39 protein-coding genes, 2 tRNA genes and 3 pseudogenes are annotated in these 56745 nt (G+C 54.2%); 28 read left to right on the forward strand and 16 right to left on the reverse strand.

From position 1 onward, the window contains the following. The 3 genes and pseudogenes from pta to MELB17_RS18895 form a co-directional block, all read right to left on the reverse strand. Positions 1-1709: pseudogene (pta, locus tag MELB17_RS18885) on the reverse strand (phosphate acetyltransferase); the annotation flags it as partial. A 36-nt stretch (positions 1710-1745) separates the two neighbouring features. After that, positions 1746-2933, reverse strand: coding sequence for an acetate/propionate family kinase (locus MELB17_RS18890; RefSeq protein ID WP_007351937.1), 1188 nt, complete (start codon positions 2931-2933; stop codon positions 1746-1748). Positions 2934-2962: 29 nt separating this feature from the next. Beyond that, positions 2963-5374 (reverse strand): EAL domain-containing protein, encoded by a 2412-nt coding sequence (locus MELB17_RS18895; protein ID WP_007351938.1) that lies wholly within the window; start codon positions 5372-5374, stop codon positions 2963-2965. A 243-nt stretch (positions 5375-5617) separates the two neighbouring features. Between MELB17_RS18895 and ccoM the strand changes: the two are divergent. Beyond that, positions 5618-5728: pseudogene (gene ccoM / locus MELB17_RS26375) on the forward strand (cytochrome c oxidase subunit CcoM); the annotation flags it as partial. A 166-nt stretch (positions 5729-5894) separates the two neighbouring features. Here the strand turns inward: ccoM and MELB17_RS18900 are convergent. Next, a tRNA-Glu gene (locus MELB17_RS18900) sits at positions 5895-5970 on the reverse strand. 87 nt (positions 5971-6057) lie between these two features. Next, entirely contained in the window at positions 6058-6963 is a 906-nt protein-coding gene (locus MELB17_RS18905) for a TIGR01777 family oxidoreductase (RefSeq protein WP_007351940.1), read from the reverse strand. Positions 6964-7084: 121 nt separating this feature from the next. On the opposite strand from MELB17_RS18905, the gene MELB17_RS18910 reads away from it, so the two are divergent. Beyond that, positions 7085-7687 carry a DUF924 family protein gene (locus MELB17_RS18910; RefSeq protein ID WP_007351941.1) on the forward strand — a complete coding sequence of 201 codons (603 nt, stop codon included), beginning with the start codon at positions 7085-7087 and terminating at the stop codon, positions 7685-7687. 59 nt (positions 7688-7746) lie between these two features. Further along, on the forward strand, positions 7747-10293 hold the full coding sequence (locus tag MELB17_RS18915; RefSeq protein ID WP_007351942.1) for an EAL domain-containing protein: 2547 nt from the start codon (positions 7747-7749) through the stop codon (positions 10291-10293). Positions 10294-10308: 15 nt separating this feature from the next. Here MELB17_RS18915 and MELB17_RS18920 read toward each other — a convergent pair whose 3' ends face one another. Beyond that, on the reverse strand, positions 10309-10593 hold the full coding sequence (locus MELB17_RS18920; RefSeq protein WP_007351943.1) for a YebG family protein: 285 nt from the start codon (positions 10591-10593) through the stop codon (positions 10309-10311). Positions 10594-10789: 196 nt separating this feature from the next. Here MELB17_RS18920 and MELB17_RS18925 point away from each other — a divergent pair, with 196 nt between their 5' ends. The 5 genes and pseudogenes from MELB17_RS18925 (at position 10790) to MELB17_RS18945 (ending at position 17620) form a co-directional block, all read left to right on the forward strand. Further along, the gene (locus tag MELB17_RS18925; protein WP_007351944.1) at positions 10790-11911 is read left to right on the forward strand and encodes a metallophosphoesterase family protein; all 1122 of its coding nucleotides are present in this window, start codon (positions 10790-10792) and stop codon (positions 11909-11911) included. Continuing rightward, the gene (locus MELB17_RS18930) at positions 11908-14553 is read left to right on the forward strand and encodes an AAA family ATPase (protein ID WP_007351945.1); all 2646 of its coding nucleotides are present in this window, start codon (positions 11908-11910) and stop codon (positions 14551-14553) included. Before MELB17_RS18925 ends, MELB17_RS18930 begins: the two co-directional genes overlap by 4 nt. A 120-nt stretch (positions 14554-14673) precedes the next feature. Further along, positions 14674-14749: transfer RNA gene (locus tag MELB17_RS18935), tRNA-Gly, on the forward strand. Positions 14750-14886: 137 nt separating this feature from the next. Next, positions 14887-15683 (forward strand): annotated as a pseudogene (locus tag MELB17_RS18940) (MOSC domain-containing protein). Between the two features lie 8 nt (positions 15684-15691). Beyond that, positions 15692-17620 (forward strand): ATP-binding cassette domain-containing protein, encoded by a 1929-nt coding sequence (locus MELB17_RS18945; protein ID WP_007351948.1) that lies wholly within the window; start codon positions 15692-15694, stop codon positions 17618-17620. A 70-nt stretch (positions 17621-17690) separates the two neighbouring features. Here the strand turns inward: MELB17_RS18945 and MELB17_RS18950 are convergent, their stop codons facing one another. Further along, positions 17691-18122, reverse strand: coding sequence for a universal stress protein (locus MELB17_RS18950; RefSeq protein ID WP_007351949.1), 432 nt, complete (start codon positions 18120-18122; stop codon positions 17691-17693). Between the two features lie 392 nt (positions 18123-18514). On the opposite strand from MELB17_RS18950, the gene fadB reads away from it, so the two are divergent. The 3 genes from fadB (at position 18515) to topA (ending at position 24758) form a co-directional block, all read left to right on the forward strand. Next, entirely contained in the window at positions 18515-20662 is a 2148-nt protein-coding gene (gene fadB, locus MELB17_RS18955) for a fatty acid oxidation complex subunit alpha FadB (protein ID WP_007351950.1), read from the forward strand. A 33-nt stretch (positions 20663-20695) separates the two neighbouring features. Further along, the gene (fadA, locus tag MELB17_RS18960; protein ID WP_007351951.1) at positions 20696-21871 is read left to right on the forward strand and encodes an acetyl-CoA C-acyltransferase FadA; all 1176 of its coding nucleotides are present in this window, start codon (positions 20696-20698) and stop codon (positions 21869-21871) included. A gap of 247 nt (positions 21872-22118) precedes the next feature. Continuing rightward, the gene (gene topA, locus MELB17_RS18965; RefSeq protein ID WP_007351952.1) at positions 22119-24758 is read left to right on the forward strand and encodes a type I DNA topoisomerase; all 2640 of its coding nucleotides are present in this window, start codon (positions 22119-22121) and stop codon (positions 24756-24758) included. Positions 24759-24853: 95 nt separating this feature from the next. On the opposite strand, the gene MELB17_RS18970 is transcribed toward topA, so the two are convergent. Both MELB17_RS18970 and gltA read right to left on the reverse strand, forming a co-directional pair. Further along, positions 24854-25726 (reverse strand): NAD(P)-dependent oxidoreductase, encoded by an 873-nt coding sequence (locus tag MELB17_RS18970; RefSeq protein ID WP_007351953.1) that lies wholly within the window; start codon positions 25724-25726, stop codon positions 24854-24856. A gap of 89 nt (positions 25727-25815) precedes the next feature. Continuing rightward, positions 25816-27090, reverse strand: a complete 1275-nt coding sequence (gene gltA, locus MELB17_RS18975) for a citrate synthase (RefSeq protein WP_007351954.1) — start codon at positions 27088-27090, stop codon at positions 25816-25818. A gap of 499 nt (positions 27091-27589) precedes the next feature. Between gltA and sdhC the strand changes: the two genes are divergently transcribed. The 13 genes from sdhC to rluB all read left to right on the forward strand — a co-directional run bounded on the left by sdhC (position 27590) and on the right by rluB (position 42883). Further along, positions 27590-27970 (forward strand): succinate dehydrogenase, cytochrome b556 subunit, encoded by a 381-nt coding sequence (gene sdhC, locus MELB17_RS18980; RefSeq protein ID WP_007351955.1) that lies wholly within the window; start codon positions 27590-27592, stop codon positions 27968-27970. Continuing rightward, positions 27958-28311 carry a succinate dehydrogenase, hydrophobic membrane anchor protein gene (sdhD, locus tag MELB17_RS18985; RefSeq protein ID WP_007351956.1) on the forward strand — a complete coding sequence of 118 codons (354 nt, stop codon included), beginning with the start codon at positions 27958-27960 and terminating at the stop codon, positions 28309-28311. Before sdhC ends, sdhD begins: the two co-directional genes overlap by 13 nt. 3 nt (positions 28312-28314) lie before the next feature. After that, positions 28315-30087: a succinate dehydrogenase flavoprotein subunit gene (gene sdhA, locus MELB17_RS18990; RefSeq protein ID WP_007351957.1), complete on the forward strand. Its 1773-nt coding sequence runs from the start codon at positions 28315-28317 to the stop codon at positions 30085-30087. Between the two features lie 13 nt (positions 30088-30100). After that, a complete protein-coding gene (locus MELB17_RS18995) occupies positions 30101-30805 on the forward strand; it encodes a succinate dehydrogenase iron-sulfur subunit (protein WP_007351958.1) in 705 nt (234 codons plus the stop codon). Between the two features lie 312 nt (positions 30806-31117). Continuing rightward, positions 31118-33955 carry a 2-oxoglutarate dehydrogenase E1 component gene (locus MELB17_RS19000; RefSeq protein WP_007351959.1) on the forward strand — a complete coding sequence of 946 codons (2838 nt, stop codon included), beginning with the start codon at positions 31118-31120 and terminating at the stop codon, positions 33953-33955. A 49-nt stretch (positions 33956-34004) separates the two neighbouring features. Continuing rightward, complete coding sequence (odhB, locus tag MELB17_RS19005) at positions 34005-35237, forward strand: 2-oxoglutarate dehydrogenase complex dihydrolipoyllysine-residue succinyltransferase (RefSeq protein WP_007351960.1); 1233 nt, start codon at positions 34005-34007, stop codon at positions 35235-35237. Between the two features lie 36 nt (positions 35238-35273). Further along, the gene (lpdA, locus tag MELB17_RS19010) at positions 35274-36713 is read left to right on the forward strand and encodes a dihydrolipoyl dehydrogenase (RefSeq protein ID WP_007351961.1); all 1440 of its coding nucleotides are present in this window, start codon (positions 35274-35276) and stop codon (positions 36711-36713) included. Between the two features lie 200 nt (positions 36714-36913). After that, complete coding sequence (gene sucC, locus MELB17_RS19015) at positions 36914-38080, forward strand: ADP-forming succinate--CoA ligase subunit beta (RefSeq protein ID WP_007351962.1); 1167 nt, start codon at positions 36914-36916, stop codon at positions 38078-38080. After that, entirely contained in the window at positions 38080-38952 is an 873-nt protein-coding gene (gene sucD / locus MELB17_RS19020) for a succinate--CoA ligase subunit alpha (protein WP_007351963.1), read from the forward strand. The genes sucC and sucD overlap by 1 nt, the downstream gene beginning before the upstream one ends. Before the next feature lie 123 nt (positions 38953-39075). After that, positions 39076-40290, forward strand: coding sequence for a tryptophan--tRNA ligase (locus tag MELB17_RS19025; RefSeq protein WP_083796437.1), 1215 nt, complete (start codon positions 39076-39078; stop codon positions 40288-40290). Positions 40291-40342: 52 nt separating this feature from the next. Further along, positions 40343-41125, forward strand: coding sequence for a segregation and condensation protein A (locus MELB17_RS19030; RefSeq protein WP_227498976.1), 783 nt, complete (start codon positions 40343-40345; stop codon positions 41123-41125). A gap of 27 nt (positions 41126-41152) precedes the next feature. After that, the gene (gene scpB, locus MELB17_RS19035; protein WP_007351966.1) at positions 41153-41740 is read left to right on the forward strand and encodes an SMC-Scp complex subunit ScpB; all 588 of its coding nucleotides are present in this window, start codon (positions 41153-41155) and stop codon (positions 41738-41740) included. 39 nt (positions 41741-41779) lie between these two features. After that, positions 41780-42883 (forward strand): 23S rRNA pseudouridine(2605) synthase RluB, encoded by a 1104-nt coding sequence (rluB, locus tag MELB17_RS19040; protein ID WP_007351967.1) that lies wholly within the window; start codon positions 41780-41782, stop codon positions 42881-42883. Between the two features lie 39 nt (positions 42884-42922). Here the strand turns inward: rluB and MELB17_RS19045 are convergent, their stop codons facing one another. Then, positions 42923-43849, reverse strand: coding sequence for a GGDEF domain-containing protein (locus tag MELB17_RS19045; protein WP_007351968.1), 927 nt, complete (start codon positions 43847-43849; stop codon positions 42923-42925). Positions 43850-44104: 255 nt separating this feature from the next. On the opposite strand from MELB17_RS19045, the gene smc reads away from it, so the two are divergent. From smc to ligA, 3 genes are all read left to right on the forward strand, one after another. Then, complete coding sequence (smc, locus tag MELB17_RS19050) at positions 44105-47608, forward strand: chromosome segregation protein SMC (RefSeq protein WP_036185569.1); 3504 nt, start codon at positions 44105-44107, stop codon at positions 47606-47608. Positions 47609-47765: 157 nt separating this feature from the next. After that, positions 47766-48836 (forward strand): cell division protein ZipA, encoded by a 1071-nt coding sequence (gene zipA, locus MELB17_RS19055; RefSeq protein WP_007351971.1) that lies wholly within the window; start codon positions 47766-47768, stop codon positions 48834-48836. 1 nt (position 48837) lies between these two features. Next, positions 48838-50949 carry an NAD-dependent DNA ligase LigA gene (ligA, locus tag MELB17_RS19060; protein WP_007351972.1) on the forward strand — a complete coding sequence of 704 codons (2112 nt, stop codon included), beginning with the start codon at positions 48838-48840 and terminating at the stop codon, positions 50947-50949. Between the two features lie 44 nt (positions 50950-50993). Here ligA and MELB17_RS19065 read toward each other — a convergent pair whose 3' ends face one another. The 6 genes from MELB17_RS19065 to flgA form a co-directional block, all read right to left on the reverse strand. Then, positions 50994-51626: a CBS domain-containing protein gene (locus MELB17_RS19065; RefSeq protein ID WP_007351973.1), complete on the reverse strand. Its 633-nt coding sequence runs from the start codon at positions 51624-51626 to the stop codon at positions 50994-50996. Between the two features lie 11 nt (positions 51627-51637). After that, positions 51638-53308, reverse strand: a complete 1671-nt coding sequence (gene mnmC, locus MELB17_RS19070) for an FAD-dependent 5-carboxymethylaminomethyl-2-thiouridine(34) oxidoreductase MnmC (RefSeq protein WP_007351974.1) — start codon at positions 53306-53308, stop codon at positions 51638-51640. Further along, positions 53305-53913, reverse strand: coding sequence for a peptidylprolyl isomerase (locus MELB17_RS19075; RefSeq protein WP_007351975.1), 609 nt, complete (start codon positions 53911-53913; stop codon positions 53305-53307). The genes mnmC and MELB17_RS19075 overlap by 4 nt, the downstream gene beginning before the upstream one ends. A gap of 78 nt (positions 53914-53991) precedes the next feature. Next, a complete protein-coding gene (locus MELB17_RS19080) occupies positions 53992-54462 on the reverse strand; it encodes a flagella synthesis protein FlgN (RefSeq protein ID WP_007351976.1) in 471 nt (156 codons plus the stop codon). A 7-nt stretch (positions 54463-54469) separates the two neighbouring features. Beyond that, the gene (gene flgM, locus MELB17_RS19085; RefSeq protein WP_007351977.1) at positions 54470-54790 is read right to left on the reverse strand and encodes a flagellar biosynthesis anti-sigma factor FlgM; all 321 of its coding nucleotides are present in this window, start codon (positions 54788-54790) and stop codon (positions 54470-54472) included. A 206-nt stretch (positions 54791-54996) separates the two neighbouring features. Beyond that, positions 54997-55698 carry a flagellar basal body P-ring formation chaperone FlgA gene (gene flgA, locus MELB17_RS19090; protein WP_036185575.1) on the reverse strand — a complete coding sequence of 234 codons (702 nt, stop codon included), beginning with the start codon at positions 55696-55698 and terminating at the stop codon, positions 54997-54999. 210 nt (positions 55699-55908) lie between these two features. Between flgA and MELB17_RS19095 the strand changes: the two genes are divergently transcribed. Further along, the coding region (locus MELB17_RS19095; RefSeq protein ID WP_007351979.1) for a chemotaxis protein at positions 55909-56745 on the forward strand (837 nt) is incomplete at its 3' end.

The following is a 56745-nucleotide window of genomic DNA, read 5'->3' on the forward strand; positions in this document are numbered from 1 at the left end:
GCTCTGGATGGCAATGTCTGCCAGCTGCTCCGGGTTGGGGTCCGGATTTATGGCGCAGTCTCCGTAAACCACAACTGCTGCGGTAACAGCATGAAAAATACCGACGACACCACTTTGGCGTTGTTGTGGGTCTTGATCAGCTGTAGGGCAGGGCGCACGGTGTTGGCGGTGGTGTGGATAGCACCCGACACCAGACCGTCGGCTTCGTCCAACGCGACCATCATGGTGCCTAAAACCACATTGTCTTCGAGCATGCTTTCCGCCATTTCGGCTGAAGTGCCTTTGTGTTTTCGCAATTCCACCATAGGCGCCACGTAGCGCTTGCGCACCTCAGACGGCTCGATAATTTCCAGATCGGGTGGTAACTCCATGCCCAGAGAAGCCGCTACGGCGCGTATCTCGGCGGCACTGCCGATCAGCGCGCAGCGCGCAAGCTGGCGCTGATGGCAGATGATCGCTGCCTGCACTGTGCGCGGCTCGTGGCCTTCCGGTAAAACAATGCGCTTGTTGGCGGCACGGGCGCGCTCAGAAAGCTGGTGGCGAAACGCCGGTGGCGACATACGGGTCTGGCGCGGCACCTTAAGGTGTTCCTGTAGCCAGTCGGTATCGATACGCGGCGCGATAAGGTTCATGGCAGTGTCGATCCGCTCCGGGTCGTCGATAGGGATAGACCTCGACAGGCCGGCCAGCATGTGAGCAGTTTCGTAGGTGTTGGTGGTGGTGCTAAGAACCGGCATGCCGGTTTCCATGGCCCGGCGACACAATTCGATGACTCTTTGGTCTGGTAGTAGACCGCCAGTGAGCAGAATCCCGGCCATGGGCACGCCATTCAGGGCCGCTACGGCGGCAGCCACAACGATATCTTCGCGGTCTCCGGGAGTCACCAAAAGGGTGCCAGACTTGAGGATTTCGGTCATATTGCTGATGGTGCGTGCGCAAACAGAAACACGGTGCACCCTGCGGGTCTGCATCTGGCCCTCGTGCAGCACGTCTACCTTCAGTTCGCGCGCTATGTCTGAAACCCTTGGTGCCAACAGGCTCGGTTCCCAAGGTATTTCGGCTAACAACCGATACTGCCCGCTACTAAATACGTTGCATTTGTTGCGGTAATCTTCAGGCGGTATCGCGGTGAGGGTTGTCATACCGGGTATTTTACGTTCTTTTGGCGCACCGATTTTGTTAAGAATGACGCCCAAAACGTCGGCTTCATTCTGCCCCGAAAACAGTCGTGCAGAAAAACCAAGTTGTTCGTCTAGCTCGATGGGGTTACAGCCTTTGGGTGACGTTAGCAAAATGATTTCAGAACCCAGGTTCCGCGCGACCTCGGCGTTCAGGCGGGTAATGTAGGTGCCATCCTGATCGGGTTCCAGGCCCTCTATAATCACCACGTCGACCGTGCACGCCACTTTTTGGTACTCGCCCACCACACGCTCAAGCAACAAGTCAGATTTGTTGTGATTGAGCGCGTGCTGTGCTTCTTTCAGGGTAATCGGTGTCGGCGGTTTAAGATGGCTGTGGGAGCGCACAAACTCGACGGAAGAGTCTTTGCCTTTATTGTGGGTTGCATCGGCTTGGTGCACCACCTGGCAAAACGGCTTATAAAAACCAACGCTGACACCGACCTGCTCCAGTGCTCGCAACAGGCCCAGGCACACAGACGTCAGGCCTGAATCTGTGGAGGTTGGTGCAATAAAAAGACTTTTTGCCATAGTTAAAAATTCCGCCGCTAGCGTTGTACAAATCGGTTAGTTGAGTTCAGCCAGGCGTGCTGCTTCGCCAGCGATGACCCTTTCTTCGTCGGTAGCAATCACCAGTATTGGGAATCGCGACTCTTTACAGTCAATTCGGCCATCACGATTGAGGCCATTATCATCATTATTTTGCTGATCAATGGCGAAGCCAAGCAGCCCCAGCTGATTGACGGTCTGCTGGCGTACACGGGCGCTGTTTTGGCCAATGCCACCGGTGAACACCAGGGCGTCAAGCCGGTTCAGCGATACCATCATGGCTGCGACATATTTGGCCAGACGGAAGCAGAACACATCAATGGCCAGTTGCGCTGACGGATCACCTTGGTCCGCCAGGTCGCTCAGGGTGCGCATGTCGTTGGTTTGCCCTGACAGCCCCAGAAGACCGCTGCTGTGGTTGAGTTCGTTGTGCAGTTGCTCGGCGCTCACGCCTTTGCTCTGCAAGTAATCAAACAGTCCGGGATCTACGTCCCCACTTCGGGTACCCATTACCAGCCCCTCCAGAGGTGTCAGGCCCATGCTGGTATCAACGCTTTTGCCATCGCGTATGGCGGTAATGCTGCAGCCGTTGCCCAGATGCGCGGAAATAATGGAGGTCTCAGCGGTGGATTGCTCCAGGCGGAGAGCTGCCTGTTGCAGCATGTAAGCGTGGCTGGTGCCGTGGAAGCCGTAGCGGCGAACGCCCCAGTCACGGTAGTAGTTCTGTGGCAGCGCGTAATGGAATGCGTGTTCCGGCAGGGTCTGGTGGAAAGCTGTATCAAACACCGCCACCTGAGGCACCAACGGAAACAGCTCGCGGGTTGCCATAATGCCTTCAACGTTAACCGGGTTGTGCAGTGGAGCTAGCAAATTACAGGCCTTTATAGCGACCAGCACTTCGTCGTCGATCAGTACCGCTTCGCGAAAGGTTTCACCACCATGAACAATCCTGTGGCCAATAGCCGCCGGTTGTTTCGGCATCAGGCCCTTTTTCTGCGCTGTATCCATCAGTACGGCCAGGGCTTCCTTGTGCGTGGTGTTGGGAGGCAGCCTGGTGACGTCGCGTTGCTTTCCAATGCGAAAGCGGGCATTGGGAGTGTTCAGTCGTCCTGCCAGCATCGAGGCAATCTTTTGTCGATCTTTGTCAAAAAGCGCAATTTTTAGCGAGGAGCTACCGCAGTTCACCACTAATAATGTGTTTTCCATAATTCTGGATTTCCAGTTTTTCAGATTCTTTAATGGCTTGTGTACGAATCCAACCACTGACTGAATTCAATAGCGGGTAGTGGTCGACTGTAAAAGTAGCCTTGGGCGCAATCGCAACCTGCCTTTTGCAGAAATTGGACCTGTTCTTCCTCTTCAACGCCTTCTGCAATCAGTCTGAGCCCCATGCTGTGTGCCATATTGATGATTGCACTGACAAGAACTGCGTCATCCGGGTCTTTCAGAATGTCTTGTACAAACGATTTATCAATTTTGAGTGTGTCAAACGGGAAGCTTTTCAAGTAACTGAGGGCGGAATAGCCGGTGCCAAAGTCGTCTACAGACAGGCGCACGCCGTGCTCGTCAAGCTCCTGTAAAATCTGGGCGGTTTCAATCGAGTTGTCCAGAATGAGGCGCTCGGTAATTTCCAGTTCCAGAAACTCGGCCGCCAGGCCGCTGGTAGACAATGCGTCCATCACAGAGGTAACAAAGCCTGCGGCGCGGAACTGTCGAGGTGAAACGTTCACCGAAATTCCAATATCGCGACCCAGTTGGTTTTTCCAAGTCACGGCATTTTGGCAGGCCTGCTGAATGACCCATTCACCAATAGCCGTTATAAGCCCGGTCTCTTCGGCCAGCGGAATGAAGCGGTCGGGCATGACCTGGCCAATTTCCGGATTGTTCCAGCGCAGTAAGGCCTCTGCTGCCAGCAGGTTGCCGTTAGAGGTGCTTACAATGGGTTGGTAAAATAACTCGAATTCTTCTTGTTGCAGAGCGCGCCGTAGGCGGGATTCAAGCTGAAGGCGTTCGTGGGATATTTCGCTCATCTCTGGCGAAAAGTGCACGTAGTCGCTTTTGCCTTTTCGTTTGGCTTGGTACATAGCCGCATCGGCGTGCTGCATCAGCTCGCCGCTGTTGTCAGAATCTGCTGGGAACGCCGCAATACCGATGCTGGTGGTGACGTATACCTCGTGACTGTTTAACTGATAAGGCATTGAAAAAGTTTTGAGTATGCGTTCGGCTACTTGAGACGACACCTCGGCGCTTTGCAGCCCCGGCAGAATAACCAAAAATTCATCGCCGCCCAGGCGGGCGACTGTGCTGCTGCCCCGCAGGCAGCTGGAAATGCGTCTGGCGGCTTCGATCAGCAGGGTGTCACCGGCATCGTGGCCGAGGGTATCGTTAACATGCTTGAAGTTGTCGAGGTCAAGAAACATCACTCCAACTTCGGTGCTTTCGCGCCGGGCTTGCGCCAGCGCGAGCTTTAGGCGGTCGAGTGCCAACATGCGATTTGGCAGTCCGGTCAGGATATCGTAATTTGCCTGGCGCAGTAGCTGGCGCTCATAGCGTTTCCGAATACTGATGTCTTCACCCAGAATGAGAAATCCGGTGGTATCTGCTTTTGCGTCCTTGATGGGCGTTACGATTAGCTGCTCCCAGAAGCGCTCGCCGTTGCGCCGGGCGCTGGTCACTTCGCCCTGCCAGACACCCACTCGCTGCACCTGCAGGCGAATGGACTTCCACAGTTTTTCGGCCTCCCGATTATCCGAGTTATCGCTGCCCAGTGACCCTGGGTGTTTGCCGATGATGGAGAGGGCACTGTGGCCTGTTAGTTGGCTGAATTTTTGATTAACAAATTCAATGTGCCATTGACGGTCGCAAATGATGACGGATGACGGGCTTTGCTCAATGGCCTGAGAAAATTTCTGGATTTCCAGAGCATCTTGCTCTTGGCGGGCGATGTCCTGATTCAGGCGCTCGCGCATTTGGTTAATCGCGTCGGTTACCTGGCCCAATTCGTCTTGACGTCGGCTGGGCGTATCAGGTCGATTCAGCGTTAGCGGGCGCTTCAGATTATGAATTGAAAATTCCCTGGCGTAATCCGCCATAGTGGTCAGATGTCGGGTAACAAAAAACCGGAAAATCCAGATAATAAGAATGGAAATAAACAGCGTTTGTAAAAATTGAGTGGCGAGAATAATGCCCACCCGCCTTTTCATGTCTTGATTTACCCGCGCAAGGTCAGCGGTAATGGTAAGTCGCCCTAGCTTGAACTCGTCGCCCTCAACATGAACCAGCTCAAAGCTGTGAACAATGGTGGCGACGTCGCGGGGGATTTCACCAATCACCAATTCAGAACTGGGCTCAATCGCAAGCCGTAAGTGGACAATGTCCGGGAGGCTGAGAATGCCTTCCAGCTGAATTTGCAAAAGCTTCTGATCGAGTGCCCACAGGCTTCGCGCCAGTCCTGAGCTGTCGCTGGATTCAACGGCCTGCATGCGTGCTGTGATTTGCGTAAGCTCTTTGCGGTAGTCCGAGTAAAGTTGAATGGCAGAAGAGATGAATGTAAATGCCAGGCTGAATATCAAGACCCAGGCCAGTAAACGCAAAGACAGCAGCGAGCGCTGACGAAGCAGGTTCAGGCGCCTAAAAAATGTTGTCATATCAGGGATCGGTTGCTCGCAAGTGGCCAGAATCTAGCGAAAGGTTGTAATGGACTATAGCAGCCAAAGTTTCGCGTTGTCTTGCCTTGGTCGGGGTTAGAGGGAAGAAAAATGCATGTGGGATCAACATGCAACGGCTTATTTTTTTAAGCCGCTGTAGGGCTTGATGTAGATCAACACGGGGGTATGCGGCAAGTCGTAACCTGAATTCAGATCGAAACACGAGAATTTAGGAGATTTGCCATGTATCTGGACACTGTTGTTATCGCTGGAATCGTAACTGTGCTGCTGATGGTGGCATTCTTTGTAGGGTTTGGCGTCTTTATTATGCGCGATCAAAAAGCCCATGGTCCTGACGTTATCAAAGTCGAGGGGAAGAAGGCCGACAAGCCAGTTTGATTAAGGTCGCGAGACCTGACAAGAGAAAATTAAGACGAGTTGTATAAAAAATCTCCGGAAACTTAGGCAGTTTGCGGAGATTTTTTATATTCCAGAACAAGGCAAAATAGGAAGAACGAATTGGCGTCCCCTAGGGGGTTCGAACCCCTGTTGCCGCCGTGAAAGGGCGGAGTCCTGGGCCACTAGACGAAGGGGACGCAACATATTCAACTACTTGCCTCATTGAGGTGGCGCATATAGTATGAGGCGACCTTGCCCGTGTCAACACTTTCTGCCGCTATTATTCAGTTTGCGATCGCATCCTTTAGTGCAGGCTCCAGATCCGTAAAACGGAATTCGAAACCCTCAGCCTGAAGTCTGGCGGGAATTGCGCGCTGCCCGGTCAGCAGCAGTCCGGACATTTCGCCCAACGCCAGCTTTAAGGCCACGGCGGGTGCCGGCAAAATCGTAGGGCGATGGAGCACACTACCCAAGGTTTTTGTAAATGTTGCATTGGTCACCGGAGACGGACTAACAACGTTGTATGCCCCCGATGCGGTCTCGGTAGTCAACATCCACAGCAAAGCCCCTACAACATCCTGTCGGTGCACCCAAGGCATGTACTGCTCGCCACTGCCAAGCTTGCCACCGACACCGAGTTTGAATGGCAGAATCATGCGTTGTAAAAAGCCGCCGTTGGGGCCCACCACGATTCCGGTTCGCGACAGGCAAACGCGCACACCCACATCAGCGAGCTCCATAGCGGTTTGTTCCCAGTCACTGCAGAGGCGATGGGTGAATTCGTTATGTGGAGGCGTCGCCTCGGTTACTTCAAGGCTACCCTGGGCGCCGTAAAAACCAACAGCGGATCCAGACACCATAACCTGCGGCGGTTGGAGCCAGGTTTTTGCCACATTAACCAGCTGTTGCGTAAGTTCAATACGGCTGTCGCGAATTGCTTGTTTGCGCGTCTCGCTCCAGCGCTTATCAGCAATGCCTTCGCCTGCCAGGTTGATAATGGCATCAAAGCCTTTATGGCCCCGCAATTTGGCCAAATCCGGCAGCGCCTCAACTCGACCGCATATAGCGCGCACATCTGCTGCACTCTGTCGGCTCAAAACCGTAATTTGGTCTCCGTTTGCGAGTAATTCGCGGCATAGAATCCGTCCGATAAAACCGGTGCCACCGGTCAGCAATATGTGTCTGCTCATGATGTTTCCATTCCTTGCATAGAAGGCCCCTTAGTGGTGAAGGGTGTCTGTTGCCTTGTTTACCGGGTACACTGTCGCATAGACAATTACTATGGCAACAACCTTAACAGGGTAATGTTGAATGTTCGATTGGAAAGACATTCTGGATTTCTGGTTTGGTGAGTTAGACAAAAATGGGCTGCCTGACCCGGTTCATAGTAATCGCTGGTTTCTGAGTAACCGAAAGTTCGATCAGGAAATCCGTAGGCGTTTTTTGTCGTTGGTATTGTTTGCCTCAGAGCAGGGTCTTGACCACTGGCAGAAAAAGGCTGGCGGCGTGCTCGCTGAAATTCTGTTGCTTGACCAGTTTTCGCGCAACATTTTTCGCGGCGGTGCTTTGGCATTTGAGCAGGATATTCTGGCTCGAAAGTTATGTAAGCAGGGTATGAGCAAAGGTTTTGACGTGTCGTTACCGGCCATTCAGCGGGGATTTTTTTATATGCCCTTGCAACACTCCGAACGGTTAGAAGATCAGTCACTTGCGATAGAGTGTTATGAACAGCTTACAGCATCCACCAGCGGCTTGTTGAAGGAGTTTATGGGCAGTTTTTTGCAATCAGCCCGTGAACACCAGGCAATAATCACGCGCTTCCGTCGTTTTCCGCATCGCAATAAAGCATTGGGGCGAACCAACACAAAGGAAGAGAGCGACTATTTGCTCAATGGAAAACGTTTTGGCCAGTAAGTTTATAACGTTGGTATTACCGGCTTTGTAAGTAACGGACTTTCCTCAATAGGAACGCTATGCACCAGGCAATCACCACTGCGCAATTTATTTATGATCTGATCGGGCGTCGAAGCCCGCTCAATGTCATTTTGTCGGCGATAAGTACAATGGTTGAAGAGCAGTTTCCCGATGCCATGGTGTCGGTGATGCTCTATTCGGCGCAGAATCGAACGCTGAGCTTGGTCGCCGGTGATGCTTTTAGCCAGAACTATCAGCAAGCAATGCGCGACATACCAATTGGTCCGGAGGTGGGTTCTTGCGGAGCTGCCGCCTATCTTCGCGAGATTGTGGTGTGTGAAGACCTATTAACCGATAGCCGCTGGGTAAGTTTTATCGACCTGGTGAAGTCGGAGAAAATCGCAGCCTGCTGGTCAGCACCGATCATTTCCCCCTCTGGTGAACTACTGGGAACCTTCGCCACCTATTACCGACACTGTAAATCGCCAGAATTGTCCGAAATCACCCTTATCCGCAAAGCGGCCGGCCTTGCCGCCCTTGCGATAGAGCACCATGCGGAAAGGGATCGCAGAGTGTCGAGTGAGCAGCGTTACCGGTCTCTGTTCAGCCAGCACCCTGATTGTGTCTTTGAGATTGGCCTTGATGGCCGCTTTGTGGACTGTAATCCGGCAGCGGAAGTCATCTCCGGTTATGGTCGCGATCAATTGGTCGGAGAGCATTTCAGCAAGGTGTTGTTACCCGAGTTTTACGACGTCGCTAATGAAGCGTTGATTTTGATGGCTGGAGGTGAGTCCCATAGTTACGAAATCGCTGGTTTGAACGCGTCGGGCGAAGCCATATTTGTAGACGTCATTAACCTGCCTATCGTCGTTGATGGCGACGTTAGGGGCGGTTATGGCATCGCCCGGGACATCAGCGAACGTAAAAAAGCTGAAGATCGTATGCGGTTGCTTGAACGCGGCATTGAGGCAAGTCCGAACGGCGTTGTGATGCTAGACGCGAGCGTGCAGGACTATCCAATGGTTTATGTGAACCCGGCATTCACTGAAATGTCAGGCTATCAGCCCAAGGAAGCTATCGGGAAGGGTTATTTGGTGCTCTTTGGAAAAGGCACTGCGCCGGAAGCGTTGCGCTTGATTCGGTCAGCGTTGGAGCATCAGGAAGAGTGTGAAATTACGCTTCTGTCCTACCGGAAAAATGGTTCCACCTTCTGGAAAAAACTGACAATAACTCCGGTCTACGATGGCCGTGGAGAGTGCACTCACTACATTGCGGCCCAGCAGGACGTTACGCGTCAACTGAAAAGTGAAGAGCTTCTTGACTATCAGGCTCGCCACGACCCTGTTACCGGATTGCCAAACCATCGGCTGTTTGAGGCGCACCTCAGTCAGGTATTTGTCCGTGCGCGCGGCAAGACCAGCGACATGGTGCTGTTGTATGTCGACCTTGACGATTTCAAGTCGCTGAACGAAAGTCTTGGCCGCCAAGTGGGGGATTTGTTGTTGGCGGTAGTCGCCGATCGCCTGCGCAATTTGTTAGCCAATGATGATGTGCTCACCCGTTTGGCAGCAGACGAATTTGTTATCATGCGGCCGGCCTTGCAAGCTGAGGCTGAAGTGAAGATGCTTGCCAGCCAAATGTTGACTTGCCTTGCGGAAGCCTATGACATAAAAGGCCAGCGCTTGAGTATCAGCGCCAGTATTGGCATTGCGTCAGATGACGGTTCAGTTGAGCAGCCAAAAGAACTCTTGGACAACGCCGCTCTGGCAGTGCGCGAAGCCAAACGCCAGGGCGGCAATACCTTTTGTTGGAACCATGGTGCAGCTTCTACCGCCGGCACCGAACAGGTGATTATGCGGTGTGAATTGATGGAAGCCATCGAAGCCCGGCAGTTTGTGGTGTATTACCAGCCTCTGGTGGAAGCTAAAACCGGCCGTTTGCGCAGCGCGGAAGCATTGGTGCGTTGGAATCATCCGGCTCGCGGACTGTTGCTGCCCGGGGCCTTTATTTCGTTGGCGGAACAGACCGGCCAAATCGTTGCTATCGGCCGCTGGGTATTGCATCAGGCATGCATGGATATGGCTCAGCGCTGGCGCCAAACGGGCCAAGCGGTGTCGATTGCGGTCAATATTTCGCCCTTACAGTTTCGTCGGCCAGAGTTCATCGATGACGTGCTCGCCGTGCTTGAAGCCAGCGGGTTACCGCCGGAATTGCTGGAGCTGGAAGTGACGGAGGGCGTGCTGCTTTCCGGTATCGATAAGGCGATCTCCATGCTCGAGAGTCTTCGTGACCTGGGAGTTCAGGTGGCTATTGATGATTTTGGTACCGGCTTTTCCAGCCTGAGCTACTTGCGCCAGCTACCCATTACCAAGGTAAAGCTGGACCGCAGCTTTATCATCGATGTCACAACCGATCGGGGCAGTGCCGCGATTGTACAAGGGGTGATTACCATGGCGCACCATCTTGGCCTGTTGGTCGTGGCCGAGGGCATAGAAACGGTTGAGCAGCAAAACTACCTGGCGGCCAGTGATTGCGATTTGCTGCAGGGGTTTTTGTATTCCAGACCCGTGCCGTTGGGCCAGTTTGCTCTGGGGCTGGAATACTGATTCGCTAAAATTACCTTACTGGTCGGGGGTGGCTGCCGTCTGGTTTAGCAGCTCGGGTTTTTTCAGCGCCCGCGCCAGCAGCTCCCGTTCTTGCGCCAGTACCAGCGCACATTGCTCAGCCATCTGCTCGCCGATGCCTTCTACCCTGCGCTCCAGAAATACCCGCAATTCGTCAGAAAACTCCAGCATTTTATCGCGTTCATCTGCTTCTTTTTTAGAAGTGAACAGCAGATTGTTGGGATCAGCCATTGCTTTCTCCTTGCCATCACGGTCGCTGAAGTAAAGCGTTTGTACGCCCATATATGTCTCCTTGCCGGGTGTTTAAACCGGTATCGACTGTTTTAAAATGAAAAAAACCTGACCAAGGCGAATGCAGCGATCAGTAAGTGTAGCAGCTTAGCACTGTTTATATATACAGTTCTAGTGGCACAGGCTGCGCCAGACGGTATATTGGTGTTAATGTTTCGCCTTTAATTTCACCAATCAGGCCATCACTATGCCAAGGTTCCTTCATACCGCCGACTGGCAAATAGGGCGCTACTTCAATCGTTTTGATACCGATAACAGCAGTGCACTGGCTGATGCGCGCTATGGCGCTATCGAACGCCTGGCGCAACTGGCGGTGGAGCATAACTGCGATGCCGTGTTGGTGGCCGGCGACGTTTTTGATGCGCAAGCCGTATCTGACCGCTGCATCCGCCGCACATTTAATGCGACCTCGGGTTTTAAAGGGCCTTGGGTAATGCTGCCGGGCAACCACGACGCAGCGCTGGCCGAAAGCGTGTGGACCCGCGCCCGGCGAATCAACGCGGTGCCAAACAACGTGCACCTTGCACTACAAAGCGGCGTTATAGAGTTACCACAGCAGAAAATTGCGGTATTGGCGGCGCCTTTGACCCAGCGCCACACCTACGATGATTTGACCGCGCCCTTTGATTCAATCAGCACCCCGCCGCAATGGCTGCGGGTGGGCCTGGCCCACGGCAGTGTGCAAGGTGTGTTGGCGGAAGACATTGACGCCACCAATCCGATTGCGGCCGATCGCAGCACAAGCGCCGCGCTGGATTACTTGGCGTTGGGTGATTGGCACGGCCTGAAACAGATCAATGAGAGAACCTGGTACAGCGGTACCCCGGAGCCTGAGCGCTTCCGTAATAATCAGCCGGGTTTTGCACTGTTGGTGACCGTGTCCGAACCTGGCGCTCTGCCTGAGGTGGAAGCACTCGAAACGGCACGCTATCACTGGCATCAATGGCAAGAAAAGTTGGTGGTAGAGACCGATATTGATGAGTTGCTGAAGCGTCTTGACGAGCTACCGGAAAGTTCCGTTTTGGATCTTAAGCTGGAAGGTAGCATCACCCTGGCGGGTGAGCAGCGTCTGGCGGATGCTTTGTCCCGCGCTGAGGCTCGTTATCGCAGCGTTACCTATGATCGCTCCCGTTTGTTGCTGGCGCCCACGGAGGAAGATCTGGCAGGATTGCAGGCCAGCGGCTACGTTGGTGATGTGCTTGAACAGCTGCAAACCCGGCAGAGTGGTGCCGAAGCGCAGACTGCCCGCGATGCCCTGGCCATACTCGCTAACCTGTTACTTGAAGCCCGCAAGGAGAAGCATCAATGAAACTTGAAAGTGTGCGGGTGGAACAGTTTAAACAGTTTAAAAAACCGTTTTTATTGAATGGGTTGAGTAACGGTATTAATGTTATTTCCGGGCCAAATGAGGCAGGTAAAAGCACGCTGGTGCGGGCAATCCGGGCGGCATTTTTTGAGCGCCATCGCTCCAAGTCGGCCGAAGATTTGCGGCCTTGGGGTGATTCATCGGCAGCACCCACCATCGAATTGGTGTTTCATCATAATGGTCAGAACTGGCAGTTGAACAAGAGCTTTCTGCAGCGTAAACGCTGTGACCTGTCGATACAGGGCACCACTTATAGTGGTGAGGAGGCAGAAGAAAAGCTGGCGCAGCTGTTGGGTTATCAGTTCCCCAAAAAAGGCGCGAGTAAAGAAGAGCACTGGGGTATCCCGGGGCTACTCTGGGTAGAACAGGGCAGTGGGCAGAATATTGAACAGGCCGTTGTGCATGCGGGTGATCATTTGCAATCGGCGCTGAACAGCCTGGTATCGGAAGTTGTCAGTGAGGGTGGTGATGGGTTGATTCACACCGTACGCCAGCAGCTTGGCGAACTGTTGACCGCAGGTGGCGCACCCAGGGGTGAATACAAGCAATTGCTGGCCGACGAGCTGCCCGGGCAGCAAGAGCTTGACGTGTTAGAAGGCCGCATAGATCAGTATCAAAATCAGGTAGACCGGCTCGCCAAGGTGGCGCGGGAATTTCACAAGATTGACCGTGAGCAACCCTGGATAAAGGTGCGTCAGGCTCTTGCTGAGGCCCAAGAGTGTTACCGACATATTGAGTCGTTACAGGGCCAGCAGCAAACGTTGAACCAGGCTTTGATCTCGGTACAACAACGAGCGGCACTGTTACAGCGCAACAAACAGCAGGTACAGGCAGATGGCAAACAGTTGCTGCAGCGCGAGCAAGAGCACAACACGGCGCAGCAGGCACTAAATGACGTACAAGCGTCCGCAGCCGGTTTGCATGCTGCTTTAGAACAGTGCCAGAGCCAGTATCGCGATGCGCTGGAGGTAGAGCGTCAGGCCGGGCTGTTGGAAACTCGGCAGCGACTGGAGCACAGCAGTGTCAGAGCAAAAACGCAGTTGCAGCAGTTGTCTGAGCGCAAATCACGGGCGGTAGAGTTACAGCAGGCCCTGGGCGAGAGCCGTAAGCTGACGGCACGGCATCAAATCAGCATAGCCGCCGTCGATCAGTTGCGCACAACTCAACGCCAGCTGGACGATACACGCCTGCGTTCCCAGGCAATTGCCACGCGAATTGAATGGCAACTGGAGGCTGGCCAACAGATCGAGTTGGGTCAGGATACGTTGCCGCATCAGGGCGAGCAATTGTTACTGAGCAGCACGCGCCTGCGAATTGCGGGTGTTGGCGAGTTTACAATTACCCCGGGTGGCGATGATTTGGCCCGCTGTCAGCGTCAGCTGGAACAGTTGCAGTTGGGCTTGGGTGAGCAGTTACTGACACTGGGTGTTGCAGACCTGGCGGCGGCAGAACAAACGCTGGTCGCTCAGGAGCGTGCGCAAGCGGACGTGTATCGATTGCTGGAATTATTGCAGTCGTTGGTGCCCGGGGGTTTGGCCAGTCTGGACAGCGACTATCAGGCCTTGAACGCGGAGCTTGAGCGTAACTACGCAGAAAAGGAGGCTTTGGCACCCGCTACGACATTGGCTCAAGGCTTGCCGGCTCAGGCTCAGGCGCAAGATCTGCGCAGTAAAGCTGAAAATCGGTTATCAGCAGCAGAGAAACGCTCCAGCGAACACGAAAAAGCGCTTTTGGCCGCATCCCATCGTTACCAGAACGCCGATCACGAGTGGCGCACGTTGCGCACCAGTCTGAACAGCGAGCAACGCCAGCAGGAAGTGATGCAGTTAGATAGCGATTTGACCGCAGTTGAGCAGGAGCAGGCGCGGCAACAGGAGCGTTTGACGCAGATGCTGGCGCAAATCGCCGCGGCGCGGCCGGAATTAGTGCAGCAGGATATTCAGCGCCTGGGAGCCAGCGCGGATCAGCTTGAGCAGGCTCAGCGAGGGCGCGAGCTTGAGTTGAAGGAGCTGCGGGCACGATTGGAGATCTGGGGTGCCGAAGGTCTGGAGGGGCAGCGTGGTCGTTGCCAGGCCGAACTGGAGCAAAACCGGCGCCGTTGTCAGCAACTGCAGCGCCGGGCAGAAGCGCTGCAGTTGCTGCTCGAGCTATTAACGGAAAAGCGCCAGGCGTTGACTCAGCGCTTGCAAGCGCCTTTACAAAGGCACCTGAATCATTACGTTACGGTGTTGTTTCCCGACGCTCAGCTGGAGGTAGACAGCCAATTGCTCCCGGGCCGTTTCACCCGCAACGGGGAAACCGGTCAGATGGCCGAACTCAGTTTTGGCGCCCGAGAGCAGATGGGGCTTATTAGCCGTTTGGCCTACGCCGATTTATTGAAAGAAGCCGGCAAGCCGACGTTAATCATTCTGGATGACTCGCTGGTACACAGCGATAGCGGTCGCTTGGACAGCATGAAACGAATTCTGTTTGACGCGGCGCAGCGCCATCAAATCTTGTTGTTTACCTGCCACCCAGATAACTGGCAGGACATGGGTTCAGAGACAATTAATCTGGAAGGGCTAAAGGCCAGGGCAGTGCTTTAACGATCCAAACGCGGGGGTCCTGATGATTATGTTGAAAAATTTCGCGTACGGCTGTTGACCCCGGATAAAACATCCGTATAATGCGGATCCGTTGTCAGGCAACAACTTACGACAACATCAGCGGGAATAGCTCAGTTGGTAGAGCGCAACCTTGCCAAGGTTGAGGTCGCGAGTTCGAATCTCGTTTCCCGCTCCAAATTTGAAAACCCGGTCTTGTAAAAGACCGGGTTTTTTTATGTTCGTTTTAACCACAGGGGCAAACACAAGGGTAATAGCGTTAGCGCTCGGCTATACTCTTGCGTCTTCTTTCATGCTGTCGGCCCGGAGACTTTCATGCGCGTGCATTCGCTGTTTCTGTATCCGGTCAAATCCCTTGCGGGTATTGCCGTGGACTCTTTTGAGCTGGACCAATTTGGCCCGGCCGGCGACCGGCGCTGGATGCTGGTTGACGACGAATGTCAGTTTGTAACCCAGCGTACAGTGCCACAGCTGGCATTGGTTCAGCCTTCGCTGGGTGCCGATGGCGGGGTTTCTATTACCCTACCAGGGCAACCGCTTATTGCGCTGCAAGCCAGTGGTGAGAACCTGTCTGTGCGAGTATGGCGCGATTGGGTTCAGGGCCAGGTGGGTTGTGATGCGGCCAATGGTGCCGTCAGTCGCTTTTGTGGGCTGTCTTTGCGCTTCGTATTCATGCCTTATAGCAGTTTTCGCCAAGTGCAGACCAATCTGGCAACAGAACGCCGGCGTGTGAGTTTTGCTGATGGCTATCCGTTGCTGGTTACCAATACGGCGTCACTGGTGGAGCTGAATGAACGCTTGGCGGTTTCGGTGGATATGCGTCATTTTCGCCCCAATATCGTGGTTGATGGCGCCGCTGCCTGGTCGGAAGACAACTGGCAGCCGTTACCATAGGCGAGGGCAGTTACCGGGTGCTTGACCCCTGTTCCCGCTGTGTAATGACCACTGTTAATCCAGATACCGGGGAAAAAGCCGCCTCGGTCCAGCCATTGCGGACGCTTGCGACTTATCGCCGCACCGCTGACGGCATCATGTTTGGAATGAACGCGATTCACGACTCGCCTTGCTGGCTGAGCGTGGGTGACTGCGTTATCGTGAATCAATCGGAGTAATAAACTACGTGCCTTTGTTAACGCTGGACGGGGTTTCCCTGTCGTTTGGAATGCAGCCGCTGTTGGATAATGCCTCATTGGTGATGGAGGCCGGTGAGCGGGTGTGCCTGTTGGGCCGCAACGGCGAGGGTAAGTCTACCCTGCTGAAAATCGTCAACGATGAAGTAACGCCAGACGGCGGCATCGTCCGCCTGGAAGACGGCGCGGTGCTGGCGGTGTTGCCACAGAATTTGCCCTCTGGCGATACCCGCACCGCCTACGATGTGGTTGCTGGCGCTTTTCCTGAAACCGGCGCACTGCTCATTGAATTCCACCACCTGACCCAACAGACAGACGAAAAGAGCCTGAATCAAATGATGAAGGTGCAGGAGCGTCTGGAGGCTTTGGACGGCTGGCGCCTGGACCAAAAAGTCACCAGCATGCTGGCGCAGTACGGCGTAGATCCCGATCGTACGCTGGATACTCTGTCGGGTGGCTGGCAGCGCCGGGTTCTGCTGGCGCGGTCGCTGGTGGCCGAGCCGGACATTCTGCTGCTTGATGAGCCTACCAACCACCTGGACGTGCCCGCTATTGCCTGGCTGGAAGACGCTCTCACCCAGTTCCGTGGTGCCATCCTGTTTGTGAGCCACGACCGTGCGTTTATTCGCCGAATGGCCACCCGGGTGGTGGAGCTGGATCGCGGTCAGCTGGTCAGCTTTGCCGCCAGTTACGATCGATATCTGGATTTGAAAGAAAAAGCCCTGGAAGAAGAGGAGCGTCACGCAGCCCTGTTTGATAAGCGCCTGAAGCAGGAAGAAACCTGGATTCGCCAGGGCATCAAAGCTCGCCGTACTCGCAATATGGGCCGGGTGAGGGCACTTAAAGCGATGCGTGAAGAGCATCGCCAGCGCCGGGTGCGCGGTGGCACGGCCACTTTTGCGGTGGAAGACGCTGCTCGCTCCGGCAAGCTGGTGGCCGAAGCCCTGGGCGCTGGTTTTGCTTATCCGGGCCATCCCGCGGTTATTCGTGACATGAACCTGACCATTCTGCGCGGTGACAAAATTGGCCTGGTGGGTGAAAACGGCACCGGCAAAACCACGTTGGTGCGCCTGCTGCTGGGCGACCTGGAAGCCACTGAAGGCAGCATTCGACGCGGTACAAACCTGGAAGTGGCCTATTTTGACCAGCTGCGAGGCGAACTCGATTTAACTCGAAATGCGATTGATAATCTGTCGGAAGGCCGCGAATTTATTGATATTAATGGCCAGAGCAAACATGTTATGGGGTATCTGCAGGACTTCCTGTTTACCCCGGAGCGGGCACGGTCGCCTGTCAGTGTGTTCTCCGGTGGCGAACGCGCCCGCTTACTGCTTGCCAAGCTGTTCAGCAAGCCCGCCAACGTGCTGGTGCTGGACGAGCCCACCAACGATCTGGATGTTGAAACTCTGGAGCTGTTGGAAGAGCAGCTGTCGGAGTTTCGCGGCACGGTGATTGTGATTAGCCACGATAGGGAATTCCTCGACAACGTGGTCACCGAAACGCTGTTTCTGGACGGTACTGGCCAGGTGCACGAGTTTGTTGGGGGCTATACCGACTGGCGCCGCCAGGGCGGCCAATTTCCAGCCGAAAAAACCGGCAGCCGGCCCGACAGGCAGCGCGACAAGCAGCAAAAGCCGGAAAGTAAGAGCAAGAGTAAGCCAGCTGCGCAATCCGGGACCAAGCCGACAGCGGCAAAAATCAGTTATAAGTTGAAACTGGAGCTGGAGCAGCTGCCGAAAACCATTGAGCGCCTGGAGCAAGAGCAAGAGCAGCTGCAGGGCTCCATCGGTTCAGCGGACTTCTACGCTAATTCTGCGAACAAAGTTGATGAAACTCTGGCCCGGCTGACGGCGGTGGGAGCAGAGTTGGAGACCGCAATGGAGCGTTGGATGGAACTGGAGGAAATGACCGGGAAATGAGTCCGGCCATTTTCTAGCTGATTGCTTGCCGGAGTTTCGCCGGCAAGCAATCAGCTAATCACGGTCAGTCCTAAAAAATACGAACGGCCAGCACATCGCACTCAGTGCCGTGCAGCACTCCGTTTGCGGTAGAGCCAAGCAACAACTGAAAGCCTTTACGGCCATGACTGCCCACAACCACCAGGTCAATGGCGTGTTCTTTGACCAAGCGGTGTACTTCAGACTCAGGGCGGCCAACGGTCACCACCTGATTTTCCTTAGCAATGCCGTATTCTTCACCGTACTTGGTCAGCTGCTCGCGGGCAGCCTTGTCTAGCTGGTCCTGTAATTCGGTCAAATCCATCGGAATATCGCCACCATAGGCGTAGCCCACAGGCTCTACCACGTGTGCCAGGATAAGTTCAGCGCCTTGGCTAGTAGCCATCTCTTTTGCTTTGTCCAGGACTTGTGGCGCTTCTTCAGTTAAATCAATGGCAACCAGCAACCTCTTGTAAACAGACATGGCTTTATTACTCCGTGTGTTGCGAATGTAAGAACTCTTGATTATAGGATAGTATGGTTAAGCCCGGCGGAAAAGGGGCTAGGCTATGTTAGGTTTTTTTAGCAGAGCTCTTGGCTGCATTGAAGCCTTGCCATGTTTTGTTCAGAGTATGCCTGCGCAGTAACGATTGAAGTTGCCTGCGATGGGTCGCATTAAGAAAGAAATTGACAAACGGACGGTTTTTTCTCATCGTGTGGTCTCGATATTCAAACGGCTGTATGAATTTGAATTGAAGATCGGGCAGCGGCCGCAGTGGTTAAAGGTTCGCTGCACCTGCAGTCGGGATCTTGCAAGTGAATGTGCAAGCACACCGGCGCACAAAACAGTTTCAATCACAGACTGGAGATCAGTTGATGATTTACGAAGGTAAAGCCATCACGGTTAAAGAGATCGAAGGCGGAATCGCCCAGTTGAACTTTGACTTGCAAGGCGAGTCTGTCAACAAATTCAACCGTCTTACCCTAGAAGAACTCCGTAATGCGACAAAAATACTGACGTCACGGACGGATCTGAAGGGTCTTGTTGTTACCAGTTCCAAAGACAGCTTTATTGTTGGCGCAGACATCACCGAATTTAAAGATTTGTTTTCCGGCCCGGAAGACGAACTGGTGGCCAACAACTTAAGCGCCAATGAAATTTTTAGTGCCATTGAAGACCTGCCATTCCCCACGGTTACCGCCATCAACGGTATTGCGTTGGGCGGCGGTTTTGAAATGTGCCTCGCCACCGATTACCGGGTTATGGCACCAAAAGCCAAAGTGGGCCTACCGGAAACCAAGTTGGGCATCTTCCCGGGCTTTGGCGGCACCGTGCGCCTGTCACGCCTGATTGGCGTAGATAACGCGGTTGAGTGGATCAGTGGTGCGACCGAAAATCGCGCAGACGTCGCTCTCAAGGTGGGTGCGGTCGATGCGATTGTTGAACCGGATAAGCTGGTTGACGCTGCGCTGAGCATTATTCACCAGGTGAACAACGGCAAGCTCGACAATTTGGCGCGCCGTGAAGAAAAGAAAGGCAAAATAAAGCTGAATGTCATGGAAAGCATGATGGCGTTCGAGATTTCAAAAGCTTTTGTGGGTGCCAAGGCCGGGAAAAACTACCCGGCGCCGGTTGAAGCGATCAAGGTGATGCAGAAGCACGCCGGTATGACTCGCGACAAGGCCATTGAGGTAGAAGCCAAGGGCTTCGCCAAAATGGCGAAAACGGACGTTTCTGCAAGTCTGATCGGCCTATTTCTGAATGACCAAGAACTCAAGCACAAGGCGAAACGCTGGGCCAAAGACGCTGCCGATGTAAAACTGGCAGCGGTCCTGGGTGCAGGCATTATGGGTGGCGGCGTGGCGTATCAGTCTGCGCTTAAAGGCACGCCCATCATCATGAAAGACATCAATCCCGAAGGCATCGCCCTGGGCCTGAAAGAAGCCAAGAAGCTTCTGCTCAAGCGCATTGACAAGGGACGCATGAAACCGGATCAGATGGCGGACGTGCTGAACAGCATCACCCCGGCGCTAAACTACGGCGATTTCAAGAACGTAGACTTGGTTGTTGAAGCAGTTGTTGAGAATCCGAAAGTGAAAGATACGGTTCTGCGCGAGGTTGAAGGCCAGGTTCGTGAAGACACCATTCTGACGTCTAACACCTCGACCATCTCTATCGACCTGTTGGCAAAGAATCTCAAACGCCCGGAAAACTTCTGTGGCATGCACTTCTTTAACCCAGTGCACATGATGCCCCTGGTCGAGGTTATCCGCGGTAAGAAAACCAGCGATCGTGCCATTGCGACCACCGTGGCTTATGCCACTGCCATGGGTAAAACGCCCGTAGTGGTTAACGACTGCCCGGGCTTTCTGGTCAACCGGGTGCTGTTTCCGTACTTCGGTGGCTTTATTGGACTGGTACGTGACGGCGCCGACTTTCAGAAAGTCGATAAGGTGATGGAAAAGTTTGGCTGGCCCATGGGGCCGGCGTATCTGCTGGATGTGGTCGGCATGGACACCGGCAAACACGCTGGCGAAGTGATGGCTGAAGGCTTCCCTGATCGGATGAAGCACGAAGGCACCACCGCCATCGACGTGATGTTTGATAATAAGCGTTACGGCCAAAAAAATGAGAAGGGCTTTTACCGCTACGAGCTAGACCGCAAGGGCAAGCAGCAAAAAGTGGTCGACGAAGAATCCTACAAACTGCTGAAGCCGGTTGTTCAGGGTGATAAAGAGTTTGAAGACGATGAAATCATCGCGCGGATGATGATCCCGCTGTGTCTGGAAACCGTTCGTTGCCTGGAAGACGGCATTGTAGAAAGCCCGGCTGACGCCGATATGGGCCTGATCTACGGTATTGGCTTCCCTCCGTTCCGCGGTGGCGCACTGCGCTACATCGACCAGATTGGCGTGGACAAGTTTGTGGAGCTGGCTGACAAATACGCAGATCTTGGGCCGCTGTATCAGCCTACCGACAAGCTGCGTGAAATGGCAAAAAACGGCCAGACCTTCTTTGCTTAACCCTGAACGAGATTTTCGAACGGAGAAAGATCTATGAGCCTTAATCCGAGAGACGTTGTCGTCATCGATTGCGTGCGGACTCCGATGGGCCGCGCCAAAAACGGCTGTTTCCGCAATGTACGTGCAGAAACCCTGTCGGCAACCCTGATCGACGCACTGTTCGAGCGCAATCCCAAGCTCGATCCGAAAGAAGTAGAAGACGTAATCTGGGGCTGTGTGAACCAGACCCGCGAGCAGGGCTTTAACGTAGCACGCCACATTTCCCTGCTGACAAAAGTACCCCACGAAGCCGGTGCCCAGACGGTAAACCGTCTGTGTGGTTCGGCCATGAGTGCGATTCACACCGCGGCCCAAGCGATCATGACCGGCAACGGTGACATGTTCGTGGTGGGTGGTGTAGAGCACATGGGTCACATTGGTATGACCGACGGGTTTGATCACAACCCGGCGGCGTCTAAGTACACGGCCAAAGCCTCTAACATGATGGGCCTGACAGCAGAAATGCTGGCCAAGATGCACGGCATCACCCGTCAGCAACAGGACGAATTCGGAGCGCGTTCCCATCGCCTGGCGCAGGAAGCCACCGATGAGGGCCGTTTCAAGAACGAAATCGTCCCTATAGAAGGGCACGATGAGAACGGTTTTAAAGTGCTGATTGAGCACGACGAAACCATTCGTCCGGAAACTACCGTTGAGTCATTGGGCCAATTGCGCCCGGCGTTTGATCCGAAAAACGGCACAGTAACAGCCGGTACGTCATCACAGCTCACCGACGGTGCAGCGGCGATGGTGTTGATGTCGGCTGAGCGTGCCCAAGCCCTTGGCCTGAAGCCTATAGCGCGGATTGTGAGCATGGCGGTAGCGGGCGTTGACCCGGCCATTATGGGCTATGGCCCGGTACCTGCGACCAAGAAAGCGCTCAAGCGTGCCGGCCTGAAAATCGAAGATATCGATTTTTGGGAGCTGAACGAAGCCTTTTCCGGGCAGTCCTTGCCGGTGTTGAAAGATCTCAAGCTGATGGGTGTCGTGGATCAGAAAGTGAATCTTAACGGCGGCGCTATTGCACTTGGCCATCCGCTAGGCTGCTCTGGTGCGCGCATTTCAACCACGCTGTTGAATATCATGCAGGCCAACGGCGGTAAATATGGTGTGTCCACCATGTGTATCGGCTTGGGCCAGGGTATATCGACGGTGTGGGAGCGGCTGTGATTCCCTGCGGAACCTAGCTGACGTTTAACAACAAGGCCCGGCAACTCGCCGGGCCTTGTTGTTTCTCCGAATGAAAAAAGCCGGATGGAAAACAAAGAATGGGTTGTCTTGCTATTCTTGACCCTGTAAAACAGTGATTCTATACATGTCAGCGGCAAGGTTGTATTTATAGCCGACTGATTTTACAGCGAGTTTGCGGTTTTCTGCACAACTGACCGATTTACCGCCAAGGATACAGATCTCCGATATGGGTAAAAGTCTCGTAATTGTCGAGTCGCCAGCGAAAGCGAAGACCATCAACAAGTATCTGGGGGACGACTTCATTGTTAAGTCGTCCGTCGGGCACATTCGTGATCTTCCGGTTAGCGGCAGCGGGTCCACCAGCGACCCCAAAGAGCGTGCGCGCCAGGCCGCTGTCACGCGTAAATTGAGCCCTGAAGATAAGGTGGTGCACAAGAAGCGTAAAGCTCGTGAACAGCTGGTCGCCCGCATGGGTATAGACCCGGATCACGACTGGAGCGCGCGCTATGAAATCTTGCCGGGCAAAGAAAAAGTCGTCAATGAGCTGAAACGCCTGGCCAAGTCTGCCGACCACATTTATCTGGCAACGGATTTGGACCGCGAAGGTGAGGCCATTGCCTGGCACCTTCAGCAAACCATTGGCGGCGAGCCGGAAAAATACCGGCGCGTTGTGTTTAACGAAATTACCAAGCGCGCTATTCAGGGCGCCTTCGAAAACCCAGGCAAGCTGGACACCGATATGGTGCATGCCCAGCAGGCAAGGCGTTTCCTGGACCGGGTAGTCGGTTACATGGTGTCGCCGCTGCTTTGGGCCAAGTTGGCCCGTGGTCTGTCCGCCGGCCGTGTGCAATCGGTTGCGGTAAAGCTGATTGTTGAACGTGAACGGGAAATCCGCAAGTTCGTGCCGGAAGAGTACTGGCAGCTGTTTGCAGGCCTTGCAACCACAAGCGCCAAGCAGCCGGTGCGTTTTGAAGTGACCCGCTACAACGACAAACCTTATCGCCCGGTTAATGAAACCCAGAGCAATGACCACGTCACGCGTTTAAAAGCGGGTAAGTTTGCGGTAGCCAAGCGTGAAGACAAACCCACCCGTTCGCGCCCGGGTGCTCCTTTCATAACGTCGACGTTGCAGCAGGCTGCCAGTAACCGCCTGGGCTTCAGTGTTAAGAAAACCATGATGCTGGCCCAGCGTTTGTACGAAGCCGGGTTTATCACCTACATGCGTACCGACTCCACCAACCTGAGCCAGGATGCCGTTAACAGCAGCCGCGAGTACGTAGAGTCGACCTTTGGTAAAGAATACCTGCCGGACAGCTCCCGCATCTATGGCAGCAAACAAGGCGCTCAGGAAGCTCACGAGGCTATTCGCCCGACCGAAGCTACCCGTAAGGCGATCGCTATTACCGGTATCGAAAAAGACGCCGAGAAGCTTTACGACATCATTTGGCGCCAGTTCATTGCTTGCCAAATGGCCGACGCCGAATTTCTCAGTACGTCTATCGTCGTGTCCAACGGCGATTACGAGCTGCGCACCCGTGGCCGCATCAGCAAGTTTGAAGGCTTTTTGAAAGTGGCGCCCCAGGCGTCAAAAAAAGACGAAGATTTAGCGCTGCCAGACATCCGTGTTGGCGAGAGCCTTGGTCTGGACAAGCTCGATCCCACCCAGCATTTCACCAAGCCGTCACCGCGCTTCACTGAAGCGAGTCTGGTTAAAGAACTCGAAAAGCAGGGTATTGGCCGGCCTTCTACCTACGCCTCAATTATTTCGACCATTCAAGACCGTGGTTACGTGCGCCTGCAAAACCGTCGCTTTTACGCTGAAAAAATGGGCGAAATTGTGACTGAAAGGCTGTGTGAATCCTTTGGTAACCTGATGGATTACAGCTTTACTGCACAGATGGAAGGTGATCTGGACCATATTGCCGAAGGCAATGTGGAATGGAAAAAAGTATTGAATGATTTTTATGGCCGTTTCCGACAGCAACTGGAAGTAGCTGAAGCGGATGACGACGACGGCGGTATGCGCCCTAACGAGCCTACGGAAACAGACGTTCCGTGTCCTACGTGTAGTCGGAATATGCAAATTCGCGTGGCCAGCACCGGTGTTTTTCTGGGCTGTTCGGGTTACTCGTTACCGCCGAAAGAACGTTGTAAAACCACCATTAACCTGGTGACCGGTGACGAAGTGGCCAGCGCTGAAGAAGACGTGGAAGGTGAGGGCGAAAGCCGCCTGTTACGGATGAAGCGCCGCTGCCCCAAGTGCAGCACGGCCATGGACAGCTACCTGGTAGACGAAACCCGCAAGCTTCACGTGTGTGGTAATAATCCGGATTGCTCCGGGTATGAAGTCGAACAGGGCAGTTTTCGTATTAAGGGTTACGATGGCCCAACGTTGGACTGCGACAAGTGCGGCAGCGAAATGCAGCTGAAAACCGGTCGTTTCGGTAAGTATTTTGGCTGCACCAATGATGAGTGTAAAAATACCCGCAAGCTGCTGAAAAGTGGCGAGCCTGCACCGCCCAAGATGGATCCGGTGGCGATGCCGGAGTTGCAGTGCCAGAAAGTGGACGACACCTATGTGTTGCGCGATGGCGCGTCCGGCATGTTCCTGGCAGCCAGCAAGTTTCCCAAGAATCGGGAAACCCGTCCGCCGCTGGTACTGGAAATTAAACCCCACCGCGACGAGATTGATCCCAAGCACAACTATTTGATGGAAGCACCGGAGCGCGATCCTGAGGGTAGTCCGTCGGTGATCCGTTACAGCCGGAAAACCAAAGAACAGTATGTAATGTCGGAAAAAGACGGCAAAGCGACTGGCTGGTCGGCTTGGTACGTGAGCGGCAAGTGGCAGCCGAAACAGAAATGAGTGCGGCGGATTGAGTCTTGAAACTATGGGCGGGTAAAAACCCGTCCATAGTCGTTTATAAAGACTAAAAAGTTCGGCTATTAAACTTAGGCGCTTTACTTTTTGAGACGCAAACGCGTGATGAGCGACGACGTATCCCAGCGCTCGCCACCCATCTGCTGTACATCTCCGTAGAACTGGTCTACCAGTGCCGCTACCGGCAGACGAGCACCGTTTTTGCGCGCCTCTTCCAGGCAGATGGCCAGATCTTTACGCATCCAGTTCACTGCAAAGCCGTGTTCGAATTCACCGGCAATCATGGTGCCGGACCGGTTTTCCATTTGCCAGGATTGGGCAGCGCCTTTTGAGATGACTTCAACGACTTTACTGGCATCCAGGCCAGCCTGTTCGGCAAAGTGCAGGGCTTCTGACAGCCCCTGAACCAGTCCCGCAATGGCAATCTGGTTGACCATTTTTGTCTTTTGACCCGCGCCAGCTGGCCCCATAAGATTCAGAGCTTTAGCGTAGGTACTTAACACCGGTTCTGCTGTTGTAAAGTCGCTGCTGCTGCCGCCGCACATGATGGTCAGTAGGCCCTTTTCGGCGCCTTGCTGTCCGCCAGACACGGGCGCATCCATAAAGCCCAGTTGGCGCTGTGCGGCCAGTTCGGCCAGGCGTTCGGCAGCCGTGGCCGAGGCGGTGGTATGGTCAATCAGCAGTGTGCCCTGGGTGGCATTGGCGAGAATGCCGGCGTCGCCTTGATACACCGCCAGTAAATCATCGTCGTTGCCCACGCAGGTAAGAACGATGGTGCTGCCTTGCACCGCCTCGGCGATGCTGGCGCAGGCTTTGCCGTTATAATCTTTTGCCCACTGCTGACTTTTGCTGTTGGTACGATTCCACACCTGGACATCGTAGCCGGCAGCTGCCAAATGCCCGGCCATGGGATAGCCCATAACGCCAAGACCAATAAAGCTCACGGTTGTCATGATTTGCTCCTCAGGATTGGTACAAAACAAAAAAACCGCTAAAACTAGCGGTTTTTCTGATATTTGATCAGGATGTTTGCATCACTGAATCAATCTTTTGGGTAATCGCGCTTGGGCGAACCCGTGTAAAGCTGGCGCGGACGACCAATGCGGTATTCGCCGCTGACCATTTCGTTCCAATGAGAGAACCAGCCGATGGTGCGCGCCATGGCAAACACAACGGTGAACATGGACGTTGGAATGCCGATCGCTTTGAGGATCAGGCCAGAGTAAAAGTCTACGTTCGGATAAAGCTTACGCTCAACAAAGTACTCGTCTTCGAGGGCGATTTTTTCCAGGCGCTTGGCGATGCGCAGCAGCGGATCGTTTTCCAGGCCCAGTTCCGTCAACACTTCGTGAGCTGTTTCAGCCATGACCTTGGCCCGCGGATCAAAGTTTTTGTAGACCCGGTGACCAAAGCCCATCAGGCGGAACGGGTCGTCTTTGTCTTTGGCTTTGTCGATGAAGGTTTCGATGTTGGCTTCATCGCCAATTTCGGCCAGCATGGCCAGAACCGCTTCGTTGGCGCCGCCGTGAGCAGGCCCCCACAGTGCTGCAATGCCAGAAGCCATACAAGCGTAAGGGTTCGCGCCGGTAGAGCCCGCCAGACGCACGGTAGAAGTGGATGCGTTCTGTTCGTGGTCAGCGTGCAGGATGAAGATTTTGTCCATTGCGTTGGCCAGGACCGGATTTGGCTTGTATTCCTCACATGGGGTGGCAAACATCATCTGCAAAAAGTTTTCGGCGTAAGACAAGTCGTTACGTGGGTAAATAAAGGGTTGGCCCATGCTGTACTTGTAACACCAAGCTGCAATGGTGGGCATTTTCGCGATCAGGCGGTGGCCGGTAATTTCGCGCTGGTGCTCATCGGTTACGTCCATCTGATCGTGATAGAACGCCGATAAGGCGCCCACGACGCCGCACATAATGGCCATTGGGTGCGCGTCACGACGGAAACCGTTAAAGAAATTACGCATTTGGTCATGCAGCATGGTGTGGTTTTTGATGGTTTCGTGAAATGCTTTGTTTTCTTCGGCAGTGGGGAGTTCCCCGTGCAGCAGCAGCCAACATAGCTCCAGGTAGTCAGAGTGTTCTGCCAGCTGCTCGATCGGGTAGCCGCGGTGCAAGAGCACGCCCTTGTCGCCATCAATAAAGGTGATGGCGGACTCGCAGGCCGCTGTGGATACAAAGCCGGGATCGTAAGTGAACACGCCTTGCTGAACCAGGCTTCGTACATCAATAACGTCTGGGCCGACGGTGCCAGAGTAAACCGGCAGCTCAAGGGACTTGTTGCCCACTGTTAGCGTGGCTTTCCTGTCGGTCATGGTGCTCTCCTGTTTAAAAGCATGTCAGCTTTTCAGAGTTTAAGAATGCGCCAGTAAGGCGCGTATTATCGCAAAACTGGCGGCAAAATATAGGCTGATCGCTTTCTTTGTCAACAAAAGGCTACTCAAAAGCTAAAAATGTTCGATAACGTCAATGAGTAAATGCCGGTATCCGTTATGGCGCTTGCAGGGCTTTGTTGTCAATAAGCCTTTTGTCTTGATATACATTCGTTTACTGGCAGTGATTTGCGTCAATTGCAGGTTTGTAATTAATTCGCTTACTCCTTATAATCTTTAGCCCGGAATTGGGGGTTTAGCCGACCGCGGCGCCTTTCCCCAACGCAACCCAGCCAGCGCGCAATGAGTTGCCGGGAAAAAATCCCTCCATACCCTGAGCCAATCGTGTGTCAGTCTCGTATCTGCACATTGATCCTTACATACCAATCATCTGCGTCCGGCTTGCCGGCTCCGCGGCAACAAAAGAGAGTGTGAGAGCGCTGTGAATAGTAAACGACCAGTAAATCTCGATCTCGGCAAGTTTCATTTTCCATTGCCAGCCATTGTTTCCATATTGCACCGCGTCAGCGGCATCATCATTTTTGCCGGTGTAGCGTTCATGCTTTATGGTCTGGATCTTTCCCTGTCTGGGGAAGAAGGGTACGGCCATGTCAGTGAATTGCTGAGCGGCTTCTTCGCCAAGCTGATTATCTGGGGCATTTTATCTGCCCTGCTATATCACTTGGTGGCAGGCATCAGGCACCTGCTGCTGGACATGGGTATTGGTGAAGAGTTAGAAAGCGGCCTGGTGGCTGCCAAAGTGACTCTGGCCATTGCCATAATTCTGATCGTACTGGCAGGAGTTTGGGTATGGGCAATGTAAGTAGTGTAACGAATCTGGGCCGCAGCGGTGTTGCCGATTGGCTAATGCAACGTGTTTCGGCCTATGTTCTGGCACTGTACACAGTGGTTCTTTTCGTCTTCATTATTGCCAATCCCGGCATGAGCTACGACACCTGGGCAGGCCTATTCGGCCAAACCTGGATGCGTATTGTCACGCTGATGGCTCTGCTTTCGATTGGCGCGCACGCTTGGGTTGGTTTGTGGACAGTAACGACTGACTATATGAAATCAGCCTTGCCGCGCTTTCTGGTGCAGGCCGCGTGCGGTTTGACCATGTTCGTGTATGTGGTTTGGGGTATTCAGATCCTGTGGGGGTTTTAATTAATGTCTAACATCAAGACCATGACCTTTGACGCCATCGTGATTGGCGGCGGCGGTGCTGGTATGCGCGCAGCGCTGCAGTTGACTGAAACCGGCGTTAAAGCCGCGTGTATTACTAAGGTGTTTCCAACTCGCTCGCACACTGTGTCTGCCCAAGGTGGCATTACCTGTGCGATCGCCAGCGCGGATCCCAATGACGACTGGCGCTGGCACATGTATGACACCGTTAAGGGGTCAGATTACATTGCTGATCAGGACGCGGTTGAATATATGTGTTCTGTAGGTCCGCAAGCTGTATTCGAACTTGAACACATGGGTCTGCCATTCTCACGCACCGAGCAGGGTCGTATTTATCAGCGCCCGTTTGGTGGTCAGTCCAAAGGGCCGAATGATTCTACCCAGGCAGCTCGCACCTGTGCTGCGGCCGACCGTACCGGTCACGCGCTCCTGCACACGCTGTATCAGGCCAACCTGAAGCGTGGCACTACCTTCTTGAGTGAATGGTATGCGGTAGATCTGGTCAAAAACGCGAAAAATGAAGTTGTTGGTGTTGTTGCCATCGAAATCGAAACGGGTGAAGTGGCTTACATCAAAGCCAAAGCAACGGTTCTTGCGACCGGCGGCGCTGGCCGTATTTATGCCTCTACCACCAACGCCCTTATTAACACCGGCGACGGTATCGGCATGGCCCTGCGTGCCGGCTTCCCGATGCAGGACATGGAAATGTGGCAGTTCCACCCTACCGGCATTTACGGTGCGGGCACGCTTGTGACCGAAGGCTGTCGGGGTGAGGGCGGTTATTTGATCAACTCCGAAGGCGAGCGATTCATGGAGCGCTACGCGCCCAATTCCAAAGATCTTGCCGGCCGGGACGTTGTTGCACGCTCCATGGTTATCGAGATTCTCGAAGGCCGTGGCTGTGGCCCTGAAAAAGATCACGTTTTGCTGAAGCTCGACCACTTGGGTGAAGAGACCCTGAATCTGCGTCTGCCGGGTATTTGTGAACTATCAAAGACCTTTGCCCACGTAGATCCGGTGAAAGAGCCTGTCCCTGTTGTTCCAACCTGTCATTACATGATGGGCGGTATTCCGACGAACGTTGGCGGTCAGGCGCTGACCCAAGACGATGATGGCAAAGACCAGCCCATTCGTGGTTTGTTTGCCTGTGGTGAAGCGGCTTGTGTTTCAGTTCACGGTGCCAACCGTCTTGGCGGCAACTCGCTTCTGGACCTGGTCGTGTTTGGTCGTGCAGCTGGTCTGCACATTGAAGAGCAGTTGCGCAACGGCTTTGAAGTAGACGGCGCCAGTGAAGCCGACATCAAGCGCGCCATGGCGCGGCTAGATCGTCTGGCTAACGCCAGCGAAGGTGAACACGTGGCGGCGGTTCGTAAAGATTTGCAAACCTGCATGCAGCTGTATTTCGGTGTATTCCGCGACGGTGAAAGCATGAATAAAGGTCTGCAGCTGCTGAATGAAATCGGTGAGCGTGTCCGCAACACCCGCCTGACCGACACCAGCAACGTGTTCAATACCGCGCGTATTGAGGCGTTGGAGCTGGATAACCTGTTTGAAGTTGCTTACGCCACTGCCGTATCAGCGGTAGAGCGAAAGGAAAGTCGCGGTGCTCATGCCCGCAACGACTTTACTGAGCGTGACGACGAGAACTGGCTGAAGCACTCGCTTTATTTCCCGCTGGACAAGCGGGTTGGCAAGCGCGATGTTAACTTCTCGCCGAAGACTGTCGACACATTCCAGCCGACGATTCGGTCGTATTAAGGGGACGAAGACTATGTTGGTAAGCCTTTATCGTTACAACCCGGAAGCAGACAACGCCCCGTTCATGCAGGATATTGAGGTTGAACTTCCGAAAGGTAGAGACCTGATGGTGCTGGACGTGCTCAATCTGCTGAAAGAAAAAGACGTCACCCTGTCGTACCGGCGATCATGCCGTGAAGGCGTGTGCGGCTCTGACGGTATGAACATGAATGGCAAAAATGGCCTGGCGTGCATCACGCCGGTGTCTCAGGTGATCAAAAAAGACAAGCTGGTATTGCGCCCGTTGCCCGGCTTGCCGGTCATCCGTGATCTGGTTGTGGATATGAGCCTGTTTTACAAGCAGTATGAAAAGGTCATGCCGTACTTGGTCAACGATCAGCCGGCGCCCGCTATAGAGCGTTTGCAGACGCCGGAAGACCGTGAAAAGCTTGACGGTCTTTACGAGTGTATACTATGCGCATGCTGTTCCACGGCTTGCCCGTCGTTCTGGTGGAACCCGGATAAGTTTATTGGCCCCGCAGGCCTGTTGCAGGCTTACCGCTTCCTGGCGGACAGCCGTGATACCGCCCAGGCCGAGCGCTTGGCTGATTTGGACGATCCGTTCAGCGTGTTCCGCTGCCGCGGCATCATGAACTGTGTCAGCGTGTGTCCGAAGGGCCTTAACCCGACTCGGGCGATTGGCCATATTCGGAACCTTTTGCTGCAGCGGGCAACTTGAGCAGAAAAATGTAATACAGACGTTATACTGTGTCTGCTGAGTAAGACCCTTGAAGGCCTCGCCAATTTGGCGGGGCCTTCAACCAAAGGCGTATAGTCAATAGTCTGGTAGCGGTTCAAACTTCGTGTACCGTGATTGTCAGCCGCTAGATGGCTTGCACTGCGTTGCCAAGTATAAAAAAATTTCAGGGAAGCAAGCATCCGTTCCGGATGTGGCGGCCAAAGTCGACAGCGTAAAAACCCGTATTGACTGGCATGAGGCACTGGCCGACCATTACGGCTTCCCGTACCAGCCCAAGGTGAGCTATTCAAAATGCACGAAAGCATCATGGAGCAGTTGTGGCAAACTTCCCATCTACAGGGAAGTAATCTTGCCTACGTTGAACAGCTTTTTGAAACCTATCTTTCAGACCCTAACGCCGTTCCTGAAGAGTGGCGAAGCTACTTCGACAAGCTTCCCAGTGTCGATGGCTATCAGGGCAAAGATATTGCCCACTCCGCAATCCGCGAACAATTTAAGCATATTTCCAGCAATCAGCGTTTTCTGGCTAGCAATACTACGCCAGCAGGTGCCGTGCCCGATGCGGACAAAAAGCAGACACGCGTACTGCAATTGATTAACGCATACCGCTTTCGTGGTCACCAGCACGCGAAGCTGGACCCGCTGAATGTCAAACCGCGTGAACTGGTTGAAGACCTTGACCCGGCTTTTCATGAGCTTTACAACGCTGATAACGACATCGAGTTCCAGACTGGCTCGCTGAGTTTCGGTTCTGAAACGATGAAGCTAGGCGACATCATAAAAGGCCTGCAACAGACTTATTGCAAGAGTATTGGTGCAGAATACATGCACATTGTGGACACTCGCATCAAGCGTTGGTTCCAACAACGCATGGAGCCGATCCGCTCCAACCCCGGTTTTGATGCCGACACCCGTATTCATTTGCTTGAACGCCTGTCAGCGGCAGAGGGCCTGGAAAAATATTTGGGTTCACGCTATCCCGGCGTTAAGCGTTTTGGCCTGGAAGGTGCCGAAAGCCTGATTCCCTGTCTTGATGAAATTATCCAGCGTGCCGGTTCCGGTGGCACCAAAGAAATCGTTCTGGGAATGGCCCACCGCGGCCGTTTGAACGTGTTGGTCAATATTTTGGGCAAAAATCCGAAAGAACTGTTCGACGAGTTCGAAGGCAAGAATAAGGCGGGCTCAGGTTCTGGTGATGTTAAGTATCACCAAGGTTTCTCGTCCAACGTGATGACCCCGGGTGGTGAGATTCATCTGGCCCTGGCTTTTAACCCCTCGCATCTGGAAATCGTGTCCCCAGTAGTTGTGGGCTCTGTTCGCGCTCGCCAAACCCGCCGCGAAGACAAAGATGGCAGGCAGGTTTTGCCGGTGATTATGCACGGCGATGCTGCGTTTGCGGGCCAGGGCGTGGTGATGGAAACCTTCCAGATGTCACAGACCCGCGGTTTTGGTACTGGTGGCACCGTACATATTGTGATCAACAACCAAGTTGGCTTTACCACCAGCAGACAAGAAGACGCCCGTTCTACCGAATACTGTACAGATATCGCCAAAATGGTTCAGGCTCCAATTCTGCACGTGAACGCAGACGACCCGGAAGCAGTGTTGTTCGTCACTCGGATGGCCATGGACTATCGCAACGAATTTAAAGGCGACGTTGTTATTGACTTGGTGTGCTACCGCCGCCGTGGTCATAACGAAGCCGACGAGCCTGCCGCGACTCAGCCGATGATGTACGAGAAAATTCGTAAGCTGAAAACCACGCGTAACATCTATGTGGACAGTCTGATTGATGCTGGAGTAGTCAGCGAAGACTTCGCCAAGCAGATGGAAAATGATTACCGCACGGTTCTGGATAAGGGGGAACACGTTGTAAAGGCGCTGGTTAAAGAACCAAACGCCAAGTTGCACGTTGATTGGACCCCGTATCTTGGCCATGAGTGGACAGCCAAGTGCAAGTCTAGCGTGCCACTGAAGACCATTCAGAAGCTGGGTAAAAAGCTGAGCGAAGTGCCAGAAGGTTTCATTATTCAGCGTCAAGTGTCTAAAATCGTTAAGGATCGGGACAAGATGACGGCCGGTGCTTTGCCTCTTAATTGGGGTTACGGCGAGATCATGGCCTATGCAACATTGTTAAACGAAGGTTATCCGATTCGTATAACAGGACAGGATGTTAGTCGCGGCACTTTCTCCCACCGTCACGCCGTTCTGCATAACCAGAAAGATGGCGCTACGCACATTGCGCTGACTCATCTGTCTGACGATCAGCCCAAGTTCGAGCTTTACGATTCTCTGCTATCCGAAGAGGCCGCACTGGCTTTCGAATACGGCTATGCGACCACATCGCCGAGCTCGCTGGTTGTCTGGGAAGCGCAGTTTGGCGACTTTGCCAACGGTGCCCAGGTTGTGATTGATCAGTTCCTGACCAGTGGTGAGCACAAGTGGGGACGTCTGTGCGGCCTTACCATGTTATTGCCGCACGGTTATGAAGGGCAGGGTCCAGAACATAGTTCGGCGCGTATCGAGCGCTTCTTGCAGCTGAGCGCGGAACAGAATATCCAAGTATGTGTGCCCACAACGCCTTCGCAAGTATTCCACATGCTGCGCCGACAGGTGAAACGCCCGGTTCGTAAGCCATTGATTGCCATTACGCCAAAGAGCCTGCTGCGCCATAAAGAAGCTATTTCTAGCCTGGACGATCTGACTTCAGGTACGTTCCAGACCGTGCTGCCCGAAAAAGAGCCGTCTGATGCAAAAAAAATCACTCGGGTTATTCTTTGCAGCGGTAAGGTCTATTATGAGTTGCTGGAGAAGAAGAAAACCAGCGAGCGTAACGACACGGCCATTATTCGTATAGAACAGCTGTATCCGTTCCCGGGTGAAGATCTGGATGAATTACTGGCGGAATTCAGCAAGCTCAAGCACGCTGTCTGGTGCCAGGAAGAACCTATGAACCAGGGCGCTTGGTATAGCAGCCAGCACCATATGCGCAACGCGCTGCAACGGCTGAACCCTAAACTGCACCTCGAATATGCGGGTCGTGACGCCTCGGCTGCACCTGCTGCCGGCCACATGTCTGTGCACATCGAACAGCAGAAAAAATTGGTTAACGACGCATTTGAAGTCTGACAAGCCACCGAGCTATCAAGCTTCCGAGCTATCGAACAAAGGAACCGTAATGTCTACAGAGATTAAAGCCCCCGTATTCCCGGAGTCGGTCGCGGAAGGTACTGTCGCGACTTGGCACAAGCAGCCGGGTGAAGCCTGCGCTCGCGATGAGCTAATCGTCGATATTGAAACCGACAAAGTGGTGCTGGAAATTGTTGCGCCCGCTGACGGTGTCATCGAAGAAATCTTGAAAAACGACGGCGACACCGTAGAGAGCGGTGAAGTGATCGGAAGATTCAAAGCAGGCGCTGCTAGCGAGTCCAAGGACTCCGGCAGCAAAGACGCGGTTGAAAGCAAAGACCAAGGCGCCGACGCGGCGTCCTCCTCAGATGCGATTCTGAGCCCGGCTGCGCGTAAGCTGGCTGACGAGAACAATGTTGAACCCAGTGCATTGAAAGGCACGGGGAAAGACGGCCGGATTTCTAAAGAAGATGTTCAAAGTCACATTGATAACGCCAAGGCTTCTATTGAATCGCCTGCTGCAAAGGCAGCCGCTGAGCCTGCGCATGCTGCTGCGCCCGTAGCCGAGATCAGCGCCGGTGAGCGTATTGAAAAACGTGTTCCCATGACCCGCCTGCGCGCCAGTATCGCGAAGCGTCTGGTCAATGCACAGCAGAGCGCTGCCATGTTGACCACCTTTAACGAGGTGAACATGGGGCCGATCATGGAACTGCGCAAGCAATACAAAGAAAGCTTCGAAAAGCGTCACGGAATTAAGTTGGGCTTTATGTCTTTCTTTACCAAAGCCGCGACCGAAGCTCTGAAACGCTTCCCTGCGGTGAATGCGTCCATCGACGGCAACGACATGGTTTACCATGGCTACCAGGATATCGGTGTGGCGGTATCCACCGAGCGCGGCTTGGTGGTCCCGGTATTGCGTGACGTTGACGCACTTAGCCTTGCTGATATCGAGAAGAAAATTGTCGAGTACGGTACCAAGGCCAAAACGGGCAAACTGGGCATCGATGAAATGACCGGTGGTACCTTCACCATAACCAACGGAGGCACCTTTGGTTCCCTGTTGTCGACGCCTATTCTGAACCCGCCACAAACGGCGATTCTGGGTATGCATAAGATCCAGCCACGTCCGATGGCGGTGAATGGTCAGGTGGTGATACAGCCCATGATGTACCTGGCACTGTCTTATGACCACCGCATGATTGACGGCAAGGAAGCAGTGCAGTTCCTGGTTGCCATCAAGGAGATGCTGGAAGATCCTGCGCGTATCCTGCTGGACGTATAGGCACTTCACTTACCGAATCGGAATACAGGATTAACTATGGCTGACAAGTTTGATGTAATCGTAATTGGCGCCGGCCCCGGTGGTTATGTGGCTGCAATCAAAGCCGCGCAACTGGGCCTGAACGTCGCCTGTGTAGAAAGCTGGTCTTCGGATGAAGGCAAACAGGTGTTGGGTGGAACCTGCCTGAACGTAGGTTGTATCCCGTCCAAGGCACTGCTGGAGATTTCTCACAAGTACGAGGAAGCCCAGCACGGCTTTGCCGAGCAGGGCATTATTGCCAACGACATCTCCATTGACATCGCTAAAATGATGGAGCGTAAGACCGGCATTGTTAAACAGCTGACCGGAGGCATTGCGGGCCTGTTCAAGTCAAACGGTGTTACCTCGATTTATGGTCACGGCAAGCTATTGGCAAATCGCCAGGTGGAAGTGACTGACAACGACGGCAAGACCAAGACCTATGAAGCCGATAACGTTATTTTGGCTACAGGCTCGCGTCCGATTGAGATTCCGCCGGCGCCAAAAACCGAAGGTTATATCACTGATTCTGAAGGCGCTCTGGAATTTACTGAAGTGCCCAAGCGATTGGGTGTGATTGGCGCCGGCATTATCGGTTTGGAGTTGGGCAGCGTTTGGGCTCGCCTGGGCTCTGAAGTCACTCTGTTGGAAGCGCAGGATACGTTTCTGCCAGGGGTAGACCAGCAGATTGCCAAGGCCACTTTAAAAGAGTTCCAAAAGCAGGGACTGAACATTGTCATGGGCGGCCGTGTAACGGGTGCAGAGGTTAAGCGTAAGCTGGTCTACGTAAGTTACGAAGACAGCAAAGGCAAGCAGGAGCTGATGGTTGATAAGCTGATTGTGGCTGTTGGTCGTCGCCCGTTTACGGACAACCTGCTGGCAGCAGACTCCGGTGTGAATATGGACGAGCGCGGGTTTGTATTCGTAGACGACCACTGTAAAACCGACGCCCCCGGCGTTTGGGCGGTGGGTGACGTGGTGCGTGGTCAGATGTTGGCCCATAAAGCCTCTGAAGAAGGCGTTATGGTTGCCGAGCGCATTGCCGGCCATAAACCACAGGTTAACTACGACTGCATTCCCAATGTCATTTACACTTCACCGGAAGTAGCGTGGGTTGGGAAGAACGAAGAGCAGCTGAAGGCTGATGGTGCGGCTTATAAAGTGGGTACCTTCCCGTTTGCGGCAAATGGTCGCGCTATGGCCGCCAATTCGGCGGTGGGCATGGTTAAGATTATTGCGGACGAGAAAACTGACCGCATTCTGGGCTTCCACGTGTTGGGCCCAGCGGCGTCAGAAATCGTTGCTCAGGGTGTGATCGCCATGGAGTTCGGTTCCAGTGCAGAAGATCTTGCGTTGACCTGTTTTGCTCACCCGACTCTGTCTGAGTCAGTGCACGAGGCAGCTCTTGCAGTTAACGGTGGGGCAATTCACATGGCCAATCGTCGCAAGAAGAAATAATAAGCCAGAAAGTCATGGGGCGCCGCAGGGCGCCCCATGACTTTTAGAGACTCTTGTTTTAGAGGCTCTTGTTTTAAAGACTCTGGTTTCTCTAGATGCAATCGTTGGGCCGGTGTCATCAGGGTCTATCAAGATGGATTTGCCGCCAGCGGGTTCATCCCACAGGTGTCTATCCTTCATTAAAAAGCAGGACATAAACTATGAATTTGCACGAATATCAGGGCAAGCAGCTTTTTGCTGAGTATGGCTTGCCGGTATCACAGGGCATTGCCTGTAGTACCCCGGATGAGGCAGTAGCAGCTGCAGAAAAGATTGGTGGCGATAGCTGGGTTGTTAAAGCTCAGGTTCACGCTGGTGGCCGCGGTAAAGCCGGCGGTGTAAAGCTGGTTAAAAATACCGACGACATCCGTGCCTTTGCCGAGCAATGGCTGGGCAAAAAGCTGGTGACTTTCCAGACTGACGAGCACGGTCAGCCGGTTAGTAAAATTTTGGTTGAATCCCTGACTGACATCGACCAAGAGCTGTACCTGGGCGCGGTTGTAGACCGTGGTACCCGCCGTATCGTCTTCATGGCCTCCACCGAAGGTGGTGTTGAAATTGAAACGGTTGCGGAAGAAACCCCGGAAAAAATTCTGAAGGCCGAAATCGATCCACTGGTAGGCGCACAGCCTTACCAAGGACGCGAGCTGGCGTTCAAGCTGGGCCTTGAAGGCAAGCAGATCGGCCAATTTACCAAGATCTTTATGGGTCTGGCGAAGCTGTTTGAAGACTACGACCTGGCGCTGTTGGAAATTAACCCTCTGGTTATCACCCCGGCCGGTGATCTTCACTGCCTGGATGCCAAAATCGGCGTTGATGGCAACGCTCTGTACCGTCAGAAGAGACTTCAGGCCATGCGCGATCCGTCACAGGAAGATTCCCGTGAAGCCGAAGCTGCAGCCTGGGAACTGAACTACGTAGCGCTGGATGGCAACATCGGTTGCATGGTTAACGGTGCTGGTTTGGCCATGGGTACCATGGATATCATCAAGTTGGCGGGCGGGCGCCCGGCTAACTTCCTGGACGTTGGCGGCGGTGCTACCAAAGAGCGCGTAACCGAAGCGTTCAAAATCATCCTATCTGATGATGCCGTGCAAGCCGTACTGGTAAATATCTTCGGCGGTATTGTACGTTGCGACATGATTGCTGAAGGCATCATTGGCGCGGTTAAAGAAGTAGGCGTAAAAGTGCCTGTGGTTGTTCGCCTTGAGGGCAACAACGCTGAACTGGGTTCCAAGGTGCTGGCAGAAAGCGGTTTGAACATCATCGCCGCCAGCAGCCTGGCCGATGCCGCAGAGCAAGTCGTTAAAGTCGCGGGAGGCAAATAATGAGCATTCTGATCAATAAAGACACCAAAGTAATCTGCCAGGGCTTTACCGGTTCCCAGGGTACATTCCACTCCCAGCAGGCTATTGAATACGGCACCAATATGGTCGGTGGCGTAAGCCCCGGCAAAGGCGGCACCGAGCACTTGGGCCTACCGGTGTTTAACACCGTACGTGAGGCTGTAGAAAAGACCGGTGCACACGCGACCGTGATCTACGTTCCGGCTCCGTTTTGTAAAGATGCCATCATTGAAGCAGCAGATGCCGGAATCGAGCTGATTGTGTGCATCACCGAAGGTATTCCTACCATCGATATGCTGTACGCCAAAGAGTACGTTGATCGCAAAGGCGTGCGTATGATCGGGCCCAACTGCCCGGGCGTTATCACACCGGGTGAGTGCAAGATCGGCATCATGCCGGGCCACATTCACAAGCCGGGTAAAGTCGGTATTGTGTCGCGTTCTGGCACTTTGACCTACGAAGCCGTCAAGCAGACCACAGATTTTGGCTACGGCCAGTCTACCTGCGTTGGCATCGGTGGCGATCCGATTCCGGGTTCCAACTTCATCGACATCCTTAAGCTGCTGCAAGAAGACCCGCAGACTGAAGCTATTGTGATGATCGGCGAAATTGGTGGCACTGCGGAAGAAGAAGCTGCAGCGTACATCAAAGAGCACGTCACCAAGCCGGTGGTTTCTTACATTGCCGGTGTAACAGCGCCTCCTGGCAAGCGCATGGGCCACGCCGGTGCTATCATTTCCGGTGGTAAGGGTACCGCAGACGAGAAGTTCGCTGCTCTGAACGACGCCGGTGTGAAAACCGTGCGCAGCCTGGCCGACATTGGCAAGGCTCTAAAAGAAGTGACTGGCTGGTAAAACCCCCGGTCATTTTTAAAAACCCCCGTTTCTGTTCTGCAGAGCGGGGGTTTTTTGCTTATAATGCCGGGTCGCCTGGCGTAATATGGCGCCTCTTGTATTCCATTAGAAGGAGTTCTTGCTTTGAGTTCTGTAGATTCCCAGCAACGGATATTGTCGGGCATGCGTCCGACCGGCAAGCTTCACCTTGGCCATTACCACGGTGTGCTTAAAAACTGGGTGAAACTCCAGCATGAATTCGAGTGCTTCTTCTTTGTTGCCGACTGGCATGCCCTGACCACGCAGTACGACGACCCATCTAATATTGAACAAAGCGTGTGGGACATGGTTATCGACTGGTTGGCTGCGGGCGTTAACCCGGGTTCATCCACGATGTTTATTCAGTCTCAGGTGCCTGAACACGCTGAGTTGCACCTGCTGCTGTCGATGATCACGCCTTTGGGTTGGCTTGAGCGCATTCCGACCTACAAAGACCAGCAGGAAAAGCTGCGCGAGAAAGATCTCGCTACCTACGGGTTCTTGGGATATCCACTACTCCAGTCGGCTGACATTCTGATGTATCGGGCAGGGCGTGTACCGGTGGGCGCCGATCAGGTTTCCCACGTTGAAATCACTCGTGAAATCGCACGGCGCTTCAATCATCTTTATGGTCGTGAGCCAGGCTTCGAAGACCAAGCCGAAGCGGCCATTGTGAAAATGGGCAAGAAAAACGCCAAACTCTATCGCAATCTGAAGAAACGTTACCAGGAAGAAGGCGATCTGGATTCGCTGGAAACGGCGCGTGCTCTTTTGAAAGAACAGCAAAATATTTCCTTAGGTGATCGCGAACGCCTGTACGGCTACATTGAGGGCGGCGGTAAAGTGATTTTGCCAGAGCCTCAACCATTGTTGACGCCTGAATCAAAACTGCCAGGGTTGGACGGGCAGAAAATGTCGAAATCCTACAACAATTACATTGGCCTGCGGGAAGCGCCGGACAGCGTAGCGGTGAAAGTACGCACCATGCAGACCGACCCGGCGCGAGTGCGTCGAATCGACCCGGGCGAGCCGGAAAAATGCCCGGTGTATGCCCTGCACAAGGTTTATTCCGATGCGGACACCCGCAGTTGGGTGGAAATCGGCTGTCGCAGCGCCGGGATCGGCTGCCTGGACTGCAAAAAACCGCTGATTGACTCCATTGTGGAAGAACAGCGGCCCTTACGCGAACGTGCGGCCGAGTACGAAGGCAATCCGGATCTGATTCGTTCCATTCTGGAGGAAGGGCGCGAACGCGCTCGCGACGCAGCCCGCGACACCCTGGACGAAGTGCGCTCTGCCATGGGCCTGAGCTATCGTTGAGGTGCTGACTGACCCAGCAGCCCCAGCTAATCCGGCGGCAAAGCCACAGGGTGTGGGTCCGCCGCCCCTGGCTTTAATAGCGGGCAAACCGCTGGCGCAGTTGCCGCTCGATCTTTATATCCCGCCAGACGCTCTGGCGGTGTTTTTGGACGCGTTTGAAGGCCCTCTGGATTTGTTGTTGTACCTGATTCGGCGTCAGAATATGAACATTCTGGAAATCGACGTCAGTGCTATTACCCGCCAGTATATGGAATACATTGCCGTTGTAGAGTCTATGCGATTTGAGCTTGCGGGAGAGTATCTGGTGATGGCGGCCACGCTGGCCGAAATCAAGTCCCGGATGCTTTTACCGCGGCAGCAGATTGAAGAAGACGAAGAAGACGATCCACGGGCAGAACTGATTCGCCGTTTGCAGCAGTACGAGCGTTTTAAAAAAGCGGCAGAAGACATAGATCAGATGCCGCGCCAGGAGCGGGATATCTTTGTTGCCGATGCCTGTATGCCAAAGCTTCCCTTGGTACGCAGCTATCCTGAGGTGGCTATGGCGGAGATTTTACGGGCACTGGAAACCGTGCTCAAACGTGCAGACATGTTTAGCAGCCACCACGTTGAGCGAGAGAAACTGTCGACCCGTGAGCGCATGTCGTCGATTCTGATTCGGCTGCAACAAGGCGGTTTTATTCGTTTCGAAAGCCTGTTCCTGCCGGACGAAGGCCGTCTGGGGGTTGTTGTCAGTTTTTTGGCAATGTTAGAGCTGGTAAAAGAGCAGCTGGTTGAGTTGGTTCAGGCTGACCCGCTTGGCCCCATTCATTTGCGGGCGCGGGTTGCGGTCTGAAAACCCTGATTACTGGTGCAACGAATTATGATGAGTGATGCTGCCTTACCCATTACAGGGATTATCGAAGCGGTCCTGCTGACAGCGGGCAAGCCGTTAACGGTGCAGCAGCTCAGAGAAGTGTTTGACGAAACCGAGCGGCCAACCCATAAGGCAGTGGAGCAGGCACTGGTGGAATTAGAGCAACTTTGCAGCGGTCGCGGTATTGAGTTGAAAAAAGTTGCCAGCGGTTACCGCCTTCAGGTGCGTGAATCTTTTGCTCCCTGGGTGGCTCGGCTGTTTGAAGAAAAACCACCGCGTTATTCGCGGGCGTTATTGGAAACACTCGCATTGATCGGCTATCGCCAGCCTATTACCCGCGGTGAAATTGAAGATATTCGCGGCGTTGCGGTAAGCAGCAATATCATTCGTACGTTGGTTGAGCGAGAGTGGGTTCGAATTGTAGGTCATCGGGAAGTACCGGGCCGGCCGGCCATGTATGCAACCACCCGGCAATTTCTTGACTACTTTAACCTAATAAGCCTGGACCAGTTGCCGCCCTTGTCTGTTAGTCGGGATCTGGACGCGATCGGGCGCGAAATTGAGCAGAAAATAGAACAAACACCATTTCACTGATGCAGGCCCTGCATCGGTCCGTTATTTAAGGATTAACCCATGGCGTCAGAACGCCCCTGGACTACCGGCAAGCCGGCAGCCAAATCAGCATCGAATGCGAACAAGCCGAGCGCTAATCGCCGTAACCCAGCGAAATCATCGGCAAAAGCGGCGAAGCCAGGCAAACCTGTGCCAGAGGCGCTGGCGACTTTGCCAGTAGGCGGTCCTGAGCGAATTCAGAAATTGCTGGCACGCGCCGGTGTTGGATCGCGGCGCGAAATTGAAGGCTGGATGGACGCGGGTCGTCTGTTGGTAAATGGCAAACCCGTTACTCCAGGCCAGAAAGCCACGGTGAGCGATGTTTTTGAACTCGACGGCAAGCGCTTGGAAGTTGCTGCCGCTGCCGAGGTTTTGCGCCGGGTGCTGATTTACAACAAGCCAGAAGGCGAAGTAACCACTCGCAAAGACCCAGAAGGGCGCCCAACCGTGTTCGACCGGCTGCCGCGATTGCGTGAACACCGCTGGATTTCTATTGGCCGGCTGGATTTAAACACCACCGGCCTGGTGATGTTTACCACCGATGGCGAGCTGGCTAACCGGCTTATGCATCCTTCTAGCGAGATTGATCGGGAATACGCGGTGCGTATTTTTGGTGAAGTAGACGACGCCATGATTGAGCGCCTGCGCACCGGCGTCACCCTGGAAGACGGCGAGGCTAAATTTAGCGACATTTCCGCCGCCGGCGGTACCGGTATGAACCGGTGGTTTCACGTGACTTTGTTGGAAGGGCGCAACCGTGAAGTGAGGCGCCTTTGGGAATCCCAAGGCGTGCGCGTCAGCCGCCTGAAACGGGTTCGTTACGGCTCAATATTTTTGCCCAGCAGATTAACCGTGGGTAAATGGGAAGAGTTGGATCAGAAAGCCGTGGATTTGCTGAGCCGCACGGTTGGCCTGGCTAAAATGGCGGTTCCGCAACAGACACCGGATGAAGCGGCGGCGCAGGCGCGCCAGCAAAGAAAGGCCGCTCCGGTAACCAATCGCAGCAATCGTGCGGCAAGTTCCCCCGGGTCAAAATCTGGACAAGGCGCTCGCAAGTGGGCGGTTGCAGACTCTAAACCGCAGCGCAGTGGCGGCAAGGCCCGGAACGATAAACCCCGCGGTTAAAAGTTGGGTGAAGCTGGCTTAGAACAACCGGAGCTGCCATCAACTGATGGTGGCAAACACGCGTGTGCAGTTGCGACCCTGGTCTTTAGCACGATAAAGAGCTTCGTCTGCGCGCGCTAGCCACTGCCCCGAGCCTTCACCAGCGCGGTGAAGCGCAACGCCGCAGCTGATAGTTACCGCCACTGAATGTTCTTCGCTATCAATTTGTAAAGCAGCAATGGCTAAGCGAATACGTTCGGCCACATCTACCGCTGCAAGCTGATCCGTGTGCGGCAAGAGCACTGCGAATTCTTCGCCGCCGAACCGGTAAACGCTGTCGGAACTACGCACGGCGGACTCCAGCGCTTCTGCAGCGCGCTTCAGTACAATGTCGCCAACCACATGGCCGCAGTTGTCGTTTACTGCTTTGAAGTGATCAAGGTCACACAGGATCAGTGAATATGTCTCGTTGTGACGACCGGCTAGCAGCTGAGCTTTCTGTAAGGCTTCGTCCATGGCGCGTTTATTGCCAATCCCGGTCAGTGAGTCAGTCAATGATGCCTGTTCCATGGCGCTGAACTGACAAGCGTTGCGCAGTGGACAGATTGCCGTACCAATGAGCATCTCAACGGCTTGCAGCTCATCGCTACTGAAGCGCTTGCGCCTATGCAGTGACAAGGTGCCAAAATTCTCGCCCTCCAGGTTCAGGCGATACTCACAGCGGTGGGGGCCGCCCATGCCAGTGGTAAACACAAACTCTTGGCGAGCTAGTTGATGGCGATACTGAAAGGCATCAAAAGGAACGATCTGTGCCATTTCTTCTGCCAGCATGGTCAACTGTGCGTCCAGTTTCAGGGTGGTTGAAAGCCGGCGCACCAGGCGGTTGAGAATACCGGGTTCGCTGTTCCATTCCTCAAAACTCTGGCGCAGCTCTGCTAGTTTTTGTGGCTGTGACGCTGTAAGCGGGAAAGGCGATATGTGTTTCACGGTGGCTCAACTCACTCTGTCGTTGCGTGGCAGTTTGCACACTGGGTAGTTGGCAGAGTAAGAGCAGATATTGTGCCTATTTTATAAAAAATCTTATTAATCAATGTCTTGAGAATTGTTTTTTGGTTTTTTTTCAAATTTCAGTGGCTTAATCGGATTTTTGTCAAAAAATCGGCAGACGCACCTTGGTGGGTCCTCGTGTGTTAAACTTAAAAATCATTCACCGTTGCCATGATGAGCCGAGCTACATAGTCTATGCGCTTGAAATCCATAAAGTTGTCAGGGTTCAAGTCGTTTGTGGATGCGACCACGGTAGCCTTTCCGTCAAACATGACAGCGGTAGTGGGGCCAAACGGCTGTGGCAAATCCAACATCATAGATGCGGTGCGATGGGTATTGGGTGAAAGCTCAGCCAAGTACTTACGTGGCGAATCCATGACCGATGTCATATTCAACGGCTCCAGCGCGCGCAAACCGGTGGGCCAGGCTGTAATCGAGTTGTTGTTCGACAATCATAATGGTTCGGCCCCGGGTGAATTCGCCCAGTACAGTGAGATTTCTGTACGCCGCCGGGTTTCCCGCCAAGGTCAATCCGATTATTTCCTTAACGGCACCAAATGCCGCCGCCGCGATATTACCGATCTGTTTCTTGGCACCGGCCTTGGGCCGCGCAGCTACGCTATCATTGAACAAGGCATGATTTCCCGGTTGATCGAAGCGAAGCCTGAGGAACTCAGAGTCTACATAGAGGAAGCGGCGGGCATCTCCAAGTACAAAGAGCGCCGCCGTGAAACCGAAAATCGCATTCGCCGCACCCAGGACAATCTCGAGCGCCTGAGTGACGTGCGCGCCGAGCTTGGCCGGCAACTTCAACATCTTGAGCGGCAGGCGGTTGCCGCTGAAACGTACAAAACCCTTAAGCATGACGAACGTCGCAAAAAGGCCGAACTGACCGTGTTGCGCTGGCAACATCTGAATACCGGGCTGCAATCCGGGCATGGGCGTATTCGCGAGACCGAATTACAACTGGAAAAGCACCTGACCGGGCGTATTCGGCTGGATACACAGCTCGAAAATCTGCGCGCAGAAAATCAGCAGCGCAACGAGCAGTTTAGCCTTACCCAAGCGCGTTATTATGAAGCCGGGGCAGACATTGCGCGGATTGAACAAAGCGTACAGAACAGCCGCGATCGCAGTCGGCAAACCAGTCTGGAGGTTGATCAGGCACTCGCCAGCGAACGCGAGCTGGCTCGCGAGCTGGAGCAAGATAACGACAAACTTGCAGCGTTTGAAGAAGAGTTGGCAATGCTTGAGCCAGAGCAGGAAGAGTCAAGCCTGCGTGCTGAAGCCTCTGGTGAACAGCTCCAAAGCGCCGAAAATGCAATGGCGGACTGGCAGCAACGCTGGGACGATTTCAGCGCTCGTTCGGCAGACGCGCACCGACAGGCCGATTTGACACAATCGAGTATGCGCGCATTGGACAACGCCATTGAACAGCTGCGAATGCGCGGTCAACGGCTGCACCACGAGCGCCATAATTTGCAGCAGCAACTGGATCACGAAGCCCTGAAAGACCAGCGGGAGCTGCAAGCCAGGGTTAGTCTGCAGCGCGAGGCTGCGCTGGAAGTTATTAAAGGTAGCCAGCAGCAGTTGCAACAGCTGCGTTCACAGCAGCAGCAAACTGAGCAACATCAAAATCAGCAACGTCAGCAGGTTCAACGCCTCGAAGCCACGCTTGAATCACAACAACAACTACTGGCCGAGCAGCTAGGCAATACTAACGGTGCGCTGCAGGACTGGCTGGGCCAGCATCAGCTGACCCAAGCGCCACGTCTGGCAGCTGCTTTAGATATTGATGACGGCTGGGAATTTGCAACCGAACAAGTGCTTGGTCGCCTCTCCCAAGGTTTGGTGTTACCGCAGCTTTCAGCCCAACTGAAGTTGCTTGACGATGCTCCTGCCGGTGTTGCGCTGGTATCTGCCGATGCCGCTGCACCTTTGGAGTTGCCAGGGGCTACCAGTCTGGCTGCCAAGGTACGCGGTAATGCGGCCATTATTGACGCATTGGCGAATATTCTGGTGGCAGACAGCCATCAGCAAGCGCAGCAGCAGCAGCCACAGCTGCAACACGGGCAAAGTGTGATAACGCCTCAAGGGTTATGGATGGGGCGGCAGTGGGTGTTAATGCCTGCAGCCGATGCCAGCCAGACAGGGGTAATCGAGCGACAAAAAACCGTGCTGAACTTAACAGCACAATTGAAGCAGGCGCAGCGGAAGCTTGAACTGGCAGAAACCACCAGCGCAGATGCAAATCAGGCGCTGGAACGGACAGAACAGAAGCGTGAGCAAGCCCGGCAAGAGCTTTCTGAAGTAGATCAGCGCCTGAGTACCATTGCTGCTCAGTTAGGCGCTCTGCAAGCTCGTAGCGAACAGATCACCCAACGTTTGGCTCAGATTGACGCTGACGCCGCGGAGCTGGAGTTCGAACGTGAGCGCCAGCATCAGGAACTTGAGTACGCACGGGAAGAGTGGCAGCAGGGTCTCGAGGCAACAGAGGAACACGACGAACACAAAGAATATTTGCTGGCACAATGTGACGAGCTGCGCGATAACCTCGATCAGCTGCGCCAGCAGGCCCGTCATGAGCGCGACCTGTCTCACCAACTGCAACTTACGCTGCAGAGCCTGAACAGCCAGCGCGACGGCTTGCGCCAGACCATCAGCCGCTCACGCCTGCAAGAGCAGAGGGCGGAAGAGCGTCTGGAGCTGTTGCGGCAGTCCCGCGAGCAGGCGGAAGAGCCTTTAGAAGACCTTCAGCTGGAACTGGAAGGCTTGCTTGAGCGCCGGCTTGCCGAAGAAGACAAACTGTCTGAGGTCCGCGAGGGGCTGGAAGATCTTGACCGTCGAGTGCGCGAGGCCGATCAGGGCCGCAGCGGAACCGAGCAACAGATCCAGGAGGTGCGCGCCACGCTGGAAACACTGAAAATGGAATGTCAGGCGCTGGAGATTCGCGCGGGTAACCATTTGGAGCTGCTGAGCGAGCTGAATATCACTTTGCACGCTGTGCTTGAACAGCTGGACGATTCTGCCAGTGAGCAGGAATGGTCTGAGGAACTGGAAAAGATCGCCAGTCGGATACAACGTTTGGGCGCCATTAACCTGGCGGCTATTGACGAGTTTCAGGTGCAGAGCGAGCGTAAAACCTATCTGGACAGCCAGCACGAGGACCTGACCGAAGCGCTGGAAATCCTGGATGGCGCCATTCGCAAAATTGACCGTGAAACCCGTCAGCGTTTTAAAGAGACCTTTGATCGGGTTAATGAAGGTCTGCAGGGCTTGTTTCCCAAAGTTTTTGGTGGCGGGCACGCCAGCCTGGAACTGACAGGCGAGGATTTGCTGGAAACCGGTGTTACCATCATGGCGAGGCCACCGGGCAAGAAAAACAGCACCATTCACCTGTTATCCGGGGGTGAAAAAGCGTTGACCGCCATTGCCCTGGTGTTTGCAATATTTCAGCTTAATCCGGCGCCTTTTTGCATGCTGGACGAAGTGGACGCTCCGCTTGATGATGCCAATGTTGGCCGTTACGCGAATTTGGTGAAAGAGATGTCAAAGCAGGTACAGTTTATTTACATTACGCACAATAAAATCGCCATGGAGCAGGCTGATCAGTTGATGGGTGTGACCATGTACGAGCCGGGTTGCTCGCGACTGGTTACAGTAGACGTGGAAGCTGCCGCGGCGCTGGCGGAGGCCTGATTGGGCCGCGAGTATGACAATCCAGCCATAAGCCGTGTTTGTGCGTTGTATTACGCGGGTTCAATTTTTATAGTACCTACGTTGATAGTACTAAATTTGCTAGTACTGACTTTGATAGTAACAATATTCTCCGATCCGCAAACAGGACAGCAGCACTATGTCACCACTTAGGGAATGGCTAATTGCCATCGGTACCCTGGTCATTATTGGTATTGTCGTTGACGGCATTCGGCGCATGCGCCGCGCGCGCAGAGAGTCTTCGGCTATTTCCTCTGGCATGGGCGCTGATAGCCTGCAGGATTCGCCGCTGGACGAGCATTTCAACCCGGAACTGCCATCAGGCGGTGCTCGAACCATTTCCCGCAACGAGCTGGACCAGGATCGCACGTCCAAGAAAAAATCACGGACCGCGCGCCAGGTGCAAAAACCGACTCGGCCGGTAATCGCAGCTGGCCGAAACAAAAGTTCTGAACCTGCAACAGTTGCAGCGGCACCCAAATCTCATTCGGCGTTTGTGACCGCTGCTGATAGCACCGAAGCTGATAGTACCAACGCAGATCGCGACAGCAGCGAATTTACCGAAGCGCCGCTGAGTGGCACCCACGATCAGTGGGAGCCCGAGCCTTTCAACGCAGACGTAGGCGACACCAATAGCCTTGAAAGCGATTACCCTGATATCCGCGACGCTGATGAAGACGTAGATTCACCTGTCATTGAGAAATCTACGCCCAAGCCCAAGGCAGCGCCTCGGCCCCGCGACCCTTCGCAGCCTTTGCCCGGTGCCAACCGCCCGCCGGCCAAAGAAGTGATTGTCATCAACGTACTGGCCCGCGCTGGTGGGGAGTTTCAGGGCCCGGCTCTGCAGCGGCTTCTGGAAGCTTGTGGCCTGCTATACGGTGATATGGACATCTACCACCGCCACGAAACCACCGATACTGCAAGCCCTGTGCAATTCAGCGTAGCCAGCGCAGTTGAGCCGGGCACTTTCAGACCCGCAGAAATCGCGACTCTGAGTACGCCCGGCATCAGCTTTTTTATGAGCCTGCCCGGGCCGGGTAATGCCCTGCAGGCTTTTAACTTCATGTACGAAACAGCGCAGGCCGTGGTGCGTAATCTCGGAGGTGAACTAAAAGACGAACGCCGCAGTGTGATGACATCACAGACCGCCGAGCACTGCCGCCAGAGGATCCGAGAATTCGAGCGCAAGCAACGTTCAAAACGGGATTAACATGAGCTCAGTCAATACCAGCGTGCGTGACCGGGTTCACCAGCTGCGCACAACCATTACCGATCACAATCATCATTATTACGTGCTCGATGATCCGCAAGTTCCCGACGCCGAATACGATCGGCTGTTCCGTGGATTGCAGGCGCTAGAAGCCGAGTATCCGGAACTGGCGACGGCAACGTCGCCGACCCAGCGTGTAGGCTCCGCGGTAGAAACCAGCTTTGCGGAAGTGATCCACCGTATCCCTATGTTGTCTTTGGATAATGCCTTCAGCGCCGACGATTTACGGGATTTCGATCGCCGCGTGCGCGAGCGCCTGAACCGGGGCAATACCGCGGGTGAAGACAGCATCAGGGAAGACAGTACGGCGGAAGAGGGCTCGAAGGAAGAGGACTCAAAGGAAGAGAGAACCATAGAGTACGTGTGCGAACCCAAGCTCGACGGTCTGGCGGTCAGTCTGCATTACCAGAACGGAGAGCTGGTCCGTGCTGCCACCCGCGGCGATGGTTACACCGGTGAAGATATTACCGCCAATATACGGACCATTGCGTCTGTGCCTCTTACCCTGCGCGGTGGCGATTTTCCGCAAACCGTAGAGGTGCGAGGCGAGGTGTATATGCCCCGCGCCGGTTTTGACAGGCTTAACCAGCGACTGGCTGGGCGCGGTGAGAAAACTTTTGTAAATCCCCGTAACGCCGCTGCCGGCAGTCTGCGCCAGAAAAAATCCAGCGTGACCGCCAGGCGCCCATTGGAAATGTGCGCCTACAGCGTAGCGGTTACTGACGAGTCAGCGCTGCCGCCCACACACTGGGAAGGTTTGCAGCAGGTCAGTGAGTGGGGCTTTCGCATCAACCCTGAAATGTCTCTCGCCATCGGAGCCGATCAGTGCCTTGAGGCCTACGAGGCATTGATGGCCAAACGCGACAGCCTGCCTTATGAAATCGACGGTATTGTGTTCAAGGTAAACCGTCTGGATCTTCAGCAGCAGTTAGGCTTCGTCAGTCGCGCGCCGCGCTGGGCGATCGCACAAAAATTCCCGGCTCAGGAAGAGCTGACGGTGGTTGAAAGCGTGGAGTTTCAGGTCGGCCGTACAGGCGCTATTACGCCCGTGGCCCGTTTAAAGCCGGTGTTTGTCGGTGGTGTTACGGTATCCAACGCAACTTTGCACAATATGGACGAAGTGCGGCGGCTGGATTTGCACATCGGCGATACCGTGTTTATTCGCCGCGCCGGTGATGTGATCCCAAAAGTGGTCAAGGTGGTGCAAAACAAACGGCCCGCCGATGCCTGGGTAATAGAGCTTCCAGCGCAATGCCCGGCGTGCGGTTCAGACGTTGTACAGATTGAAGGCGAAGTGATTGCTCGTTGTTCTGGTGGCCTGTTTTGTCCGGCTCAGCGCAAAGAAGCCATCCGCCATTACGCTTCACGTAAAGCACTCGACATAGAAGGTCTGGGCGACAAGTGGGTGGATATTCTGGTGGACAGCAAAAAGGTTGAAACCATTGCCGATCTGTATCGGCTGTGCAAAGCAGACCTGACCGTGCTGGAGCGCATGGGCGACAAGTCTGCCAGTAATCTGATTGCGGCTATTGACGCCTCCCGTCAGCCGTTATTGTGGCGGTTTCTCTACGCGCTGGGTATTCGCGAAGTGGGCGAGGCCACTGCCAAAGGCCTTGCCGGCTACTTTGGCAGCCTGGAGGCTATTGCCGAAGCCGATGAAAGCGCCCTGCAAGCAGTGTCTGATGTTGGGCCCATTGTGGCTGGGCACCTGCGCAGTTTTTTTGAGCAGCCCCATAACCAGGAAATTCTGCAGAATTTGACGCAGGCTGGCGTCATTTGGCAAACCCAGGAAATTACCGCGGCCAGTATGCCTCTGCATGGGCAAACCTGGGTGCTGACCGGCACTATGGAGCAGATGACCCGCGACCAGGCAAAACAAAAGTTAGAAGGTTTGGGCGCAAAAGTGGCCGGCAGCGTGTCGAAAAAGACGGCGTGTGTGGTGGCCGGTGAAGCGGCAGGTTCCAAACTGGCCAAAGCGCAGCAGTTAGGCGTTGAGGTTTTGAGTGAGCAGGGTCTATTAGACCTGCTGCGTGGGCATGACGTAGAGGTCTGATTGCGCTTGATTGCATCAAATGACAGGGTTGGTGTTATTGGCCGTCAGACGTTAGCTTGGTAACTGCCTGAATCGGCATAAAGACGCAGATAGTCGGTGCTGGTAACTATACCCATTGGCTCGCCAGCGGTATCAATAATCAGGGCTGCATCTAGCTGGTGTGCTAGCATCAGTCGCGCTAGCTGATGTGCATCGGTTTCCGGAAAAGCGGTTAAAAATGCCGGTAACTCGATAGTTGCCAGGCTTTGATCTGCAGCCTGGCCCGGGAACTCGTTGGCCCAAGCCAACAGCCAGAGCTCGTCGACCATGCCTGCAATGATTTTGTTGCCCACCGTAACCGCTAAGTAGCGGGTCTGGTTCTCCTCCATGGCGACCAGTGCCTCCGTTATAGTGGCTGTTGCCGGTACCGATGCTACGCCCGACACACACATAGTCGACACCGGCAAGTAGGCGCGATGCTCTTTAGGTTCGCCGGCGGTACTGCGGCCATACTGCTGGGCTTTACGTTTACCAGCCTGCACCCCAGCCTGGAATTCTGCGTCTGTTGTTTCGCTGTACTCCGGGTTTATTTTTGCGCCTTCGCGCACCTCGCTCACGTCTCCCACCCGGCGGTTGCGAAATATTTCTGGCAGGCGCGTTCCTATTGGCCGGCCTGGTTCACTAACGTGGATAGACATGGGCGTTTCCTTTATTCCTGCTGTAAAACGCGCTCGACACGTAGTCTGTGTGCCAATGCATGGGGTAGGGCAGCTGGCTGGCTACACATGCGATCAGCCAGGTATTCTGCCAACAGCGGTGCGTAGGTCAGACCCTTACTGCCGAGACCGGTGAACATCCAGGCGCCGGCACTAGTCTTCATGCTTTGCGTGGCGACGGCGCCTGCCACTGGTTGATAATCGTGGGTGGTGCAGCGAAAAGCCACTCGCCCCTGCAGAATTTCGTCCGCCACAGCCGGGTGGTTAATGTTTACTACGCCCGGTAGCAAGCGGTCCAGTTCCGTCAAATTTTCCTGATGACTGGCGGTGGTCGGCAGCGGGTTTCCATCGCGTAGGTCGAATGTGGCTCCGGTTACCGATATGCCGTCGTGCTGTGGGTTTAAATAGCGTGAACCACAAATAACGGCGCTGGGCGAGGTGATTGCAGCCGCTGGTAAATGGCTGACTTGTCCGCGGATGGGTTTTAGACGCAGGCGCTCGCCAGGTGCCAGCCATGCCTGTGGGAACAGTTCGGGGGTTTGTGCACCCGCGCAGATAACCAGTTGATCTGATTCTAGATTAAAGAGTTTATCGGACCCCGTCGCCGGATTGCTCTGTCGCGCACTAATTTGCCATAAGCGATCGTTTTGGACCAAGCCGGTTACCCTGCAGTGGGGGTGCACTGTAATCAACGGATGTTGCACCAGGGTCTGGCACAATTGCGACGGCGCCAGCCATCCGCCCTGGGGAAACCAGAGCCCGCCGCGATGAACTGTCACACCCACCAAGTCAGTGGCCTGTTGCGCCGTCACCGGATACAGCACGCCGGCTGGGTAGTGATTGCGGGCCAAAAATTTATGCTGGCGTTGTTGTTCGTGGTCGTTAAAGGCCAGTTGTAAAAGGCCAGTGGCGTGAAAAAAGGGCGCGTGACTGGTGCTGCTCTGATGCGTCTGAAACTGCTGATAAAAACGTCCTGCGAACAGTAGTGCAGATAGCGCTAGCGCCGTTTGCGGCGAATAATCCACCCCCAACTTGGCATAAAGCGCACCCTGCTTATTGCCCGAAGCGGCCTGGCCTGGCGCCAGTGAATCCAGTATTTGCACAGGCACTCCGCGTTCTGCCAGATTGCGCGCCAGGCAGGCACCGGCAATTCCAGCGCCGATAATCACCACGGAATCCGGGCGGCAGGCTGGCTGCGGATCGGGTTTGTTCAGGTCGTGCCAGGCGTCGCCTTGCGGGCCAAAGTGCAGTGTCAGTCGTACTTGCCCATCCGCAAATACCAATCGGTGTAGGCCCGCCACGGTGGGTGGCCAAACTTGTACCAGCTGTTCGCTGAATTCGGCCAGTTGCGGCCAGAGTGAGACTGCACGCTTGAGATCGTCACGGCTAAGGGGGTGTTGCTGGTGGGAAATAAAATGCAGAACATTGCCGGGCTCAGGGCGTTGAGCCATCCAGTTCTGCCAACAGGCCAGAAAATCCAGCCCGAGGCCGAATTCGGCCTCGGCAAAGACCGTCTGCTGAGAGTGCTTGACTCGCTCAACATGCTGAATCTGAATTTTCTCCAGACTGAACTCGTCATAAATTCGGTTCCTGGCGCCGTTTAAGTAAAGCCGGCCATTCTCCAGCCAGGTTATTTCAGCGTGATCCAGCGCCGGCCCTGTCATGGGGCCATGGTTTCAACAATCGACATGCTTTCAATCGTAATCGCCTGAAGCGGAACATCACTCATGCCTTTGCGCGATCCTGTTTTTGTATTGGCAATGGCGTCGATCACGTCCATGCCTGAAACAACTTTGCCAAACACCGCGTAACCTGCACCGCGCGAGTTTGGATTAAGAAAGTCGTTGTCGGTCAGGTTGACAAAGAATTGGGCGGTTGCAGAGTCTGGTGCGTTGGTTCGCGCCATTGCCACGGTGCCACGCAGGTTTGGTAATGACGGCGTGGCTTCGTTGCGGATGGGGGCGCGGGTTTCTTGGGACTGCAGCTCGGAGCTAAATCCGCCGCCTTGAACCATGAAACCTGGAATAACCCGGTGAAATACGGTGCCTTGGTAAAAGCCCGAGCGCACGTATTCCAGAAAATTGGCCACGGTGTCCGGCGCCACATCGGGCCTCAACTGAAGTGTAAATTGGCCTTCGGAGGTTATGACGTCGACGTTAACCAGATCCTGAATGGCGCTATCATCAGCGTTGACGGTGCCCACTAGAGCGCAGCTTGCGGCTAGGACTGAAAAGAAAAATGCGGACAAAAAACGTTTTACAGCGGGCATGCTCTGGCTACCTTGGCAGATTGCGATTAAAAAACGTGGTCAAAGCACGGCAGCGACGCATATCAGACTAATAATGCGTCAGGCGCTGGCCAGAATAGTACTGGATGACACCGCCGTATGCTGGCCACCAGCGCCGTAAAGTTTCTGTCGGCTACTGGCTCCGCGCACTATATCACTTAATCTAGCCAGGCGTTTTTGCATGTGGGCCATGACCCGGCCGTTGTTTTGGTTCAGCTGCTGGCACTGGGTCAGCGCCTGATCGGCTTGGCGCCAGAGCTGGTGGAGTTCGGTCAAGCCAGCTGCGGCAATGAAGCGGGAAGGATTGCCGCTCTCAGGACGAAAACCCATAGCTACCAAAGCGTGAATCTTAAGTTTGGCGCGTTCGCGAATTTGCTCCAGCTGGGCGTTCTTTTCGTCGGTCAGTGCCTGCAGCTGTTTCATGTCAGAGGTAGACAGTAGTTCTTTCTCCTCGCGCAAAAGATCCGCCATAGCAGACAACTGGCGGATATCTTGCGCAAGAAGGTGTTTTAGATCATCAATAGCGGCCATAATTTATTCACCCAAATATGCTTTTATCCATATCAAGCATTTTCTGGGCCAATTGTTGAGCGTCTACTTTGTAACTGCCATCTTCCAGAGCGCTGCGAATCTTAGAAATCTGCTCATCGTTCATTTCCGGGAAGTCGCCCAGTTTTTGCTCTAGCTGTTTAAGATCGCGGGCCTGGCTGCTCAAATTAACACTCTCACCGCGGGCCTGCGTACTTTGTGCTGTGGCCTGATCCGCAGTTGCGTTTTTGGCCGCGCTGCCGGCTTTATCGGCGGTGGGGCGCTGCGTGTTGATTTGGCTTTGGTTGATTCCATTGAAGTCAACGGACATGTTGTTACCTGCTGTATTGGTTGCTGCGCCGATTGGGGCGCAAAATATCGTCTATAATTGCGTAACGGCGGCGGCGCGGAAAGCTTTAATATGTTTCTACAAAAAGTAGCCGGCTCGTTTTTGCCGCTTGTGCTTTGGCGGCAAGGGCTTATGCGATGTAACGGCAAGAAAGTGCCGGTTAGCGTCGCCTTATTTTCGTTTGTTTCTTACATCGGAATCTGCACCTGGCCAGGTGCAGTCACCCGACCTTTGATGGTCCGTGAGGACTGCAAGTTTTCTACCAGCACCTGCTCACCAATAGCTGCATTGGCCAAGGCCTTTCCGCGCGAACTCACGGTGAAAGAACCGCTGCTGGCGGTGATCATCACATGGTCGCCACGTTCCACGGCATCGGGGGCCGCAAGCAGATCCGGGGTAATCAGCGAGCCACTGTTAATGGGCCGGCGAACTTCCATACCAATGATTGACTGCGCTTCGGCAATGGTCCCACGGCGGCTGGCATTCACCACAACGGTCTGTAGGCTCACCATATCGGCGCGGAGGCGCTCGCCACGGGCGAGTGGGCGGCTAGCCACCAAAGCCGGTCCGTGAATGTCTACGGTAGCGCTCAGGTACATGCGCCATGGCCGCTCCCCGCTGCACTCGATCAACATAGAGGGCTGGCCGGATTTCCAAGGATCACCGCTGAAATTGACATCCAGTGCACCATTGCATTCAGCCAATGACAATCTGGGGTCGGGTTTTGCACTTTCATAGCTGACTTCATAGCCTGCGGCGGCCTGTTCTGTGGCAAACTGTTGCAAAAACAGATTAGCTGCAGCGTGAATATCGTGTGCGGTAGAGTTTGCTAGCGCAAATGAGCTTAGGCATAGGCCGAGCAGGGCGATGACAAGAGTGTGGTTGCGCATAATGTGAAAGCGTCCTGTTTTGCCGGTGTGTTGGTAAAGTCGGCCGTGCTGCGCAAAAATAATTCCGGTGGCATCACGATTCGCGGGCACTGGCCGTTAAACTTGACATGCAGTCGCCATATTTTGGCGCATGTCAGAAAAATTGCTCTTTCAAGACTCTTAAGCGAGCAAAAACTATGCCGGTTAGCCCGGCCGTCGGGAGAAAGAACTATGGCAGGTGTATTGGACAGCGTTAACCAGCGTACGCAGATGGTCGGTAAAAACCGGCTGGAGTTGTTATTGTTTCGGCTCCGCGGGCGCCAGATTTATGGCATTAATGTGTTCAAGGTAAAAGAGGTGTTGCAGTGCCCTAAGCTGTTCAGCATTCCCAGCAGCCTGCCGGTGGTTCGCGGCGTGGCCTACACACGCGGCGCGACTATTCCGATTATTGATCTGGCGATGGCGATTGGCATGCCGGCCATCCCTCAAGAAGATCTGGCCACCAGTTTTGTGATCATTACCGAGTACAATCGCAAAACCCAAGGCTTTCTGGTAAGTGGTGTGGAAGGCATTGTGAACATGAACTGGGAAGATATTCTGCCACCGCCCAAAGGCGCAGGCCGCGATGTATACCTGACAGCCGTCACCAAAATTGACGACAAACTCATTGAGGTCATTGATGTAGAAAAGGTTCTTTCGGAAGTGGCTCCGTTAAAAGAAGACGTTGGTGAAGACATTCTCAGCCGCAATGCATCGCGGATTCAAGGTCATCTTCCGGTGTTGGTGGTGGATGATTCCAGTGTGGCCCGGCGGCAGATCGAGCGTTGCCTGAAAGCGATAGGCATGGATGTTGTCACCCATAATGACGGCAAGCAGGCGTTGGATTATCTGGGAGAGATCACCGCCGACGGTTCGAAGGCGACGGATCATCATTCGATGATGATTTCTGACGTCGAAATGCCTGAAATGGACGGCTACACACTGGTTGCGCGCTGCAAAGAGAATCCGCTGATTAGCGAACTGTTTATTATGCTGCACACTTCCTTGAGCGGTGTGTTTAATAAAGCG

Origin of the sequence: Marinobacter sp. ELB17, from assembly GCF_000169375.1 — a bacterium.
Classification (GTDB): Bacteria; Pseudomonadota; Gammaproteobacteria; order Pseudomonadales; family Oleiphilaceae; genus Marinobacter.

Coding starts and splice junctions, on each gene's coding strand:
- MELB17_RS18890 (WP_007351937.1), bottom strand. CDS start 2,933: ATGGAAAACACATTATTAGTGGTGAACTGCGGTAGCTCCTCGCTAAAA.
- MELB17_RS18895 (WP_007351938.1), bottom strand. CDS start 5,374: ATGACAACATTTTTTAGGCGCCTGAACCTGCTTCGTCAGCGCTCGCTG.
- MELB17_RS18905 (WP_007351940.1), bottom strand. CDS start 6,963: ATGAGCAGACACATATTGCTGACCGGTGGCACCGGTTTTATCGGACGG.
- MELB17_RS18910 (WP_007351941.1), top strand. CDS start 7,085: ATGTTCGATTGGAAAGACATTCTGGATTTCTGGTTTGGTGAGTTAGAC.
- MELB17_RS18915 (WP_007351942.1), top strand. CDS start 7,747: ATGCACCAGGCAATCACCACTGCGCAATTTATTTATGATCTGATCGGG.
- MELB17_RS18920 (WP_007351943.1), bottom strand. CDS start 10,593: ATGGGCGTACAAACGCTTTACTTCAGCGACCGTGATGGCAAGGAGAAA.
- MELB17_RS18925 (WP_007351944.1), top strand. CDS start 10,790: ATGCCAAGGTTCCTTCATACCGCCGACTGGCAAATAGGGCGCTACTTC.
- MELB17_RS18930 (WP_007351945.1), top strand. CDS start 11,908: ATGAAACTTGAAAGTGTGCGGGTGGAACAGTTTAAACAGTTTAAAAAA.
- MELB17_RS18950 (WP_007351949.1), bottom strand. CDS start 18,122: ATGTCTGTTTACAAGAGGTTGCTGGTTGCCATTGATTTAACTGAAGAA.
- fadB (WP_007351950.1), top strand. CDS start 18,515: ATGATTTACGAAGGTAAAGCCATCACGGTTAAAGAGATCGAAGGCGGA.
- fadA (WP_007351951.1), top strand. CDS start 20,696: ATGAGCCTTAATCCGAGAGACGTTGTCGTCATCGATTGCGTGCGGACT.
- topA (WP_007351952.1), top strand. CDS start 22,119: ATGGGTAAAAGTCTCGTAATTGTCGAGTCGCCAGCGAAAGCGAAGACC.
- MELB17_RS18970 (WP_007351953.1), bottom strand. CDS start 25,726: ATGACAACCGTGAGCTTTATTGGTCTTGGCGTTATGGGCTATCCCATG.
- gltA (WP_007351954.1), bottom strand. CDS start 27,090: ATGACCGACAGGAAAGCCACGCTAACAGTGGGCAACAAGTCCCTTGAG.
- sdhD (WP_007351956.1), top strand. CDS start 27,958: ATGGGCAATGTAAGTAGTGTAACGAATCTGGGCCGCAGCGGTGTTGCC.
- sdhA (WP_007351957.1), top strand. CDS start 28,315: ATGTCTAACATCAAGACCATGACCTTTGACGCCATCGTGATTGGCGGC.
- MELB17_RS18995 (WP_007351958.1), top strand. CDS start 30,101: ATGTTGGTAAGCCTTTATCGTTACAACCCGGAAGCAGACAACGCCCCG.
- MELB17_RS19000 (WP_007351959.1), top strand. CDS start 31,118: ATGCACGAAAGCATCATGGAGCAGTTGTGGCAAACTTCCCATCTACAG.
- odhB (WP_007351960.1), top strand. CDS start 34,005: ATGTCTACAGAGATTAAAGCCCCCGTATTCCCGGAGTCGGTCGCGGAA.
- lpdA (WP_007351961.1), top strand. CDS start 35,274: ATGGCTGACAAGTTTGATGTAATCGTAATTGGCGCCGGCCCCGGTGGT.
- sucC (WP_007351962.1), top strand. CDS start 36,914: ATGAATTTGCACGAATATCAGGGCAAGCAGCTTTTTGCTGAGTATGGC.
- sucD (WP_007351963.1), top strand. CDS start 38,080: ATGAGCATTCTGATCAATAAAGACACCAAAGTAATCTGCCAGGGCTTT.
- scpB (WP_007351966.1), top strand. CDS start 41,153: ATGATGAGTGATGCTGCCTTACCCATTACAGGGATTATCGAAGCGGTC.
- rluB (WP_007351967.1), top strand. CDS start 41,780: ATGGCGTCAGAACGCCCCTGGACTACCGGCAAGCCGGCAGCCAAATCA.
- smc (WP_036185569.1), top strand. CDS start 44,105: ATGCGCTTGAAATCCATAAAGTTGTCAGGGTTCAAGTCGTTTGTGGAT.
- zipA (WP_007351971.1), top strand. CDS start 47,766: ATGTCACCACTTAGGGAATGGCTAATTGCCATCGGTACCCTGGTCATT.
- ligA (WP_007351972.1), top strand. CDS start 48,838: ATGAGCTCAGTCAATACCAGCGTGCGTGACCGGGTTCACCAGCTGCGC.
- MELB17_RS19065 (WP_007351973.1), bottom strand. CDS start 51,626: ATGTCTATCCACGTTAGTGAACCAGGCCGGCCAATAGGAACGCGCCTG.
- mnmC (WP_007351974.1), bottom strand. CDS start 53,308: ATGACAGGGCCGGCGCTGGATCACGCTGAAATAACCTGGCTGGAGAAT.
- MELB17_RS19075 (WP_007351975.1), bottom strand. CDS start 53,913: ATGCCCGCTGTAAAACGTTTTTTGTCCGCATTTTTCTTTTCAGTCCTA.
- MELB17_RS19080 (WP_007351976.1), bottom strand. CDS start 54,462: ATGGCCGCTATTGATGATCTAAAACACCTTCTTGCGCAAGATATCCGC.
- flgM (WP_007351977.1), bottom strand. CDS start 54,790: ATGTCCGTTGACTTCAATGGAATCAACCAAAGCCAAATCAACACGCAG.
- flgA (WP_036185575.1), bottom strand. CDS start 55,698: ATGCGCAACCACACTCTTGTCATCGCCCTGCTCGGCCTATGCCTAAGC.